This window comes from Streptomyces sp. NPDC023157 (genome assembly GCF_055560575.1).
This window is the reverse complement of record NZ_JBVHIL010000003.1, coordinates 279106-335470: the sequence shown is the minus strand read 5'-3', so window position 1 is coordinate 335470 and position 56365 is coordinate 279106. Positions and strand designations below refer to the sequence as shown.

The window sequence follows — 56365 nt, the reverse complement described above, 5'->3', positions numbered from 1 at the left end:
ACTTCAAGGCCGGTCTGGAGACGATGGCCGGAGCCATCGCCACCACCCCCGAGATCATCAACGTCGAGGTGCCGCAGCAGGGCTGGGGTGCCATGGCCGAGCTCGCCCGCTGACGCGCTCCGGTCTCCCGGGCGCCGCGAGATGCACGGCCCCGCCGTACCCGGGAGACTGGACGTACTCGGGGTCCTGCGGGCCACCTGGCAAGGGGGCGGTCGATGATGCCGCTGCGACAGCAGTCCGGGCCACTGCGCCGGTGGACCGTCCTGTACGTGCTGTTCGTGGCCGCCCTGACCGTCGCCTACCTGGAGGTGCCGTCCCGGCACACCGTGCTGTGGGCGCTCATCGGCCTCAGCGGGGTCGCCGCCATCCTCACGGGCGTCCGGCTGCACCGGCCGGCCCGCCGCTGGCCCTGGCTCGTGCTCGCCGCCGCCAACTTCACCTTCGTCGCGGGCGACACCGCGTACAACGTGCTGGAAGCCTTCTTCCATCAGAACCGGCCCTTCCCCTCCGTCGCGGACGCCTTCTACCTCGCCACCTATCCGCTCTTCGCCCTCGGCCTGTTCGGCTTCATCCGGCACCGGGCCGCCGGACGGGACCTCGCGGTGGCGCTCGACGCGCTCATCCTCACCTCCGGGCTGGCCCTGCTCTCCTGGGTCAACCTGATCACCCCGCTCGCCACGTCCCCCGACATGACCTGGGTCGAGCGCGCGATCTCCATCGCCTACCCCCTGGGCGACGTGCTGATGCTCGCCATGCTCGCCCGGCTCCTCGTGCCCGGCGGGCTGCGCTCCCGCGCCGTCCAGCTGCTCACCCTCGGCACCTGCGGCATCCTCTTCTCCGACGTCGTCTACGGCATGCAGCAGATGGAGGGCACCTGGCAGGTCGGCACCCCCTGGGACCTCGGCTGGGTGGTCTTCTTCACCGCCTGGGGCCTCGCCGCCCTCCACCCCTCGATGACCGGCCTGACCGAACCCGCGCCCGCACCGGCCCCCGGGATCGCCGAACGGCGGCTCCTGCTGCTGGCCATCGCCTCCCTCATCGCGCCCGCCCTGCTGCTCTTCCAGTCGCTGCGCCGCGACCCCGACCGGGACGTCGGCGTCATCGCGATCTTCTCCGCGATCATGTTCCTGCTCGTCCTGGTGCGGCTCTGGGGCATGATGTCCGACCACCGCAAGTCCGAGGCCCGCGAACGCAGCCTCCGCGTCGCCGCCGCCTCCCTGGTCGCCGCGCTGAGCCCCCGCGAGGTCGCCGCCGCCGTCGAGACCGCGGCCGCCACTCTCTTCGGCGCCGCTACCCCGCACCGCACGATGCTCCTCGCCCGCGACCGGCGCGGCCGGCTCACCGCCGTGCCCACCGCCGGCCACCCGTGGAACATCCAGATCGCGGAGATCACCGGCCCCGGCTCCCCTGGCATCCCCTGGGCCGAACTCCTCGGAGACGGCCGGCGACTGCTCCCCGTCGACCGCCTCGACCCCGCCCTCGCCGCCGCGGCCGAGCCCGAGAGCCATGTCCTGGTCTGCCCGCTCGCCCTCCAGGCCCCGGCCGCCGGCGAGCCGCTGCTCGGCACGCTCCTGTTCGCCGGCACGGACAAGAAGCTGTCCGAGATCTCCGGCCCCGCCCAGTCCCTCGCCTCCCAGGCGGCGCTCGCCCTGGAGCGGTTCGGACTCAGCGAGGAGGTCAGCCGCCGCACCAGCGAGGCCTACTTCCGCACCCTCGTGCACAACACCTCGGACGTCATCCTCATCGTCGACGACGATGACACCGTCCGGTACGCCAGCCCCTCCGCCGAGTCGATGTTCGGCCACTCCCTGCTGCCCGGCACCCCCCTCACCGAACTCCTCGCCCCCGGCGACGCGCAGAGCGCCCTGCGGATCCTCGCCGACGTCCGCGCGCGCGGCGACATCGACGCCCGCGACGACTGGAAACTGCTGCACGGCGGCGCCGCCGACCTGGAGGTCGAGGTCCGCTGCAGCAATCTGCGCAACGAGGCCACCGTCCACGGCCTGGTCCTGACCCTCCGGGACGTCACCGAGCAGCGCAAACTGGAACGCGAGCTCACCCACCGCGCCTTCCACGACTCGCTCACCGGCCTGCCCAACCGGGTACTGCTCCTGGAACGCATCGAGCGCGCCCTGCTGCGCGGCCGCCGCGAAGCCACCCTGACCTGCATGCTCTTCGTCGACCTCGACGACTTCAAGGTCGTCAACGACACCATGGGCCACTCCGTCGGCGACGAACTCCTCGTCGCCGTCGCCCGCCGTCTCACCTCCGTCCTCCGGCTCACCGACACCGCCGCCCGGCTCGGCGGCGACGAGTTCGGCGTCCTCATCGAGGGCGCCCGCGAACCCGGCGACGCCGAGGCCCTCGCCGCCGAGATCGTGCACACCCTCAGCCAGCCCTTCCGCCTCACCGACGGCGCCGTCTCCGTCTCCACCAGCGTGGGCGTCGCCACCGTCCTCGACAGCGCCCACGCCGAGGAACTCCTCGGCCACGCCGACCTCGCCCTGTACGCCGCGAAGGCCGCCGGCAAGAAGCGCTGGCGCCGCTTCCGGCCCGAGCTGCACTCCCGGCTGGTCGCCCGGCACGAGCTCCAGGCCGGCATGGACACCGCCATCGCCGACCACGCCTTCGCCCTGCGCTACCAGCCCATCGTCCAGGTCGACGACGGCGCCCTGGCCGGCTTCGAGGCCCTGATCCGCTGGCCGCACGCCCGCCGGGGCATGGTCCCGCCGGACCAGTTCATCACCCTCGCCGAGGAGAGCGGGCACATCATGCCGCTCGGCGCCTGGGTCCTCGACCACGCGGCCCGGGACATCTCCCGCTGGCAGCGGTCCCGCCCCCGCACCCCGCCGCTGCGCGCCAACGTCAACGTCTCCGCCCGCCAGTTCCGCGACCCCGGGCTGCTCGACGTGGTCCGGCGGACCCTGCGCTCCACCGGGCTCGCCGCCGACTCCCTCGTCCTGGAACTGACCGAGAGCGTGCTGATGGGCAGGGACGAGCAGATCGGCACGACCATGCGGGCCCTGAAGGACCTCGGGGTCTCGATCGCCATCGACGACTTCGGCACGGGCTTCTCCTCGCTCAGCTATCTGCGCGAGTTCCCCATCGACGTCCTCAAGGTCGACAAGTCGTTCATCGACGACATCACCACCGACCGCCAGCAGGTCGCGCTCGTCGAGGGCATCGTCCGCATCGCCGACGTCCTCGGGCTCCAGGTCGTCGCCGAAGGCATCGAGAACGAGGCGCAGCGGGCCCTCCTCGCCGACATGGGCTGCCGTTACGGGCAGGGCTTCCTCTTCGCCCGGCCGATGACCGCCCACCAGGCTGAGACCTTCCTGCACCGCGCCCCCGAACCGGCCGCCCGCCCGACCGCCCACTCCACCCGAGTACACCCAGCGTCCGCGCCCACCTCGGGCTCAGGACCAGGCGCCGGGGCAGGCGCCGGGTCAGCCCCTGGATCAAGCCCTGGATCAAGCCCCGGATCAGCCCCCGGATCAGCCCCCGGATCAGCCCCCGGATCAAGCCCCGGATCAGGCCCCGGATCCAGAACCGGATCCGCCTCCGCCCGCTCCGACGCCCGCTGGCACGACCTGGAGCGGCTCAAGCGCACCAGCCCCATGTGCGACGCCGTCATCGACGAGATCGACGGGCGCAGGCTCCGTGTCGGCGATCACTGGCTGATCGACTTCGCGTCCTGCAACTACCTCGGCTTCGACCTCGACCCCGAGATCATGGCCTCCATCGACCCCCAGGTCCGCGCCTGGGGCACCCACCCCAGCTGGTCCCGGCTCATCGGCAGCCCCCGGCTCTACCCGCGCATCGAGGAACGGCTCACCGATCTGCTCGGCGCCCCCGACACCCTCCTGCTGCCCACCATCACCCTCATCCACCAGTCGGTCATCCCCCTGCTCGCGGCCGGCGGCCGGATCTACGTCGAGGCCCAGGCCCACCGCACGATCTACGACGCCTGCGTCGTCGCCCGAGGCCAGGGCGCCGAGGTGCACCGCTTCCGCGCCGAGCGGCCCTGGGAGCTCGACGCGATGCTGCGCGCGGCCCCCGGCGGCGGCCCCCGGCTGGTGTGCATGGACGGCGTCAACAGCATGACCGGCAACTACCCCGACCTGCCCGGACTGGCCCGCGTCTGCCGGACCAACGGCGCCCTCCTGTACGTCGACGACGCCCACGGCTTCGGCGTCATCGGCGAACGCGCCCCGGGCGAGACCAGCCCGTACGGGTCGCGCGGCAACGGCATCGTCCGCCACCTCGGCGAGAGCTACGACGGCATCGTCCTGGTCGGCGGCTTCTCCAAGGCGTACTCCTCCCTGCTCGCCTTCCTCGCCGTGCCACGGCGCCTCAAGGACCACCTCAAGGTGGCCGCCGCCCCGTACCTGTACTCCGGCCCCTCGCCGACCGCCTCCCTCGCCACCGCCCTCGCCGGACTCCACGTCAACGACGAACGAGGCGACGCGCTCCGCGCCGACCTGCACCGCAGGACCGCCCGCGTCCTCCACCACGTACGCGGCCTGGGCATCGCCACCCCCAACACCGACGGCCTGCCCATCATCGAGATCCCCCTCGCCGCAGCGGACGACCTCGCGGCCGTCGCCGCCTTCCTGTGGGAGCGCGGCATCTACGTCACCCTGGCCAGCTACCCGCTGGTGCCGCGCGACCGGGTCGGCTTCCGCATCCAGATCACCGCCGCCAACACCGACGAGGAGATCGACCAGCTCGACGACGCGCTCACCGCCCTCGCACGGCGCTTCCCGCTCCAGCACAGCGCGCCCGTCGGCCCCGGCGCGGTCCCGGCCGGCCAGTCCCCGGAGCCGTGATGTCCACGGCCCGCCGCGCCGCCCCGCGACGGCACACGCCGCGCCGTAACCGTGACGCGGACTGGGACGCCTGGCCCGTCGACGCCTACCTGGCCGAGAACTACCGCCGGCTGCACCCCTGCGACATCGGCGTCATCCACCACCACTCCGCGTTCTACCGCGGGTTCGCCCCCCGGGGCACCGCCCGCTCCCTCGAACTCGGCGCGGGCCCCAACCTCTACCCGCTGATGCTCGCCGCCGGAGCCGTCCGCCGCATCGACGCCCTCGAACCCTCCTCCGCCGGCCGCGCCTACCTCCGCGGGCAGCTGGCCCACGGCCCCGACGCCGCCTGGGAGACCTTCTACGACCTGTGCCGGACCCTGAACCCCACGCTCCCCGCCACCCTGCCCGAGGCCCTCGCCCGGGTCCGGGTCGTCGCCGGGGACGCGGGCGACCTCGCCGACGGCGTCTACGACAGCGCCTCCATGAACTTCGTCGCCGAGAGCGTCACCGAGGACTTCGCCGAGTTCACCGCCCTGTGCGAGGCCTTCGTCCGCGCGGTGCGCCCCGGCGGGCGGCTCGTCGCCTCCTTCATGGAACGCATGCCCAGCTACCGCATCGGCGACGGCCCGGTGTGGCCCGCCTGCCCGGTCGACGAGACGGCGCTGCGCTCCGTGTTCGCCCCGCGCACCACGGCATTGCGCATCTCCCGGCTGGCCAAGGACCGCACCCTGCCCGAGTACGGGGACACCGGCGTCCTCCTCCTGACCGCCGAGCGGCCCCCGTCCTGAACCGCCCGCCCCGCCCCGAGCCGGCCGTGTCCCGTCCCGCCCCGTCAGCCCCCGTCCGTACGCGCCCGGACCATCGCCGTGTACGCCTCCAGCGAGGAACCCGGCGTCCCGTCGTACAGGTTGTGGTCGAAGGCCCACATCAGCCCTTCGAGCCGGCACGAGTCGAACTGCCGGAACGCCGCCGCCATGACGCCCGGCCCGTACGGGGCCACCTGCTGGCCCGCGCTCTCCCCGTCCAGGTGGGCGAAGCCCTCGGAGCGGGCCACCGCCGCCACCCAGCGCGGCGAGGACCAGGAGCGGACGGCGTCGTCGGCGGCGGGGGCGCCGCCCGCGACGGCGGCGGCGACCGTCCTCGCGTCGCCCGGGCCGCAGCCGTTGTCGACGGGGTCGCCGGTGCCGTCCACCAGGGCGGTGGTGACGAGGTGCACGCCGGGCCGGTGGTCGAGCAGCCCCAGCGTGACGAAGAAGCCGACGCCCCGGCCGATCAGCCGCGCCGACCGCGTCCCCTCCAGGTACCCGGAGACGGCGGCCGTGTAGTCGGCCGGGTAGAAACCGGCACCCGGCACGAGCACCTTCAGCGGCCCGTGGTGACCGAGCCCGGCGTACAGGCCGATCTCCCAGTTGACCGCGTCGGCGAGGGAGGCGAGGTACCAGTCGTACCAGCGCCGCACCTGGCGCTCGGTGAACGGCGCCCCCTGGTACGTGCGCTCCCCGGGCCGCCAGCCGGGGTACGGGCTCGCCGCCTGGGCGTGCCGGTCGTAGGCCCAGAACTCGGCGTCGTCGTGCCCGTCCGACGCGGGCGCCGGATAGCCGAACTCCCCGTTCTCGTCGATCCCGAGCCGGATCGCCCCGATCTCGTCGAACCCGATCCGGTCCTTCACCTGCCGTACGTACGAGGCGACCTCAGCCCTGACGGGGGCGCTGAACACGATGTTCGGCGTGGTGGCGGACGTCTCCCCGTACTGGTTGCGCCACACCGACTCGGGGTAGGCGTCGGTCAGCCAGTCCGGCGGGTGGTTGAGCCCGAGCCCCGCCTCCACCTGGAGCCCCGCGTCCCGGAAGGCCCGCAGCCGCTCCCGCACCTGCTGCGCGTACCCGTCGTCGTACACGCCCTTCCGGGGCTCGAACCGGCTCCAGTCGATCTGGAGATGGGCGACCCGCAGCCCGTGCGCGTACTCGGTGGCCGCCCGCTCCGGATCGGTCTGGAGCGTGCCGAAGGAGTACGCGGGGGCGGCCGGTCCCGGCGTGCTCCGGTCCAGGGTGCCGACGGTCGCGGCGATCAGCGCGAGCGCCGCGAGGAGCGCGAGGAGACCGAGCGACAGGTGTGTCACCGGCCGGGGGCGGCTCATGACAGCAGCTCCCGGTAGAGCGCCGCGTACTGCGCGGCGAACCGTTCGGGCCCGAAGTGCTCCTCCACCGCCGCCCGCCCGCGCTCCGCCAGCACGTCCCAGGAGCGCGGCTGGTCGAGCAGCCACACCAGCTGCTGACCGGTGCGGCGCGCGTCGCCCGCCGGGGCCCGCAGCACCGCGTTGCCGAAGTCCGCGAACTGCGGCAGGTCGCTGAGGATCACCGGCCGGCCGGTGGCCAGCGCCTGGAGCACGGTCAGCGGGATGTCCGCCTTGCCGCCGATCACCGGCGGCGGGAACAGCAGCACATGCGCGGAGGTGATCAGCTCCCGCATGTCGTCGACGTAGCCGCGGACCTCCACGTCCACCAGCCCCTCGGCGCCCGCCTTCTCCCGCAGCGCCTCCTCCAGAGCGTGGGTGACCTGCCCGGGGCGCCCGCGCATCGCGAGCACCAGCCGGAACCGGGCCCCCGCACGGGCGGCCTCCGCCGCCGCCTCGACGGCGGTCTCCGCCCCGCCCTGCGGGTCGTGGTGCCCCGCGTACAGCACCAGCGGCACTCCGCGCGGACGGGGCCGCGGCGGCCAGTCCTCCAGCGGGATCATCGGCGGGATCACCCGTACGTCACCGAAGCGCGCGGCCCGCAGCCGGCGCGCCATCGACTCCGACAGCGCCACCGTCGTCCCCAGCGGCCGGACCCGGGGCAGCAGCCGCTGGTCCATCACCCCGGGGACGGTGTGCACGACCGGCCGGGTGCCGAGGAGCAGCGGGCGCAGCCGGGAGAAGGCCGGAAACGTGCGGCCGACGGTCAGAAAGGCGTGCACCAGGTCGCAGCGGCGCGCGAACACCGCCCCGGCCAGCGCCGACTGCACCCGCTCGGGCACGTGCGGCACCCCGTCCCGGGACACGATCCGCACCGCGCGCGCCCCGTGCGGGTGCGGCGGCGGGCGCCCGCGCCGGTGCGGCCACTGCGAGAACCACGTGAACTCGACGTCGGGCAGCGCCCCCAGCACGTCCGAGGCGAGCCGCACGTCGGCCCCGTCCGCCCCGTCCAGCGGGCTGCTGGTCAGGAGCAGGACGCGCGGGCGGCGCGGGATCGTGCTCATCCCGGCCCCGCCGGGCGGTCGGGGAGCGGCGGGAGCTCGTACAGGGCCAGCGATCCGTAGGTGGGGCCCTGGAAGTCGAACAGCAGCCGGGCCCCGCGGGTGAGTTCGCGGACCTCGGGCAGCGGGGTGCGCCCGTACCCCTGCTCGACGACCTTCCAGGGCACGATGGCGTACTGCGCGCGGTGCGCGCTGCGCTCCTCGGGGGTGGTCCAGTTGCCGATCCGGTAGCGGTCCTCGAAGGTCCAGTAGCTGACGCCCCGGGTCCGCTGCCCGTCGACCGTCACGATGCCGCTGCCGGCCGGGACGTGCGTCCGCAGGTACGCCTGGAGCTTCGCGAAGCCGTCGTCCGGCTGCCAGCGGTCCTGGGCGTACACCACCGACGGGGTGACGAGCGCGCCGAGGATGCCGGCCACGGCCAGCGCCCGCAGCGCGGGCCGGTGCCGGGGCACCGGCACGGTGACGGCGAGCGCCACCAGGTTCGGCACGAACAGCAGGTACAGCGCCTGTTCCTCCAGGGTGCCGAGCCCCAGCGCGTACGCCAGGGTGAGGATCGCGCAGGCGTGGAAGAGGGCGAGCAGCCGGTACACCGGCTCGCGGCGGCGCAGCAGCAGGAACAGCGCCACCGGGGTGAGCAGGAGCAGCAGATAGGTGGTCGCGTACCCAGGCAGTTCCGCGAACAGGCGGCCCGCGAGCGAGGGGGTGCCCGGCGCGTTGAACCCGGTCTCCTGGACGAAGCCGAGCAGCCGCCGCACGCCGTACGTCTTCTCGTCCCAGAACAGCGGCCCGTGGCCGAAGCCCACCACCAGGCTCACGTACACGGTGTACGGCACCACCGCGACCAGCGCCGCCAGCGCGGTCAGCCGGCGTGGCGGCCCCCAGCCGAGCGCCAGCGCGAGCAGCAGCGGAAGCACCGTGATCAGCGCCGAGTGGTCCTTCGTCAGGACCGCCGTACCGAGCAGCAGTCCGGCGGCGACGGCCCGGAGCCGAGGTCCGCGCGGCAGCGGCTCCCGGCACAGCGGCACCAGGACCAGGAACCCGGCGAGCACCCACACCATCGTGCCGGTCTCCAGGAGCACCCGGTTGTTCTGCCGGATGCAGAACTGGTCCAGGGCGAAGACCAGACCGGCGACCAGGCCCGCCGGACGCGACCGGATCCGCGCCACCAGGGCCACCAGGAGGGCGGCCGTCACCCCGGCGAGCAGCGCGTTGAGCACCCGCAGCGAGTGCACCTCGGCGATGACGTCCTGGTGCTCGCCGAACAGCTTCATCCAGCCGGCCTCCAGATAGAAGAACCCGGGCGGATGGAGGAAGAACAGCCCCTCCTCGGTGCCGGGGAAGCCACCGTGCAGGGCGCCGCGCCCCAGGTCCTGGTAGATCAGCTCGTCCACGAACAGGTCACCGGCCCGCCCCACCTGCACCAGCCGCAGCGTCACCGTGAGGGCCGCCGCGCACAGCGCGTACACGAACGTGGGGACCGGCCGCCGCGGCGCCCGGCCGTGCGCGGCCCCGGGCGGCCCGTCGTCCCGTTCGGACGCCGGCGCGGTGGAGGGGCGGGGGAGGGTCATGACAGGCCTCCGACGGTACGGGCCGCCGCCTCCGACAGCCCGGCCGGCAGCAGGTACACCTCGGGGACGCGGGGGATGCGCCCGCCGGGGAACAGGGCGTCCACCTGGGTCCGGTACCCCCGGATCAGCTCCGCCTTGGCGTCGAGCCCCTGGTCCCAGGTCGCCTCGGTGGCGTCGAGCCGCCCGGTGAACGCCGGGTCGGCGGCGGCCCGCAGACTGTAGGGGAAGTCGCTGTAGTAGACGGCCGGCAGCCCGCTCAGCGCCGCCGCCGTGCGCACCAGCACATGGTCGGCGTGCCCGCCGACGCCGAGCGGCGCGAGCAGCAGACCGCGCCCGCGCGGCAGCAGCTCCCGGATGGTCTCGGTCACCCGGCGCAGGGTCTCGCCGTCCCGGGGCGACAGCCGGCCACGGGACAGGTGCAGCCGGTACGTCGGGTAGACGTGCCCCAGTTCGGGCACCAGCCGCGCCGCCCGGACCCGCCACCGTCCCGGATCGGGACTGCGCCGGAACAGGCCGTCGACGAAGCCCGCGTGGAAGCGGACCACGCCCAGGCGGGCCAGTACCGCCCGGTCCTCGGCACGCCGCTCCGCGTACAGCTCGTCGGCGTGCTCCGCCCCCGTCTGCCGCAGGTACTGCCGGGCGGACAGCGTGTGCGGCGGCGGCGCGGCCTCGGTGAACACCGTCATCACCGTCACCGTGGCCGGTCTGCGCACCGCCGCGAGCAGGGCGCCGCAGGACAGCACGGCGTCGTCCGGATGCGGTGAGAGGACCAGCAGCGGGGCCGTACGGCCGGTGATCGCGGTCAGCGGGTCGTCCGCCATGGCGCACCCCTGTCGTTGCTCGGCCGCCGCCGTACGGCGGGCACCTCCACGAGCCGGCGGACCAGGGCCAGATAGCGGCCCGTCATCTCGTCCCACGTGTAGTGCTGGGCGGCCAGACCGGCCTGCCGGCCGAGCCGCCGGCGCAGCGCCGGATCGGTCGCCAGCGCCCGCATGCGCGCGCCGTACGCCGCCGTGTCGAAGGGCGGTACGGCCACGTCGCCGCCGCCGCGCATCCAGCGCAGCGCCGGCAGGTCGAAGTGCAGCACTGGCTTGCCGTACGACATGCCCTCCAGGGCCACCAGGCCGAAGGTCTCGTGGCGCGAGGGCAGCACCACGAAGGCGCTGTCCCGCAGCAGGCGCCGCTTGTGCTCCTCGTCCGCGTACCCCACCCAGCGCACCCCCGGGCCGTGTCCGGCGAGGAGCTGGCGCAGCCGCCGCTCCTCGGCGGGGGTGCCGCCGCCGGCGAGGACGAGGTCCATCGGCGCGCCGGCCTGCCGGTAGGCCTCCAGGAGCAGGTCGAGGCCCTTGACCCAGGTGTCGATCCGGCCCAGGAAGAGGATGGTGTCGCCGCTGCCGAGGCGGGCGTCGTCGAGCTGCCGCGGCTCCACCCCGTTGGCGATGACATGGACGTCGGCGCGCGGGCTCAGCAGCCGTTCGGCCGAGGCGTCGGCCTCGTTCAGGGCCACGATGTGCCGGTAGCAGCGCAGTCCCAGCCGCTCCACCAGCGTGAACGGCAGGTGGTAGCGGCGGGACAGCGCCTCGGCGGCCCGGCCCTGGTCGATGCCGACCACGGGGGAGCGGGTGACCAGCGGCAGGAAGCTGGTCGAGAACGGCGGGGTGAAGCTCTCCAGCCACACGTCGTGCGGGATCCGGCGCGCCACCGCCGGCAGCAGCATCAGGAACAGCAGCTGTCCGGCGCGCGGCCCGGCCCGGCACACCGGCAGCCGGACGTAGCGGACACCGTCGCGCTGCCGGGCCCCGCCCCGGCGCCCGGCGGTCACCACGGTCACCCGGTACTGCTCGGCGAGCCGCCGTGCCAGCTTCTCCACCACCAGCGCCCCGCCGCCCCGGTAGTCGGCGTTCTCCGCGTCGTCGTAGATGGACACCACGACCCGCTTGCGCCCGCCGGACTCCCGCCCGGAAGGACGCTCCAGGAGACGTACGGAGTCCAGGACGTGCTCCAGGGCGGCGACGGCCACCAGCGGGGCCGGGCGTTCGCCGTCGACCCGCGCCACCCGGGCCAGCCGGGCCGCCCACGCGCGGTACCGCGCCCACCAAGCGGCGGGGGAGCCCGCGGCGGCCTCCCAGCCGCGTCCGTTCAGCGTGTCGGGGCAGGCCTCCAGGAGCAGGGTCAGGTCATAGCCCTCGGCCGCCCGGGCGAAGGTCCGGGCCGCGCCACGGCCGGGCGGCAGGTCGAACTTGACCAGGCCGTCCAGCGGGCCGCGGTCGGTGACGACGACGGCGGGGCGGCCCCGGGCGCGCAGCCCGACGCGCAGCCGGGCCACCCTGATCCGCAGGGCCAGCTCGCCCGCGTCGAGGAACGCGTGGGCACGCCGGAACCGCGATCCCCGGCGCTCGGGATGCGCGGACCGCCGTGCCCACTCGTCCGCCCCCGTCTTCCCCGACCTCCCCGTCCTCCCCGTCCTCCCCGTCTCTCCCGGTCCCCCCTCATCCCTCACCCGTGGGGGGACCGGGAAGCCCCGGCAGAGGAAGCATCCGTAGCAGTGCGTCGTGGCCACCGCGAACCCGCGCTGCCGCAGCAGGCCCGCGAGCGCGCGCACCAGCGAGGACTTGCCGGTGTTGTCCGGCCCGGACACGCCCACCAGGAGGGGACCGTGCGGCCCGAGACCGGCAGGCGTCCCCGCGCTCGTGATCCTGGTCATGGCACCCGCCTCCGCACGCGCTTGGTCACCACGAGCGGCACCCGCAGCGAGGCCTCGCGGGCCGCCGTACGCACCCGCCCCGCGCCGAGGAGATGGCCCGAGTGCTCGGCCCCGGCCCGCAGCGAGGTCGCCACGGGCAGCGGCACCGGCAGCGGCACCGGTTCCCCGCGGTCGAGCCGCTCCATCGCCGCGAGGGCCGTGGCGAGGGCGCGCGCGCCGCCCGCCGACCAGCCCTCGCGGGCCGCCTCCCGGCGGGCCTCGGCGACCACCGGGGGGCTCAGCAGCTCGCGCAGGGCGAGCAGTTCGGACAGGTCGAGAGTGAGGTTCTGGAACAGGGCGTGGGCGAGCCAGATCCGCAGCCGGTCGGCGGGACAGGGCACCAGCCAGCCGACGCCGTCACCGTGCCCGTTGCCGGTGTTGCTGCTGTAGCCAGTGCCGTCAGTGCCGTCAGTGCTGCCGGTGTTGCCGTGTCCGTTGCCGCCGTCGCCGGGGACGGCGCGCGCGAACAGGCGGTCGGTGGGCACCACCGGGACCCCGAACCACGAGACCGCGATGTGCAGATGGGCCGAGGGTCCCGTGGCCGGCTCCAGGAGCACCTTGCTGGAACGCTCCAGCCAGTACCGCTCCCGGTGCACGTACCAGCCCGCCAGCGCCTCCTGCGCCTGCTGCCAGCGGCCGGTCGGGACCACCAGGTCGAAGTTGCCGTACACGTAGTCGCCCGACAGGTCGGCCTTGATGAGGACGGTGGGGATGCCGGCGGACCGCAGCAGGGCGGTCGACTCGGCCAGGTTGCGCCGGAAGAGCCCCGTCGCGGCGTCCACCTCGGCGCGGATGTCGGCGAGCCGGTCCGGATACGCGCGCGCCAGCAGGCCCTCGACCTGGTTGCGCCGCGCCACGGCCAGCGCCCCGAGCAGCTCCGCGTCCCCGGCGGGCCGCGGCCGACCCCGCCACACCGCGTCCACCAGCAGGCGTACGGACCGCTCCTCGTCCGGCGGGGCCGCGGGCCCGGACGCTGCCGGCTCCGGCGCCCCGCCACCGGTGGGCTCACTGCGCCGCCCGAAGAACCACCACAGCGCGAGGACCGTGACGGTGACGGCGGCGAGCAGCCACGCCACCGTGTGCGGCCGCAGCAGCGCCAGCGCCGCCACGAGCACCGGCGGCCACAGCAGCGACACCCCGAACAGGCCCTTCAGCGGGCCGAACCCGTACCGGCGGGCATGCCGGACGGCGAACAGCGCGAGCGCCGTGACCGTGCCGCACATACCGCCGACCGCCATGCCGAACACACCGTCCGCCGACCAGCCCGCGGCGAGCCCCGTCACGTACAGCAGCAGCCCGGTGAGCAGCGGCAGCAGGCACGCGTAGTCGTTGACGGCCTGGCAGAACGTCACCAGGAGGGTGAGCGCCCCGAGCGCGAGCCCGGTCACGGCGGTGAGCGCGAGGAGCGAGCTGACCCGGGCGTAACCGGAGGGGAAGAGGACGTCCAGGAGGGCGGCGGGCGTGGTGGCGGCGACCGCCGTCATGGGCAGCGCCACCATCAGGTACATCCGCAGCGCGTCGCCCGCGAGCGGGGTGCCCGCACGGCGCCGGGACAGCGCGGGCAGGAAGGCGATCGACACCGCGCCCGCCAGGAACAGCGGCACCCGGCCCAGCATCACGGCGGCCTGGTAGCTCGCCGCCGCGGAACGGTCGGTGGGGAGGATCGCCACGAGGATCACGTCCACCGCCGCCATCAGCGCGACCACGCCCTGGAGGGACGCGACCCCGACGGCCCGCCGCCACAGTGCACGGTTGCCGGCCGCCGCCAGCCAAGGACGTCCCCGGCCGCCGTGCCGATGGCGGGGGCGGCAGAAGAAGTACGGCACGACGGCGACGGCGAAGGCCGCGAGGGCGCCCGTCTCGCCCAGGCCCAGGACCGAGACGAACAGCAGCCCCACGGCCAGCTTCAGCACCGCCTCGGCGGCGGTGACGACCGCGAGGGTGCGCAGCCGCTCGGTGCCCTGCAGCCAGCCCGCGCTGACCCGGGTCACGTAGATGAGGAAGGTGGCGGCCGAGATCGCGGCGACGGTCGCCGCACCCGCGAACTGCGCGGACACCGTCCCGACGACGAGCGCCGCGACCAGTCCGCCGGCCACCCCCGTCACCACCGCGAACCGCACCGCCTCGGCCCGCTCGGCCTCCGACCGGGCCCGCGCCAGCGCCTGCGCCAGCATCCACGGCACGGTCACCACGGCGACCGCCGCCGTGCACACGACGAGGCCCTGCCCCGCCGCGAACGTGGCGTACGCGGAGACGTCGAGGAGCCGGGTCAGGGCCAGCGCGTACACGTAGTTGAGCACGCCCGCGGCGACCGCGGCCGTCGCGATCCAGCGGGCGCCGCGTACGGCGGTGACCGCGTCCGGGAGCGCCTCGGAGCGGGCGGCGACGGGCTGCGCGGAGGTCATGACCCGGCCTCCCGCCCGGGGTCGGGGCGAGGCGCCCGAGGGGCGCGCCGTGCCGTGCCGGGAAGGTGCCGGGACGCCCCGCCCACCAGGACGTCCCGGCCGCCGGCCAGTGCCACGGACGCGTCGCGCACGCCGAGCCGGGCGAGCGCGGCCAGCGCCTGCACCTCGTCGCAGCCGTGCAGCAGCACCTGGAAGGAGTCGCCCTCGCGGCGCCACACGTCGGTCTGGCGCAGCCCGTCGCGGGCGGCCCGCTCGACGGCCTCGGCGTCCGGGGCGGTGAACCGGCCCAGTACGGCGAGGTCGTTGGGGCCGCGCCGGGAGCGCCGGTGCCGGTGGATCCGCCGCAGCTCCTCCAGGAGGACCTGCGCGAGCCGTTCGGCGCTGGCGTCCCACGAGAAGACGGCGGCCCAGGCGCGGCAGCGCGCGGCGGCGAGTGCGCGGGCGGCGGGGTCGGCGAGTTCGGCGAGCGCCGCGGCGACGCCGTCGGCGAGGTCGGCCGACGGGTCGAGCAGCCGCCCGTTGACGCCCGGCTGGATGGCGTCGCGCAGTCCCGGCACGTCGTAGGCGAGGGCGGGGGTGCCGACGGCGTTGGCCTCGATCACGGTGAGGCCCCAGCCCTCGGCGACGGAGGGCACGACGGTCAGCCACGCGTGGTGGAAGAGCTCGGCCCGGCGCGCGTCGCTGACGCGCCCGTGGAAGACGACGGCGGAGGCCACCCCGAGCCGGCTCGCCAGCTCCTTCAGCGCCGCCAGCTCGGGCCCGTCGCCGCAGACGTCCACGCGCAGCGCCGGGATCCGGCGCAGCAGCGCGGGCATGGCCCGTACCAGCAGGTCGACCCGCTTCTGCGGCATCAGCCGGCTGACCACGGTCAGCGCGGGCGTCTCGCTGCGGGCGCCGTCGGGCGCGTCCGGCGCCCCGGCGGGGCGCCCGTTGGGCACGATGTGCAGGGTGTTGCCGAAGCCGAGCTCGCGCCGCGCGCCCTCGCGGGTCGAGGGGGAGACCACGACGACCGGCCGGCCCCGGTAGACGGTGCGGCTGACCTGCTTCTCCAGGAACCGGCCCACCGCGTTCATCGGCCAGCGGAACCGCACGTCGAACTGGTGCTGGTGGACGTGGTGGATGACGCACACGTCGGCGGTCCAGCGTGGGGTGAACAGCGGCGAGAAGAACGGGATGCCGTTCTGGAAGTCGACGACGGCGTCGTACGCGTGCCGGTTGCGCAGCAGGTGGGCCGCGGCCGCCGCGTACACGCCGAAGGTGCCGCCGCCCCGGACGATCCGCATCCCGTCGCGGTACTCCCGGGCGCGCGAGCCGGGGTACCGCGACGAGACGAAGGTGACGTGCGCCCCGGCCGCCGAGAACCGCCGGGCGATCTCGTGGGCGTACGCCTCGGCGCCGCCGGCGTCCGGGTGCCAGGGGTCACGCCAGTTCAGGAACGCGATGTCCATGCGGGCGAGCCGGGCGAGCGCGGTGGCGCCGCGCGGGGCCGCGTCGGAGGCGGGGCCGGGAATCGGGCCGCCGGCGGCTTGCGAGGACGTGGTCATGGCAGTCACCTCGCCAGCGAGATCCGCAGCAGATCGGCCATGGACCGCAGCCCGTCCCGGCGCGCCGAGAACGTCGAGCCGTCCTGGTCGGTCCACTCCACCGGCACCTCCACGACGTCCTGCCCGGCCTTCACCACATGGGCGAGCAGTTCGACGTCGAAGGCGAAGCCGTCGATGCGGCAGTCACGGACGATCTCGCGGGCGAGCGGCCCGGGGAAGAACTTGAAGCCGCACTGGGTGTCGGCGATCTCCGGCAGCGTGAGGTGGGCGAGCGTACGGAAGAGCGCGCCGCCGCCGCGCCGCAGCGCGCCCTGCTCGACCTCCAGGTGGGCGCCGGGGGCGTGCCGGGAGGCGATGACCGCGCCGTGGCCCGCGCGCAGCAGTTCCACGACCCGGTCGAGGGTGTCGATGGGGGTGGCGTTGTCGGCGTCGGCGAAGCCGATGAACCGGGCGGAGGAGGTCTCGATGCCGCGCCGCACGGCCGCGCCCTTGCCCTGCTCGCCGCAGCCGATCACATGGAAGCCCACGTCGCGCCCGGTCGGCGCCAGTCCGGCCGTCGGCATCCCGGCCGTCGGCAGCCCGCTCGGCGGGCCCGTGAAGCGGTCGAGGGCGTCCAGGGTGCCGTCCACGCTGTTGTTGTCGACCACGACCACGGACGAGGACCACGGGCGCCCGGCGAGGTAGCGCAGGGTCGCGGCGATCGTCGAGGGCAGCCGCCGCTGCTCGTTGAAGGCGGGGATGATCAGTTCGAGTTCGACCGGGGGCCGGGTGAGCGAGCGGGGGAGCGGGGGGTGCGAGCGGACGGCGGTCATCGCGCCTCGCCTCCTCGGGGGAAGGCGCGGCGCGCGGGTCGCGCGGGGGTACGGGTGCGGGGGGCCACGGCGGGGACGAGCGCGGGGACCGGGGTCCGGCGGCGCGCCGGAGGTGCCGAAGCGGCGGGGGCGGGCTTTCGGGCCCGGGGGCCGTGGTGCGGGGGACAGGCGTGCCGGGCCGGGTCGGGGCGGGCGCCGCGGTGCGGGTCGCCGTCGTCGGCGGCTGGGCCGGAGGGGCTGTCCGACCGTCGCCGGCCACCCGTGGCACGGGTGCGGGCGGCGCGGGAGCGCCGGCGACGGGGGGTCGGGCGGGACCTGCGGGCGTCGGCGTGGCGGCGGCAGAGCCGGGCGGCGTCACGGACGCGGTCGGACGCGCGGCGCGCGGGGTGCGCGGTCGGCGTGGCCGGGCGGGTGCGCGCGCGGGGGGAACGGCGGCGCGCGTCGGCAGTGGGCCAGTCGGTCACCCGCCGCAGAGGATGCGGTGCGGGTGCCACCGGCGCTCGGCTGATGGGGAGGGAGGTCATGACGCGCCTCTTCCGACAACCGACCCTGCCGAGGGTCAGGTGCGCATCCGGTCGATGCACTGTCCTCCACGCTTAGCATCCGTCCGGAGCTTCGTCAACCGGTGGCCGCCGGACCTGGGCCTCCGCCGTGCCGCTTCGCCGGCGCGTGCCGGAGCAGCGCGTTGTGCGGGCGCTCGGCGAGCAGGGTGCCGAGGATGCGGCTGCCGTCGCGGAGGGTGCGGGGGTGCGACGGGCCGTGGCGGCGGGGGAGTTCGAGGCTGGGGACCTCGGCGACGCGCAGCCCGTAGTGCAGGGCGTGGGCGACGAGTTCGGCGCCGAGCTCCACACCGTCCTCGCGCAGGGCGAGCAGGTCGACGAAGGCGCGCCGGAAGGCGCAGAATCCGTACCAGAGATCGGTCAGGTGCTGGCCGTACAACTGCCGGGCGACGCGCAGCAGCGCGCTGTGGCCGAGCCGCCGGTGCAGCGGATAGGCGGCGAAATCGCCGCCCGCGATGAAACGCGATCCCTTGACGAAGTCGAACCCGCTCTCCAGGTAATGCAGGTAATGCGGGATCTCCTGCGGGGACATGCTGCCGTCGGCGCCCATGAGGACGACCAGGTCGCCGGTCGCGGCCAGCAGACCGGCGTGCGGCACGTCGCCGGACGCCCAGTCCCACGGGCCGAGCCGGCGCACCGACACCCCGCGCGGGGCGGGTTCCGGGTCCGCCCGTACGCCTCCTACCAGCACGACCTCCCGTACGGCGGGCGGGATCTGGGCGAGCAGCCAGTCCGTCGCACGGTCGTCCGGGCGGACCGCGACCACCAGGCTCACCGTGCGGGTGCCGGTGGCGGGCAGGCGGTCGGTCGAGCGGCGCAGGGGGTGCGGTTCACTGCTCATGGTTCGGCCTTCGGCGTCTCCGCGTTACGCGGCTGCCTTTCAGCATCGTGCGCGTACGGCCCTCAGGTCAAGGAACGCGGATCACGCGCTCAAGGGACGCGCATTATGCGTCGGGCCGTGAATGTATGAAAGGCGGGAACCCTGAAGCGGGGAATGTCCGCCGCCTTTCCCGGACCGTGCGCTCCTGCGGTTCGCCTGCCCCGGGACTAGAATCCGGTCATGGCTGGGCGAATCGAGGATTACGCCCTCATCGGCGACCTGGAGACCGCCGCTCTCGTCGGCAGGGACGGATCGGTCGACTGGTGGTGCGCGCCGCGGTTCGACTCGCCCGCCTGTTTCGCCGCCCTCCTCGGGGACGAGCGGCACGGCCGCTGGCGCCTCGCACCGGCGGGTGGTCTTCCGTGCAGCCGCCGGAGTTACCGCGGTGACACCCTCGTCCTGGAGACGGTCTGGGAGTCCGTCACCGGAACCGTCCGGATCACCGACTTCATGCCGCCGCGTCAGCACACGCCGCGGATCGTCCGGCTGGTCGACGGGATCGCCGGACGGGTCGACATGCGGGGCGAGTTGGGGGTCCGTTTCAACCACGGCAGCGTGGCTCCGTGGACCCGTGCCGTGGACCGGCGCACCCTCGCCTCGGTCGCCGGGCCCGACGCGACCCGGCTGCACTGCGGCCCCGGCGCGGGCGACCCCGTCGTCACCGCCGACCGGGCCTCCTTCGCGTTCCCCGTCACCGCCGGACAGCGCGTCACCTTCGTCCTCGGCTGGCACCCCTCGCACAGCCCGGCGCCCGCCGCCCCCGACGTGGCCCTGGCCCTGGACCGCACCCTCGCCTTCTGGGACGAGTGGGCCGCGGGACTCCGGTACGAGGGGCCCGCCCGCGACGCGGTGATCCGTTCCCTGGTCACCCTGAAGGCGCTCACGTACGAGCCGACCGGCGGTGTCATCGCCGCCGCCACCGCCTCCCTGCCGGAGTGTATCGGCGGCCTGCGTAACTGGGACTACCGCTTCTGCTGGCTGCGCGACTCCACCTTCACCCTCTCCTGCCTGCTGCGCAGCGGCTACCGCAGGGAGGCCCTCGCCTGGAAGGACTGGCTGGTCCGCGCCGTCGCCGGCGACCCGGCCGACCTCCAGCCGCTGTACGGCGTCGGGGGACAGCGGCGGCTGCCCGAGTCGCAGGCCGACTGGCTGCCCGGCTACGAGAACTCACGGCCCGTCAGATTCGGCAACGCGGCCGTCGACCAGTTCCAGCTCGACATCTACGGCGAGGTCCTGAACACCGTCTACTCCGCCGTACGGGCCGGGGTCACCCTCGACGCGCACGTGTGGAGCCTGGTGGCGGCGCTCCTGGAGTACCTCGGCGAACGCTGGCGGGAACCCGACGAGGGCATCTGGGAAGTCCGGGGCCCCCGGCGGCACTTCGTCCACTCCAAGGTGATGGCCTGGGTCGCCGCCGACCGCGCGGTGCGCCTCGCCCGGGTCGCCGGCCTGCGCGGCTCCGTGCACCGCTGGCAGGCCCTGCGCGCCGAACTGCGCACGGAGGTCTGCGCGGAGGGCTGGAGCGACTCCCAGCAGTCCTTCGTGCAGTACTACGGCGCGGGCCGGCTCGACGCCACCGCCCTGCTGATCCCGCGGCTCGGCTTCCTGCCCCCCGACGACCCGCGCGTCCTCGGCACCGTACGGGCCATGGGCCGCCTCGACGACCGCGGCTTCCTGCGCCGCTACGCCGACACCGGGAACGGGCACGTCCACGACGTCGACGGCCTCAACGGCGCCGAAGGGGCCTTCCTGGCCTGCACGTTCTGGTACGCCGACGCCCTCGCCCTGACCGGCCGCCCGGCCGAGGCCCGTACGGTCTTCGAACGGGCCCTGGACGTCCGCAACGACGTGGGCCTCCTCTCCGAGGAGTGGGACCCCGCCACCGGCCGCCAACTCGGCAACACCCCCCAGGCACTCAGCCATGTCGCCCTCGTCAACACCGCCTTCACCCTCGACGGGACCAGGCGCCGCACCCGCAACGGCGCACGCGCCCCCGCGCACCGCACCCCCGTGGCATGATCGCGCCGACATCGGACGGTGAGGCACGGGGGCGGAACGCTCGATCGGCTCCGGCGTCGGCATGGGCCTCCTGATCGCCGGGCTGCTCGTGTCGGGCGTCGCCCAGATGTCGAGGCGCACGCCCTGACGCGTGTCGTTCGGGTGCCTCCAGCGGGCGGACCCGCCCGTGCCGGGGTCGAATCGAGGCATGGCACCCTTCGACAGGCCCCGTACCGGCGGCTCCCCGCGGAGCGTCGCGACGGCCGGTGACACCTGGTGGTACGCCGCCGTCGCCGCCGAGGCCGCCGGATCGTTCAGCGCCCGCATCCGCATACGCATGCGGCGCGCCTGCCTCGCCGCCGTCCTCCTGCTCACCGTCGCCTACGCCGGACTCGTCCTCACCGCGACCGGCAGACGCTGGGGGGACGCCGCGCTCGCCGGGCGGCTCGCCGACCCCGCCGTCGCCCAGTTCCTCCGCGAGCACCCCTCGCTGCGCGGCCTCGGCACCCTCTCCCTGGTCCTCGCCGTCGTGCTGCTCGCCGCCGTCGGCGCCCTGCGCAAGCGGTACGCGCTCACCGCCACGGCCCTCGGTACCGTGGCCGCCACCCTCCTCGCCGCCGCACTCCTCCAGCGGTACGCGCCGGGGCCGCACCTCGTCGACGCGTCGGGCGCCGCCGTACGGAGCGGCTTCCCCAGCGGCACCTCCGTGATCGCCGCCGGCACCGCCCTCGGCCTCGTCCTCGTCGTCCCGCACCGGCTGCGGACCGGCGTCGTGGGCCTCGCCGCCCTGTGGGCCGTCGCCCTCGGCGCGTACGGCATCGCCTCCGGCAGGCAGCGCCCCGGCGACGTGATCGCCGCCGACCTGCTGGTGCTCGCCGCGTTCGCCGCGGTCGTCGCCCTCCTCGCCCGCAGGGGCAGGATCGGCCCCGCCACCCGGCGCCGGCTGCCCCCGCAGCGGCTCCTCGTGTCCGTCCCGCTCGTCCTGGTCGCCGTCGCCGGGCTCGCCGTCGGGGCGTATCTGCTGCCCGGCTGCCTGCCGGGCGCCGGGCCCGTCCCCGCCGAGCTGCCCCGCATCGCCCACCGCTGCGGCCAGGCCCTCGCGGCGGGCACCGGAGCGGCCGTCGCCGCCGTCCTGCTCGGCCTGGCGCGACGCGTCGACCTCGACCCCGGCCCCGCCCCGTACCGGCTCGCGAGTCCGGTTCCCGAGGACCCCTTTCCCGAGGAGCCCGATCACGAGATATCTTGATGTCGAGCAATCTCGCAGACGCAGACGTGGAGCGGAGCACACCCGGTGACTGACTCGACCATCATCTACACGCACACTGACGAGGCGCCCGCCCTGGCGACGTACTCGTTCCTGCCCGTGATCAAGGCCTACGCCTCCACGGCCGGGATCAACGTCGAGACGCGTGACATCTCCCTGGCCGGGCGCATCATCGCCAGCTTCCCCGAGTGGCTCGAAGAGGGCCAGCGCATCGAGGACGCCCTCGCCGAGCTCGGTGAGCTCGCCAAGACGCCCGAGGCGAACATCATCAAGCTGCCGAACGTCTCGGCCTCGATCCCGCAGCTCAAGGCCGCGGTCGCCGAGCTCCAGGCGCAGGGCTACGCCCTCCCGGACTACCCGGACGACCCGCAGAGCGACCAGGACAAGGACGTCCGCGCGCGCTACGACAAGATCAAGGGCAGCGCCGTCAACCCGGTCCTGCGCGAGGGCAACTCCGACCGCCGCGCGCCCGGCTCGGTCAAGAACTACGCCAAGACCCACCCGCACCGCATGGGCGCCTGGACCCCCGAGTCCAAGACCAACGTGGCGACCATGGGCGAGAACGACTTCCGCTCCACCGAGAAGTCCACGGTCATCGCCGAGGCCGGTGCCCTGCGCATCGAGCACGTCGCCGCCGACGGCACCGTCACCGTGCTCCGCGAGTCCGTCCCGGTCCTCGCCGGCGAGGTCGTCGACGCCTCCGTCATGCGCGTCGAGGCCCTGCGCACCTTCCTCTCCGAGCAGATCGCCCGCGCCAAGGCCGAGGGCGTGCTCTTCTCCGTGCACCTCAAGGCCACGATGATGAAGGTCTCCGACCCGATCGTCTTCGGCCACGTCGTGCGCGCCTTCTTCCCGCAGACCTTCGCCAAGTACGGCGAGGTCCTCGCCGCCGCCGGCCTGTCCGCCAACGACGGCCTCGGCACCGTGCTCAAGGGCCTGGAGTCCATTCCGCACGGCCTCGGCGAGGAGATCAAGGCCTCCTTCGACGCCGAGCTGGCCGAGGGCCCCGCCCTCGCCATGGTCGACTCCGACAAGGGCATCACCAACCTGCACGTGCCGTCCGACGTCATCGTCGACGCCTCGATGCCGGCCATGATCCGCACCTCCGGCCACATGTGGGGCCCGGACGGCAAGGAGGCCGACACCCTCGCCGTCCTCCCGGACAGCTCCTACTCCGGCGTCTACCAGGCCGTGATCGAGGACTGCCGCGCCCACGGCGCCTTCGACCCGTCGACCATGGGCTCCGTCCCGAACGTCGGCCTCATGGCGCAGAAGGCCGAGGAGTACGGCTCCCACGACAAGACCTTCGAGATCGCCGCGGCCGGCACCGTCCGCCTCGTCGACGCCTCCGGCGCCACCGTGCTGGAGCAGGAGGTCGCCGAGGGCGACATCTTCCGCGCCTGCCAGACCAAGGACCTGCCGATCCAGGACTGGATCAAGCTGGCCGTCACCCGCGCCCGCGCCACCGGCGACCCGGCCGTCTTCTGGCTGGACGCCGAGCGCGCCCACGACGCGCAGCTGATCGAGAAGATCAACACCTACCTGCCGCAGCACGACACCGAGGGCCTGGAGATCAAGGTCCTGTCCCCGGTCGAGGCCACCGCGTTCTCCCTGGAGCGCATCCGTCGCGGCGAGAACACCATCTCGGTCACCGGCAACGTCCTGCGCGACTACCTGACCGACCTCTTCCCGATCCTGGAGCTCGGCACCAGCGCGAAGATGCTGTCCGTCGTCCCGCTGATGGCGGGCGGCGGCCTGTTCGAGACGGGCGCCGGCGGCTCCGCGCCGAAGCACGTCCAGCAGCTCGTCAAGGAGAACTACCTGCGCTGGGACAGCCTCGGCGAGTTCTTCGCCCTGGCCGCGTCCTTCGAGCACCTGTCCACCACCACGGACAACGCCCGCGCCCAGGTCCTCGCCGACACCCTCGACCGCGCCACCGGCACCTTCCTCAACGAGGACAAGTCGCCGACCCGTCGCCTCGGCGGTATCGACAACCGCGGCAGCCACTTCTACCTGGCCCTGTACTGGGCCCAGGAGCTGGCCCGCCAGACCGAGGACGCCGAGCTCGCCAAGGCCTTCGCCCCGCTGGCCGAGACGCTCTCCGCCAACGAGCAGAAGATCGTCGACGAGCTGATCGCCGTCCAGGGCTCCCCGGCCGAGATCGGCGGCTACTACCAGCCCGACCCGGCCAAGGCCGAGGCCGTGATGCGCCCGTCCGCGACCTTCAACGAGGCCGTCGCGACCCTCGCCTGATCCGCGAGGCCGCCCCACGGGGCCGGCACCGCCCCGGCCGGACATCCGTCCGGCCGGGGCGGTCGCGTCGGTGGCGCATCCGCCGTCCGGGTGTGAGTCTGGATGGATGAGCTGGGCATCATGGACGACCGCCGGTGTCTACACCGGGCGTGGCGGGGTCCTGACCGTCGAGGGCGGTGTCGTCACGGGCGATCTGACCGTGCACACCACCTTCGCCGACCGGGAAGCACGTGTGGCCGTGCAGTACAGCGGCGCCTCCGACTGGTTCACCATGTCGGGCAGTCCGGTTCCCTGCGGATCGGAGGAGGAGAGCCGCGACCTGCACGACGCCGTCGTCGCGGCCGTACGGGAAGGGGGCGGGGCGACGGTGCCGACCCTGCCACACCTGTCGGGATAGCGGCCCCTTCGGGGGCGTCAGGACACGTGCCGCCGGGAAAAGTGTTGTCCCGGCCGCTCCCCGCGGTCTCCCGACGACGGCCCGCACCGGGCGGACGCCGTCACCGGGGACGAGGGAGCACAGCACATGGACAGCGCCGAGCACCGCACCGCCGAGCTGGTCGAGGCGGCGCGGGCCGGTGACGCGCGCGCCGGAGACGCTCTCGTACGCGCCTACCTGCCGCTCGTCTACAACATCGTCGGCCGGGCCCTCGACGGCCACGCCGACGTCGACGACCTCGTCCAGGACACGATGGTCCGCGCCCTGGACGGCCTGCCGGGCCTGCGTGACCCGGCCCGGTTCCGCTCCTGGCTCGTCGCCATCGCCATGAACCGGATACGGCACCGCTGGCGGGAACGCCAGCAGGCGCCGCTGCCCGGCCTGGACGGCGCCGCCACCCTCGCCGACCCGGCCGGCGACTTCACCGAGCTCACCATCCTCCGCCTCGGCCTCACCGGCCAGCGCCGCGAGGTCGCCGAGGCGACCCGCTGGCTCGACGAAGAGGACCGGGAGCTCCTCTCCCTGTGGTGGCTGGAGGCCGCGGGCGAACTCACCCGCGCCGAACTCGCCGCCGCCCTCGACGTGCCGCCCCGGCACGCCGCCGTCCGCGTCCAGCGCATGAAGGAACGCCTGGAGACCGGCCGCACCGTCGTCCGCGCCCTCGCCGCCGTTCCGCCCTGCCCGCAGCTCGCCGAGACCACCGCCGGCTGGGACGGCCACCCCTCCCCGCTCTGGCGCAAACGCCTCGCCCGCCACCTCGACACCTGCCCCCACTGCGCCCCCACCCGCACGGGCCTCGCCCCGGCCGAGGGGCTCCTCGTGGGCTTCGGCCTCGTACCGCCGCTGCTGGTGTGGGCGGGGCGGGGTGGGGGCGGCGCCGGGGCCGGGGGGATGGAGACGGTGGGGTGGGCCGGGGAGGGGCCGGACACTGGATCCAATATCCCGGATAGGGGATCCAGTATCCGGAGCCGCCGCTCCCTCTGGCCCGCCGCCGTAGCGGCCCTCGCGATTCTCGGTGCCGTGTTCCTGCTCGTACCCGGTGACCCGGAGCACGTCACGGAGCTGCGGAAGCCCGCGCCCGCGCCGCCCGCCCCGGCGACGCCGACCGTCACGCACACCGCGACCCCGCCTCCCTCGCCGCGCCCGTCACCGACGCCGAGCCGGAGCCGGGGGCCGCGTCCGAGTGTGGAGGAGCGGGTGAACGCGCTGGTGAACGGGCATCGGGCCGAGGCGGGGTGTGCCCCTCTCAGGCGGGATCCGAAGCTGTCCGCGGCGGCCAAGGCGTACGGGCGGGACATGGTGGCCCGGGGCTACTACGGGCACACGACCCCCGAGGGCACGGACGCCGGGACCCGGTTCGACGGCGTCGGCTACTCCTGGAGCGCCTGGGCCGAGAACCTGGCCCAGGGGCAGGCCGACCCGGCGTCCGTCGTGGCCGACTGGATGGCCGACCCCCCGCACCGCCGCAACCTCCTCGACTGCGCCTACCGGGACACCGGAGTCGCCGCGGTCCCCGGTCCCGACGGCACGGTCTGGGTGCAGGAGCTGGCCGCGCCCCTCGGCTGAGGCGCGCGGCGGCGGCACTCACGGGGAGGCGAAGTCCTGGACCCACCAAGGGCCGTTGGACGTGAGGTTCACTCCCACGCCCATCTCCCTGAACGCGCAGTTGAGGATGTTCTTGCGGTGCCCCTCGCTGTTCATCCAGCCGTCGACCGCCTCGGCGGGCGTGTGCGGGCCACGGAAGATGTTCTCGCCCCAGGTCGACCAGTCGTACCCCGCCGCGGTGATCCGGTCACCCGGGCCGCGTCCCTCCGGGGTGTCATGGGCGTAGTAGTCGCGGTCGGACATGTCGTCGGCGTGCCTCTGCGCCGCCGTCCGCAGCTTGCCGTCGGACCGGAGCGGTTCGCAGCCGGCCTTCCGGCGCTCGGCGTTGGCGAGGCCGAGGATCTGGTCGACGTACTGGGCGGCGGTCCCGGCCGCCGCGGGCACCGCCCTCGCCCTCCGCTGGGTCTCCTCGCTCGGCGCGGGTGCCACGGGCAGCGGGGCCGCGCTTCCGGCCGCGTACAGGCGGGTCCCGGCGTCGGCGGGAGTGCCGAGCGTCGCCACGTACACCCCGGTCGTGACGGTGAGCGCGGCGGCGACCGCCCCCGCCGCCGTCACCACGGCACGGAAGGACGCGGCTCCGCGGCGGGCCCGCCGGCGGCCGCCCGACCCGTTGCGGTGCCGGCCGGCCGCGACCTCGGGCGGCGGTCCGGGGCGCTCGTTCGGGACGCCGGCGTCGTACGCGTCGTGCTGCATGGGCTCCGCTCTCTGTTCGAGGCCGCCGGACCGTCCGGCACTGGGGAGAGCCACCGGGGCGACGGCGATAACACTTTCCGGCCCCGGACAGCGCGACACTCCCCGTCAATCCTGTGGGTCAACCTCGTGAGGGACCACTGCGACCGGGCACGGGGCGAGGTGCAGGGCCGCGTGGGCCACCGACCCGATCCGCGTGCCGAGCGCGCCGCGCCGGACCCGCCGCCCCACCACGAGCAGCTGCGCGGAGCCCGAACCCGACAGCAGCACCTGCCCGGCGCTCCCCAGCTCCACGTGCTCGGTCACCGGGACGTCGGGGTACCGCTCCCGCCACGGGGCGAGCGCCTCGCGCAGCGCCTTCTCCTCGTACGGGACGAGCCCGCCGGCCTCGTCGGCGAGCCGCAGCGACCCCGGGCTGTACGCGAACAGCGGCGGCAGGCTCCAGGCCCGTACCGCCCTGACGGCCGCCCCGCGGGCCGCGGCCGCCTCGAAGGCGAACCGCAGCACGGGCGCGCTGTCCTCCGGGCTGCCCTGCTGGCCGACCAGGATCTCCCCGGCGGGCGGCTCGGCCGCGGCGCCGTCACGGGAGCGGACCGCGACGACCGGGCACCGGGCGGCGGCGATGATCTGCTGCCCGTAAGAGCCGAGGAGGTATCCGGCGACGGCACCGTGCCCGCGCGAGCCGAGGACGAGCAGCTCGGCCTCGCGGGAGGTGTCGAGCAGCGCGGCGACCGGCGTGTCGCCGATGACCTGGGCGGTCGTCGGGAGGTCCGGGTGGTGTGCGGTGACCGCGGCCTCGGCCTCGCGGAGCACGGCCTGGGCGGCCTGTTGCTGGGTCGTCGGGTCCTGGAGGAGGGGCAGGTCGAGCGGTTCCCAGCGCCAGGCGTGCACCAGGCGCAACGGGAGCCCCCGGAGCAGCGCCTCGCGCGCGGCCCAGTCCGCCGCGGCCAGGCTCTCGGGGGAACCGTCCACTCCCGCGACGATCTCACGACTCATCAGGCTGCCTCCGTCGGCTCGGTGTCGGGGCCGCCGGGGGCGGCCGGCCCGCTGTCTCCAGCTTGGGCCCATCGGCCGTCCGCCGAGAGGGCCGGAGGTCCCGTACCTGCGTGCCGTCCGGCCCCTTTCGGGCGGGGGTGCCCGTCATTTCGCCCGTACGGGCTACGCCAGCAGGGTGAGGCGGGCGTGGGTGCCGTTGAGGTAGTGGTCGCCGATGTCGCGCAGCCGGTGGTCGGGGGAGACCGGGGCGGTGAGGGCCCGGACGTTGCGCCAGAAGCGGTCGAAGCCCTGGCCGCCGGCGTGCGGGCGGGCCGCGGTCGCCGGGTCGACCAGTTCGAGGATGCGGGTGGTGATGTCCACGGCGGCCCGGTTGGTGACGGTCTCGGCCGCGGCGACCAGGACGGCGATGTCCGCGAGATCCTCGACGTCGAGCCCCCGTTCCTCGACGAGACCGTGGGCGAGGGCGTCCGTGGCCCGCTCGACCACCGCGGCGGCGGCGTGCGCGGCCGTCGCCAGCTCCCCGTAGGCGAGGAGGAGGTACGGATCGTCCCCCGGTCCGCCGCCGGAGAAGCCGACGAGTCCCGGGGACGGGAAGCCGGGCCCGGAGAGTCCCGGGAGCCCGGAGTGGCCCGGGAGTCCGGAGCGTCCCGGGCGGCCGCTCGTGCCGGTGGCGGCGAAGTCCGCCGCGAAGCCGTCCGCGAAGTCCGCCGCGAACGCGGCCCGGCCCCGTGCCCCTTCGGCGGGCGGTGCCGCCGCCTGGGTGGCCCGGCTGATGTCCCGGGCCTCGGCGAGCGCGCCCTCGGCGATGCCGAGCCCGACCTGGACCAGGAGCAGCCGCAGCGCGAGCGGTGCCAGGGTCGAGTACGGGGCGACGGCGTGCTCGTCCTGGGGGAGCGCGCCGAGCACCTGCTCCGCCCCGACGGGCACCTGGTCGAAGGTGACCGTCCCGGCGCCCGCGAGGCGCTGGCCGACCCGCTCGGCGCCCGCGTCGGTGAACACGGCCGGATGGGCCGGGTCGACCAGGACGACGAGCAGGTCCCCCGTCTCCGTACAGCGGGCGCCGACGACGAACCGGTCGGCGACGGTGACGCCGGAGGCGAAGGCGCGCCGCCCGTCGAGGACGTAGGCGCCGCCGCCGGCCGGGGTCAGGGTCAGTCCGGCCGGCGAGGAGTCCACGCGCGGCGGTTCGACCGCCCCGGCGAGCAGCCAGTGCTCCTCGGCGGTCCGGGTGTCGAGGTCGAACGGTCCCGCGGCGGGGCCGAGGAACCGCGAGGTCCAGGACAGGACGCAGTGGTGGGCGAGGAGTTCGCCTATCGAACCGTCGGCGGCGGCGATCTCCCGGATCACCCCGCACGCCGTGCGCCAGTCGGCGCCGCGGCCGCTGGGCCCCGGCGCGGTGAGCAGGGCGGGCAGTCCCGCCTCCTGGAGCCGGGCCACCTCGTCGAAGGGTGCCTTGCCCGCGCGGTCCCTGGTCAGGGCGTCGACGGCGAGGTCGTCGGCGAGTTCTCTGGTGACGCGGGGCCAGATCTCGTCGTCGGCCGGGCGGTAGGCCGGCGCGGAGGTGGGGCGTATCGCTGACTTCTTCGGCGTTCTCACGTCACCTCACATGATCCCTAGTATCCCCACTGGAATAGTAGGGATACTGGCAGAGGGTCGGCCCGCGCCCCAAGAGGCGTCCGCATCACGGACAATGGCGTCTCGAAAGCTGGAACGAGTCGCTGCCGACCAGCGGCGTCGGCGGTGGCCGGACGGTTACGGATTGGTCCAGGCGTCCGGGTCCTCGGCGAGCGCCACGACCTCGGGCGGCAGCTTCGCCGAGGCCAGCTCCGCCAGCGAGACCCCGTCCAGCACATGGCGCACGTTCGCCCGCAGCGCCACCCACAGGGTCAGCAGCGACTCGGCGGGGCCGGTGTACGACAGCTCGGGCGGGCGCACCCCCCGCACCGAGACCAGCGGCCCCTCCACGCACCGGATCACGTCCGCGACAGAGATCTCCGCGGCCGGCTTCGCCAGCCAGTAGCCGCCGTTGCCACCCCGCTGGCTCTGCACCAGGCCGCCCTTGCGCATGTCGCCGAGGATGCCCTCCAGGAACTTGTGCGAGATCCCCTGGCAGTCGGCGATGGCCTCGGCCTTCAACGGTCCGGCGTCCTGGGCCGCGGCGAGCTGGAGGGCGGCCCGCACCGCGTAGTCGGCCCTGGCTGAAATGCGCATAGGAGCATTATTCCGCAGTCTTGACGGGGGACGCGGACGATCCCACACTCATGGACGGGAAACCGAGCGAACAGGTAGGGAATCATGGGAGCCACGGACGCGGCGGAGACGGCACACGTCCCCCGCCTGCCCCGCTCCCTGCCGCTGACCTCCCGCCGGCACATCGACCTGCTGCGGGTCTGCAGCGCGGCGTAGCGCCCGTCCGGCGGATCACCAGCGGATCACCCGAATACCGGCGGATCGCCAGCGGAGCACCAGCGGATCACCGGTGACCGGTGGCGCCGTGCCCCGCACCGGCCGTTCCCGGCCACGTCCCGCCCCTCCGGCCCGCCGCCCCTCCACCTCTCCGCGCGATTCCTCCTTCCCGTACCTCTGCTGCCTCCGGGCGCGCGCCGACGCCGTCGTGCGCCACCGCGACCCAGCACCGAGCACCCCAGGGAGAAGCATGTCCGTCATTCCGTCGACCGCCCCGTCCGCCGTCCCCGCCGTCACCGCCGCCCTCCCCTCCGTCGTGCCGTCGATCGTCCCCGCCACCCTCACCCCGGCCTTCCGCGGCCGGATCGGCCGCGACGTGCGCAGCGGCCACTACGCCGTGCCGCACCGCTACCGGCTCCATCTGGCGCCCGCCGACCCCAGCTGTCTGGGCATCGCCGTGACCCACAGCCTCCTGGGCCTCGACGAGACGCTGCCGCTGACCGTCCTGCCCGCCGTCCCCGACACGCCCGACGGCGGCTACGCCGTCCTGCGCCCGCTGTACGAGGCCAGCGCCCACCAGTACGCGGGACCCGCCGCCGCCCCCGTCCTCAGCGACGCCTGGACCGGCCGCATCGTCTCCACGCACGTGCCGGACATCCTGCGCGACCTCGCGCTGCGCTTCCGCGGCGACGGACCCGAACTCCTCCCCGAGGCGCACCAGGACGAGATCCGGGCCGTCGCCGACCTGTGCGCGCGCAGCGTCCACGCCGCCGCCCAGCGCGCGGGCGAACTCGGCCTCGACGACCAGGCCGCCCACCACGACCCGCTCACCGTGCTCTTCGCCGCCCTCGGCTCCCTCGAACGGCGGCTCGCCCGCCACCCGTACGTCCTCGGTGACGCGCCCACCGCCGCCGACGTCACCGTCTGGGTCACCCTCGTCCAGCTCGACACCGTCCACCGCTGGCACCTCGACGCCGCCGCCATGGACCGCGTCGCCGGCCACCCCGCGCTCTGGGCCTACGCCCAACGGCTCGCCGCGCTGCCCGCGTTCGGCCGCCACCTCGACATCGACGGCGTCCTCGCCCACCACCGCGCCCACTGCCGGGGCCGGGAGGCGGCCGGTGCCGCGATGCGGATCGTCGACTGGGGCTGACGGGCCCCGGGGTACGGCGGATCAGCCGGTACGCCGGCCGGCGAGCGGCCCCGTGGCGTCGCCCGCGCCCGTACGGACCCCGCGCAGGAACGCCTCCAGGGCCTCGACCGAGGTCCTGGAGGGCACCCACTCCAACTCCCGCCGCGCCCGGTCCGTGGCCAGCAGCGGCAGGCGCAGCACCGCGTCGAAGAGCCCGGGGGACGACGGGACGACGCGCAGCCGCCAGGCCGTCGCCAGCGCGCCCCGCACTGCGGCGTTCGGCACCTTCACCGGGCGGGCGTCGAGCAGCCCGGCGAGCGTCGGGGCGTCGATCACCGGATCCGCCGCCAGGTTGAACGCGCCCCGCACGTCCCGCAGCAGCGCCCGCCGGTACGCGTCGGCCGCGTCGTCGGTGTGCAGCGTCTGGAAGCGCAGGCCGGAGAGTTCCGGTACGAGCGGCAACAGGTCCGGCCGGAACAGACGGCCCGGGAAGAAGCGCCCCGCGAAGATCCGCCGCTGCTCGCTCGCCGACTCCTCCTTGAACAGGAAGGCGGGCCGCATCCGGACCACCCGCGTCTGCGGGTGGTCGCGCTCGAAGGTGTCCAGGACCCGCTCCAGATACGCCTTCTCCCGGGTGTACGCGGCCCCCGGCCAGCCGTGCGTCGGCCAGGCCTCCGAGACCGGCGGACCACCCTCGGGCCCCGGGGAGTAGGCGCCGACCGACGAGGCGTGCACCAGGACCGGGACATGGGCGGCGGCGACCGCGTCGAAGACCCGTACCGCGCCCAGGACATTGGTCCGCCAGGTCACCACCGGATCGTGCGTCGGCTGGAAGCGCCAGGCCAGGTGGACGACCGCGTCCGCGTCCTCCAGGTACGGGGCCAGCCGGGGCCCGGCATCCTCCTGCGACAGGTCGACCTCCGCCCACTCCGTCCTCGCCACGGTCAGGGCCGGCCGGCGCCGGGCCAGACCGAGCACGGAGGCCACCCGCGGTTCGCGCTCCAGGGCGCGGACCAGACTCGTGCCGACGTTCCCCGTGGCGCCGGTGACGACGACACGCAGGCGATCGCTCGGGTTCATGACCTCGACCCTCCGACCTCCCCCGCCACGGTCTTCCCCTCCTCTCGACCTTCCGCCCTCGGCGCCGCCCGCGCACGCGGGGGACGTCCCGGACGCCCCGGCGTCACGGAGCGTGGCGCTGCGGGTCGCGTCGGTGAGCCTCCGGCCCCACGATGGTGGGGCCGGGGGGATGGCGTGTACCAGGAGGAACGGATGCTGCTCCCCGACCGCAACACGATCGACCGGCTGCTGCGGAACTACCGCACCCAGGAACGCCAGACCCTGGCCCTGCCGTGCGACCCCTCGGTCCTGCGCCGGTTCGAGGACACCGCGTACACGCTCTGCGTCCTCATGGGAGTCCGCACCGCCCGCGAGGCGGTCCGCGCCGCCGAGCGCTACCTGGCCGAGCCCCGTCCGGTCGTCGCGGTCAGGGCCCCGGAGGCGGTTGGCCGAGGGGGCGCGGGGGTAGGCGCAGGGTAGGGAGCGCGGGCGCCCACGGCCCGCGGAGCGCCCCGGGCCGCGCGGCGGCCCCGGGCGCACCCCGCCTGGAGGTGTCGGCGATGGACGAGGCACGGCTCTCGCCGCGAGAGCGGCGCATCCTGGAGGAGATCGAACAGAGCCTGGGCGCGGACCGATCCCTCGCCCGGGGCCTGCGCACCGGCCACGCCGGCCGTCACGGGCTCCGGCTCCGGCGCCCCGGCGGGCGCGCCACCGCCCTCCTCGGGGCCGTCGCGCTCACCCTCTTCGTGACCGCCGTCGCCACCGAGTCGCCCCCGCTGATCTGGGCCTTCGCCGCGGTGTGGGTGGTGACCCTGGTGTGCCTGCTCCGGCTGCTCCTCGACTGGTCGCACCGCCACCTCACGGGCGCGGAACGCCCCCGCCCGGACGAGCCGGACCGCTGAGACGGGAGGCTGCGGAGCCGAGCGGGCGGACCGCTGAGACGGGACGCTGCGGACCGGGCGGGCGGAACCCCTGAGACGAGGCAGCGGACCCGGACCGCTCGTCACGGCCGTGGGAAGCGGGACCGCACGGCGTCGACACAGGTGTCCCGGGAGGTCGGCCCGCCGAAGCGCAGCCGGTCGTACGGGGCGAAGTCCGGCTCCAGCCCGTCCAGCTCGTCCACCAGCGCGTGCAGGGCGGCCGACCACTCCGGGGAGTTCCCGGGCGAACGCACGGCCTCGGTGATCGCCGCCGTCAGCTCGTCCTTGCGGCGGATGGTGGCCGGGGTGACCCGGTGCAGACACACGTACTGCCCACTCAGATACGCCTCCCACTCCCGCGCGCCCTCGGCGGAGTCCTCCCAGTGCGCGGTGAACCAGGCGCGCAGCAGCTCCGGGCCGCCGGCCTCCTCCGTCGGTCCGAACAGGTCGTACGGCACCATCTCCGCACCGTCCGAACGCAGATAGCCCGGCAGCGGCAGCAGGCCGTCCAGCATCCGCCGCCGGGCGTCGTCCGCGTTCCGTCCGAGCGCCGCGCACAGCTCTTCGAGGGGAGTGAACTGCGCGCTCACGTAGGCGTCGTCCGCCGCCGTCATCGGATGCGCTCCGTTGACCTCGCGGAACCGCCGGGCCACCTCCTCCCCGTACCCGTCCCTCGCCACGTGTCCGTCCGTCCCCGTGCCCATCGGCCCACTCCTCGTGCGGTCCCGCCCGGGGCCCTCCCCGACGGCGCCCGAGCAGGCTAAGGGCCGGACGGTGCGGCGCCCGCCGAAACGTGCCGGCCGGACTCAGTCGGCGCGCGCCCCGAACCGCCGCCAGAGCCACAGGGAGAGCGCCGCGCCGAGCGCCGAGCCGACCAGGGCCAGCGGGAGTCCGGCCGCCTTGCCCGAAGGGGTGGCCTGCTGGTGCCGGTCGTGGCCGACCGGCGCGGCCGGTGTGGTCGCGTCGGCGGCCTCCGCCCCGGCCCGGGTCACGTTCCGGGCGGCGGCGCGTACGGGCAGGGGCGCTTCCTTCCGGGGGGCCTTCGCCGGCTTGAGCGAACCCACCGGCTGGATCCGGCCCGCCGCGTCGAAGCCCCAGTCGAGCAGCTCCCGGGCCTCCTCGTACACGGCGAGTCCGCCGCCGCCCTGCGGGTTCATCACGGAGACGACCAGCGTGCGGGCCCCGCGCCGGGCCCCCACGACCAGGGTGTTCCCGGCGTTGCTGGTGTAGCCGTTCTTGATGCCGAGGAGCCCGGGATAGCGGGACACCCCGTCCGCGCCGGTGAGCAGCCGGTTGGTGTTGGCGATGCCGAACGACGAGGAGCCGGCCGGGAAGTCCGCGTAACGGGTGGAGCAGTAGCGGGTGAACCGCGGGTCCTGGAGCCCCGCCCGCCCGAAGACCGCCAGGTCGTACGCGGAGGACACCTGGCCCGGCGCGTCGTAGCCGTCCGGTGAGACCACGTGGGTGTCGCGGGCGCCCAGGGCGCGGGCCTTCTCCTGCATCTGCCGGGTCATCGACTCCCAGCCGCCGTTCATGGCGGCGAGCACGTGCACGGCGTCGTTGCCGGAGCTGAGGAAGACGCCGTTCCACAGGTCCGACACCGTGTACGTGTAGCCCTCCTTCACCCCGACGAGGCTGCTCCCCTCGCCGATGCCGGTGAGCTCCGCGTCGCTCACGGTGTGCCGCTCGGTCCCGTCGTGGTGCGGCAGCGCGGTCAGCGCGAACAGGGTCTTCAGGGTGCTCGCGGGCGGCAGCGGCCGGTGCGCGTCGCGCGCCGCGAGGACCTCGCCGGTGCCCGCGTCGGCCACCACCCAGGACAGGGCCGACACGGAGGGCAGCCGCGGCGCGCCCCGCAACGGCTGCACCTGGGTGCCGGAGCGGTCGAGCCGGGCGGGATCGACGAAGGACCGCGCGGGCGGGGTCGGCTCGGCGACCGAGGAGGCGGCGGAGGCGGCGGAGGCGGGAGCGGCGGGGGCGACGGGAGCCGAGGCCGCGGCCGTGGGGACCGACAGGACGAACAGCAGCACCGCGGCACCGGCGGTGGCATGACGGAGAGCGGGCGTGACGATCATTCAGCCACGGTAGGAACGGGACGAGGCGCCCGCAGGCCGGAGTGCGCCGACCGGCGTAGCGGCTGTGCCGGAGGGTGGGCGCGTCGCCGCGCGGCCGGCCGGACCGGGCGCCGTCGGGACTGTCGGTGGGGCAGGGCATGCTGGTGACGTGTCCTCATTCCCGAACCAGAGCAGGCCCGTTGCCCCAACGGGCTCCGACGGCCCCGGCCCAGTCGAACACATGATCGTCTGCGGTGATGACGTGCTGGCCCACCGTCTCGCGGCGGAGCTGCACGAGATGTACGGGGAGCGCGTCACCCTGCTCGTCCCCGCACCCGTCGACACCCCCAGCCGCCCCGTGGCCCGCACGGGACGGGCCGCGGCGCTCTTCGGGCGGGTCACCGCCGCCGTCAGCCGCACCGCCGGCGCGGGAACCGGAACCGGAACCGGCGCCGCGGGCCCGGCCGGTGCGGGCGACCCGCGCGGCCCGGCCCAGGCTCGCACGATCCGGGTCATGGAGACCGGCGAGGCCGACGACCAGGCGCTGCTCGACGCGGGAGTGGAGCGCGCCGCCGCGCTCGCGCTGGTCCACGAGGACGACGAACGCAACATCCGCGCCGCGCTCGCCGCCCGCCGGCTCAACCCGAGGCTGCGCCTCGTCATCCGGCTCTACAACCGCAAGCTGGGACAGCACCTGGCCACCCTCCTCGACCAGGCCGCGGCCGTCTCCGAACCCGGGCTCGACCCCGAGAAGCTGGACGCGGCGACCAGCGTCCTCTCCGACGCCGACACCGCCGCGCCCGCCCTCGCCGCCACCGCCATCGCCGGGAGCAGAAAGGTGATCCAGGCCGGCGGACTGCTGCTGCACGCCGTCGACCGGACGCCGCCCGCCCGGGGCGAGGTCGCCGACCCCGGCCTGTGCACCCTGGCGCTGCTCTCCGCGACGGCCAGCGACCCGGCCGGCAGCGAGGGCTCCGAACGCAGCGGCGACCAGGGCCCGCAGCTGCTGCCCGACGACGCCGCCGTCGCCGCCGCCACCGGGCGCGGGATCGTCGCCCTGGAGGCCGTGACCTACGAGGGTCCCGCCCAGACCACCGGCTGGCTCAGCGCCTCCGCGCTGCCCGTCGGCTCGCTGTTCTCGCGGCGGCTGCGCTGGTCCCTCGCGGGAGTGGCGGCCGCCGTCCTCGGACTCGCCCTCGCGTCGACGTTCGCCACCGGCGCCAATCCGCTGCACGCCGCCTACCTGACACTGCTCGACGTCTTAGCCATCGGCGACCCCGCGGTGGGCGAGCCCACCAGCCGTCAGGTGCTCCAGATCCTCGCCGGGTTCGTGGGACTGCTCCTGCTGCCCGTCCTCGTCGCCGCGCTCCTCGAAGCCCTCGGCACCTTCCGCTCGGCGACCACCCTGCGCCGCCCGCCGCGCGGCCTGTCCGGCCATGTCGTGCTGCTCGGCCTCGGCAAGGTCGGCACCCGGGTGCTGGCCCGGCTCCGCAGGATGAACATCCCGGTGGTCTGTGTGGAGGCCGACCCCGAGGCACGCGGCCTCGCGCTCGCCCGCCGGCTGAGGGTCCCCACGGTCATCGGCGACGTCACCGAGGAGGGCGTCCTGGAAGCCGCCCGCATCCACCGGGCCCGCGCCCTCCTCGCCCTCACCAGCGTCGACATCACCAACCTGGAGGCCGCGCTGCACGCCCGGTCGATCAGTCCCGACCTGCGGGTCGCGCTGCGTCTGTACGACGACGACTTCGCCACCGCCGTCTACCGCACCCTGCGCGCCGCGCACCCCGGCGCCCTCACCCGCAGCCGCAGCGTCTCCCACCTGGCGGCGCCCGCGTTCGCCGGCGCGATGATGGGCCGCCAGGTCCTGGGCGCCATCCCCGTGGAGCGCCGGGTGCTGCTCTTCGCCGCGCTCGACGTCACCGACCACCCCCTCCTGGAGGGCCGTACGGTCGCCCAGGCCTTCCTGCCCGGCGCCTGGCGGGTCATCGCGCGGGGCGCCGCCGGGGTGCCCGCGCACCGCACCGGCTACGGCCTCGCCTGGCAGCTGCCGCCCGGCGACGTCCTCGGCCCCGGCGACCGCGTCGTGGTCGCCGCCACCCGCCGGGGCCTCGCCGAACTCCTCGGCCGCCGGCCCCGGCAGCCGGAACCGGCGGATCGCCGGGAGGACGGGCGGGTGGGCTGACAGAGGCGGGCCGGCCGGTGGGCCGACGGCGGGCGGGCCCGAGTGGCCCCCCGATCCGGCCGCGTCGCGCCGGCCCCGCCTCACACGGGCCTGCCCCGTTCCACCGCGGGCGACGCCCGCAGGGCCGCCACGAGGTGCAGCAGATGCGCCTCGTTCCCCGAGAAGCCCGCCTCGCGCAGCGCCTCGTCGGCCTCGGCCATCGGATGCGTGAGCATCGCCGCCGCGTACGGCTCGAGGCGCGGATCGGCGAGCACCGCCTGGGTGGATTCGAGCAGGCGCAGGTAGGCCTGGGCGGCGGCGCGCTCACGGCCGGTGATCGTCGTCATGCGGGGCTCCCTGTCGAGCTTGCGGCGGTCGTCCCCACCACCCTCTCGCACGGGTCTGACAATTCAGCTCCCTGGCCCGCCGAGGTGGGCCGCGAGGCGCTCCAGGAAGGCCTGCTGACCCGCCACCAGCAGGGGCGCGGCGGCCTCGAAGGAGAACCAGCCGACCCGGTCGAGCTCCGGGAACTCCCGTACCGTGCCGGAGCCCCGCGGCCACTCCATGGTGAACGTGCCCGGCACCACGAGCTCCGGGTCGAGATCGGCCTCGACGGCCCACACGGTGACGGTCTTTCCGTTGGCCTGCCGGATCTCGCCGAGGGGGACGGTCTCCCCGTCCGGCGGTGGAAGCCCCAGCTCCTCCTCGAACTCGCGCCGCGCGGCGGCCTCGGGCGGCTCGTCGGGGCCGTACTCGCCCTTCGGGACCGACCAGGCATGCGTCGACCGCCCGGCCCAGAAGGGCCCTCCCATATGGCCGATCAGCACCTCCGTACCGCCGTCGGCGGTCCTGCGGTAGAGGAGGAGACCGGCACTGCGCTTGTCGGGCATACCGCCCAGTGTGGAGGATTACGCGCGCCAGGGGAATCGGGCGCGTGCTACGGCTCGTCGAGCCGGATCACCACGGATCCGCCCGCCGGGTCCACGTCCGCCGTCCAGCCGGTGGGCGGACGGACCGAGCGGTGCGCGTCCACGCGTCCGGAGAGCCGTGCCTCGTACAGCACGCGCCCGTCCTGGGCCACGGTCAGGACCGGGCGGAGCAGCCGGCCGGCCGGGCGCAGCAGCAGGGTGGGGGCCGGTCCGGTGAGACGGTTGGGCGAGACCCAGCGCACGGCGCCCTCGGCGGTCACCGGGACTCCGGGGCCGGGCCAGGGCGCACCCGCGAGCCGGGCGAGGACGGCGGCGGCGACCGCCCGGCCCTCCGCCGCGGCCACCACCGCGGGCTCCACGCCCCGCAGCAGGTTGCCGACGGCGAAGACCCCCGGCACGGGGGTGCGGAACGCCGGGTCGACGGCCGGGCCGCGGGTGGTGGGGTCGAGGGGGACGCCGCCGGTGCGGGCGAGTTCGTGGTCGGGGATCCAGTCGCCGGTGAAGACGACCGTGTCACAGCGCAGCAGCCCGGTCCGCCCGTCCGCGCCGCGCACCAGGACTCCCGACAGGCGCCCGCGGCCGACGAGTTCGAGCACCGTCGCGCCGCGCAGCGCGGGCCCCGGCAGGCGCGGTCCGCGCGGCGGCTCCGACACGACGGCCGCGACCGTGACCCCGGCCCGGCGCAGGGTGCGCACCGCGTGCCGGGCGACCGGCTCCGAACCGACGACGACCGCCCGGCGTCCGATCCGCTCCCGGCGCAGCCCGAACAGCTCGACGGACTGCTGGAGTTCGCCGGTGCTGAACACCCCGGCGGGACGGCTGCCCGGGACCAGGCGGGCGCTGCGGGACCGTTCGCGGGCCCCGGTGGCCAGGACCACGGCCCGCGCGGTGATCCGTTCCAGGCCGGTGGGCGCGGTGACCTCCAGGGTCAGCGGGCCGGCCCAGCCCGTCGCGCCGACCCCGGTGCGGACCACCGCCCCGGCCCGTACGGCGGCACGCACCGCCCGCCGGGCGTACCCGGGCCCGGTGAACGCCCCGAAGCCCCCCCGCGCGCAGTGCCGCGGTACCCCGCCCGCGGTCCGCTCCCGCTCCAGGACCTCGACCCGGCCCGCGCCCGCCGCCGCGAGCCGGGCCGCCGCGGCCAGCCCGGCAGGGCCCGCGCCCACGACCAGGACATCGACGAAACGGTCCACCACACCCCCACCTCTCACCGCGCACCCTCCTCGAACAGCGCCCGCACCGTCGCCCCGCAGGAGAAGCCCTGGCAGCGTCCGGCCCGTGCGCGGGTCCTGCGGCGCAGGCCGTCGAGGGAGGCGGGTGGCACCGTCGAGGCGAGGGCGTCGCGGATCTCGCCGCGGGTGACCCGCTCGCAGTGGCAGACGATCTCGCCGTACGCGGGGTCGCGGGCGATGCGGGCGGCGTCGCGGTACGGGCGGGGGAAGGCCTCGCCGAGGTTCGGCATCGACACCGGGGCGAGGGGGCGCTCGGGCCCGAGCTCCAGGCCCGCGTCGGCGAGCAGCTCCACGGTGTGCCGGCCGAGGGCGAGGGAGGCGGTGAGTCCGGTGGAGCGGATCCCGCCGACGGTGACGTACCGCAGTTCGGGGTGGGCGGCGATCCGGTAGTCCTCGGCGCCGGTGGCGGCCCGCAGTCCGGCGTACACGGCGGTGACCTCCTCGTCGAGGAGCGGCGGCAGGATCCGGCGCCCCTGGGCGCGCAGCGCGGCGAGCCCCTCGGCGGTGGAGCCGGTGGCCGTCTTGTCGTCGAGGTCCTCGGCGGTCGGGCCGAGCATGACGTTGCCGTAGACGGTCGGCGCGATGAGCACGCCCTTGCCGAGGGCGCCGGGTACGGGCAGCAGGATGTGCCGGACGAGCCCGCGCGCGAACTTGTCGAAGACGAGGAGCTGCCCGCGCCGCGGGGTGACGGTGAAGTCGTACCGCCCGACCAGCGCGTCGAACGCGTCGGCGTACAGGCCGCAGGCGTTGACCAGGTAGCGGGTACGCAGGACGCCGCGGCGGGTGATCAGCCGGTGCGGGGTCCCGGGGCCGCCGGGCCGCACCTTCGCCACGGGGCAGTCGAGATGCAGGTCGACCCCGGAGCGTACGGCCTGGGTGGCGTAGGCGAGCGGGGTGGTCCAGGGGCAGATGACCGACTCGTCGGGCACGGCCAGCGCGCCGAGCGCTCCGGGGCCCAAGTGGGGTTCGAGGGAGCGGAGTTCGGGCGCCTCGACGAAGCGGGTGCCGTGGTGGCCGTTGCGGGCGGCCTTGGCCGCGAGCCGGGGGAGCGCGGCGAGCTGCTCCTCGTCCCAGGCGACCAGGAGCGCGCCGACGGGCTCGACGGGGATGCCGGTCTCCCGGGCGTACGCGGCGAGCAGCCGGCCGCCCTCGCGGACGAGCCGGGCCTCCAGGGAGCCGGGGACGGCGTCGAACCCGGTATGCAGGATCGCCGTGTTGGCCTTGGAACTCCCCTCGCCGATGTCGCCGGACGCCTCCACGAGGGCGACGCGCAGCGAACGGCGGGCCAGCTCGCGGGCGATGGCGCAGCCCACCACGCCCGCGCCGACCACGGTGACGTCGTACGCGGTGCCGGGGGCCGAGGTGTCCGGCAGGGCCCCGCGCCGGGTGACGCTCACGCGGCGGACCCGCCGTTCGCGGCTCCGGGCGCCTCGTCGGCCAGCAGTCGCGCGACCGCCGTACGGAAGCGGTCCAGGCGCTCCGCGGCCTCGGCGGGCGTGATCCGCGGCTCGTACACGGCGGACGGCTTCCACTCCGGGACGGCCTCGTGGACGCCGAGTCCGGGGGAGTGGCCGAGCCGGGCGACCGCCGCCACGCCGAGCGCGGTGGCGTCGGGGAGCGCGGAGACCTCGACGGGCCGCTGGAGGAGGTCGGCCTGCGTCTGCATGAGCAGCGCGGACCGGGTGAGGCCGCCGTCCACCCGCAGTGTGGTGAGCGGCGCGCCCAGGTCGGCCGCCGCCGCGCCGGCGAGCTCCACCACCTGGGCGGCGATCCCCTCGCACAGCGCCCGGACCAGGTGGCCGGGGCCGGTGTCCAGGCCGAGCCCGGTGAGCGAGCCGCGCACCTCGCCCCGCCACCAGGGGGCGGCGAGCCCGGCGAGCGCCGGGACGAAGGTGACGCCGCCCGCGTCGGGGACGGCGTCACCGACGGTGTCGAGCTCGGCCGCGCCGGCGATCACCCCGAGGCCGGTCAGCCATCGGACGGCGGAGGCGGCCGTGAACACCTGCCCGTCGAGGCAGTAGCTGGTCCGGTCCCGCAGCCGCCAGGCGACGCAGGAGACCAGGCCGGAGTCGCCGCGGCGCGGCACGTGCCCGGTCTGGGCGAGCAGGAACGCCCCGGTGCCGTAGGTGCACTTGGCGGCGCCGGGCTCGGTCACGTCCTGGGCGAGGAGTGCCGCCTGCTGGTCGACGAGGAGCCCGGTCAGCGGGAGCGGCGGGCCGAAGGCGGTGGTGGTGCCGACCGGGGTGTCGCAGTCCACGACACGCGGCAGTCGCTCCGCGCCGAGACCGAAGACGTCGAGCGCGGGCTCGGACCAGGCGGCGGTGTCGAGGTCGAGCAGTCCGGTGCGGCCCGCGGTGGCGGCGTCGGTGACGAAGGCGCCCGTGAGCCGGTGCACGAGCCAGGCGTCGCTCGTGGTGACGACCCCGGCGCCGGTGAGGCTGCGGCGGATCCAGGCCATCTTGGGAGCGGCGAAGTACGGATCGAGCGGCAGACCGGTGATACGTTTCAACTCGGCTTCGTGCGGGGCGAGTTCGGTGCACAGCTCGGTGGCTCTGCGGTCCTGCCAGACGAGGGCGTCGGTGAGGGGCACGCCGGTCGCCGGGTCCCAGGCGAGCACCGTCTCGCCCTGGTTGGCGAGGCCCACCGCCACGACGGGTTCCCCGGCCGCGGCGAGCGCCGCCCGTCCGGCCGTGACCACGGAGTCGTACAGCTCACGGGGGTCGACCTCGACCAGACCGCCCGGGAGGGCGCGCGGGTGCACCGGGGCGAATCCGCTCCCGATCACCCCGCGTTCGGGGCAGACGACGAGGGCCTTGGTGCCCGACGTGCCCTGGTCGACGGCGAGTACCGGGCCCGTCATGCGCGCGACTCCCTGCTGCTGTGCGGTGGGTGGAGGTCCTTGATCGTGGAACCGGTCAGCCTGATGCAGCGGAGGCGTGGCGTCAAGGCTTCGGCGGCGAACCCGTCAGTTTCCGAAACATCGCTGACATCAAGTCAAATTCAGTCGCTGGCCGGATAGTTACGGTCACAGATGAAAGTGGACCGGTCACGTCCAGCGACCTCTATAGTGATCGCCGATCACCGGCCGGGATGGCCACGGGGACTGACCACCCCCTCCGCTCACCTCACCGAGGAACCATGTCGCCCACCCCCCGCGCGGCCGCCTGATGGCCGCGCAAGGCTTCCGGCCCGTCTACCACCCGGCGGGTCACGACCATGCCCTGCGGGGCGCCGTCCAGGACCTGCGGACCGGCCGCTGGGTGGCCATGGCCCGGCTCCTCGACGAGACGACCGGCTGGCCCGCCTGGACCCGGCGCACCCAGGTGCTCGCCGCCGTCGCCGCCGGCACCGACGTGGTCGCCACCTGGCGGACGGAGCAGCCCGACTCCATCGCCGCCGCCGTCATGCACTCCCGCGTCGCCGTCGAGCGCGCCGTCCGCGCCCACCGCGCCGGCCACCCCCGTACCCGGGAACTGTGGCAGGAGGCCTGGACCGCCTGCCGGGAGGCCGTGGAGCGCGCCCCGGCCGACCCCGTGCCCTGGGTGTGCCGGCTCGCCCTGTCCGTACTCGACGCCCGGCAGAGCATGGAGGAGCACCGGCTCCAGCCGCCCGCCCCCATGCTGCCTCCGGGGCCCTGGGGACTGCTCAACGAGGCTGAGAAGCGCGACCCGTACAACCGCGAGGCGCACCACCGGATGCTCCAGTTCCTCTACGCCCGCAGGAAGGGACCGCTCTCCGAGGCGGTCAACTACGCCCAGTGGGCCTCCTCCTCGGCCCCGGTCGGCTCCGCGCTGCACGCCCTGCCGCTGTACGTGCGCGTCGAGCGCTACCGCCGCGACCGGGGCCACGAGCGCGCCCTCGACCTGCACTGGGTCGCCGAGGACGCGGTCCGCGACGCCCGCCGCGCCATGGACTCCTGGTTCCTCTTCTGCGCCACCGAGGAAGCCAGCCTGCTCGACCTCAACCACCTGGCCCACGCCCTGTACGGCGCCCTCAAGTTCGCCGACGCGACCCGGGTGTTCGAGACCCTCGGCCCGTACTGGACCCCGCAGCCCTGGGCGTACCGCACCGCCGTCCCCGACGAACGCGGCCCCGCCGAGGAGGTCTTCCTCCGGGCGCGGGCCCGCTGCCTCGGCGCCCCGGAGTCCCGGCCGGGCCCCTGACCGGCCGCCCCGCATCACCCACCACACTCCCCCCCACATCCCCCGAACACCCCCGTCCCCGGAGGAACGCATGTCCCGCACCGCCCCCACCGACGCGATACGCAAGCCACCCCCGGTCAAGGACGACGAGGAGGCACGGCTCAGAGAACTCGGCTACCAGCCGGTCCTCGCCCGCCGGATGGGCGGCTTCGGCAACTTCGCCATCAGCTTCTCGGTCATCTCCGTCCTCTCCGGCTGCATGACCCTCTACGGCTTCGGCCTGGGCACCGGCGGCCCCGCCGTCATGCTCTGGGGCTGGGCGGGCGTCGGGCTCTTCGTGCTGTGCGTCGGCCTCGCCCTCGCCGAGGTCACCAGCGCCTACCCCACCTCGGGCGCGCTCTACTACATGGCCGACCGGCTCGGCGGGCGCCGCTGGGGCTGGTACACCGGCTGGCTCAACCTCCTCGGCCTGCTCGGCGCCATCGCCGGCATCGACTACGGCGCCGCCCTGTTCACCGGCGCCTTCCTCAACCTCCAGTGGGGCATCGTCCCCACCTCCGGGTCGACGTTCCTGATCTTCCTGGCGATCCTGCTGCTCCACGCCGTCCTCAACCTCTACGGCGTCCGCCTGGTCAGCGTGCTCAACTCGATCAGCGTCTGGTGGCACCTCGGCGGCGTCGCCGTCATCGTGGGCGCGCTCGCCCTCGTCCCCGACCACCACCAGTCCGCCTCGTTCGTCTTCACCCAGTTCGTGAACGACACCGGCTGGACCAACCCGCTCTACGTCGCCGCGATCGGCCTGCTCCTCGCCCAGTACACCTTCTCCGGGTACGACGCCTCCGCCCACCTCTCGGAGGAGACCGCGAACGCCTCGGTGACCGCCGCCAAGGGCATCGTCCGCTCCATCTGGGCCTCCTGGATCGCCGGCTTCGCCCTCCTCGCCGGGCTCACCTTCGCCATCCAGGACTACGCGGGCACGCAGAACAGCGCCACCGGCGTGCCGCCCGCCCAGATCCTCCTGGACTCCCTCGGTGCCGGCGGCGCCAAGGCCCTGCTGCTCGTCGTGATCGTGGCCCAGCTCTTCTGCGGCAACGCCGAGGTCGCCGCCGCCAGCCGCATGGTCTTCGCCTTCAGCCGCGACAACGCCCTGCCGGGTTCCGGGATCTGGCGCCGCGTCAGCAGCCGCACCCAGACCCCGGTGCCGGCCGTCTGGCTCTCCGTCGCGGTGGCCGCGCTGCTCGCCCTGCCCTCGCTGTACTCCGCCACCGCGTACGGGGCCGTGACCGCCATCAACGTCATCGGCATCACCCCCGCCTACGCCATCCCGATCTACCTGCGGCTGCGGGCCGGCCGGAACTTCGTCCCCGGCCCCTGGAGCCTGGGCCGCTGGAGCAGGCCGATCGGCTGGATCGCGGTGATCTGGGTGGCCTGCGTGACCGTCCTCTTCTGCCTGCCGCAGAAGTCCCCGGTGACGGTCGACAGCATGAACTACGCCGTGATCGCGCTCGCCGTCGTGCTCGTCCTCGCCAGCGTCTGGTGGTACGTCGCCCGCCGCTCGTACGGCACGCCCTCGACGTACGGCAACGCGCGTGAGGAGGCGGAGATCGCCGAGGGCATCGTCTGAGCCCCCTCCGGACGGCGGGCCGCCCCGGTCGGGTGCGGGGCGGCCCGTACCCGGCCGTCAGCCGCTGAACTCGTAGGTCCAGGAGCCCGTCCGGGCCGCGACATCGATGTCCGTGACCTCGAGAGCGTGCCCGTGCTGGTCGCTCACGACCCGGTGGACGCTCAGCCGGGCCGCGCCGTCGGCCGCCCGGTCCGCCGGGTGGCCCGCCGGATCCTGGGGCACCCCGACCGACTCCCGGTGGGTGGTGCGCAGCCCCGCGTGGTGCATCCAGTGGTAGAGCAGCCGCAGGTCGGGCTGCTGCCGGTAGCCCTCGGCGCCGCGCCGGTAGCGGCCCAGCTGCGGGATCTCCGTCAGGGCGGGCCGGGAGAACCAGGACACCGACCGCTGCAGCGAGACCCCGGAGGGTGCGAGCACCGCGTGCCGGTGCACCAGCGTCGGCTCCCCGGGTGCGAGCGAGAGCCGCGCGGCGAGCGCGACCGGCGGGGCCTCCCAGGCCAGCGCGGCGCGCACCAGGGCGTCGGCCGCCCGGGGGCCGCCCGGGAAGGAGCGCCGCGGCGCCGTCGGCGACGGGCCGCGCTGGTCGTGCTCGGCGGCGAAGGTGCCCCGTCGGTCGGTGACCACGAGCCGCTCGTCCCGCAGCAGCTGGAGCGCGCCGCGGACGGTCTGCCGGTTGACGTGGAAGCGGTGGGCGAGGTGGCGCTCGGACGGCAGCCGGCTGCCGGGGGAGATGCGCCGCTGGATGAGGTCGTCCCGCAGCACTGCGGCGACCCGGAGGTAGAGCGGAAGAGCCGCCCTCGGTCCGGGCTCGGGAACGGGCTCGGCCATGTCACGGACCCTCTCTGTCATGCATGGTTCAACCATTGCGCGGTGTGACCACCTGAACCGTGTGGGTGAGCAATACCTATCATTGGTCTAAACCATTCGGGAAGTCCGTTCGCCGAGAGTGGCCGAATCGGGCGGTCCGATCTGTAATGGATCGCAACGGATCAGCAGAGGCCGCGGCGGTGGAAGAAGTGGGTGAGGCCGGATGACGACACCCTCAGAACGGGCCGAGAGAGGGCGGGCGGCACGCAAGCGCGTCCCCCGCTCCTCGCACGGGCGCTGGATACCCTCCTCGCAGCGCCCTGACCCGCTGGGCGTCCTGGAACGCCAGTCCGTCGACCGGGTCCCCGAACTCGTCCCGATCCGCTACGGCCGCATGGCCGTGTCCCCCTTCGCCTTCCTGCGCGGCGCGGCCGCCGTCATGGCCGCCGACCTCTCCGCCCAGCGGCACACCGGACTGACCGTCCAGCTCTGCGGCGACGCCCACCTGCTCAACTTCGGCGTGTACGCCTCACCCGAACGGACGCTCCTGTTCGACGTCAACGACTTCGACGAGACGCTGCCCGGCCCCTTCGAATGGGACGTCAAACGACTCGCCGCCTCCATCGCCGTCGCCGCCCTCCAGAACGGCACCACCAAGGCCAAGGCCCACCGCGCCGCCCAGGTCTCCGCCGAGGGCTACCGCACCGCCATGCGCCGCCTCGCCGGCCTCAACGAACTCGACGTCTGGTACGAGCGGATCTCCGCCGAGGACGTGGCCGGACTCATCCGGGGCGCCGACCGCAAGCGCCTGGAGAGCCGGCTCGCCCGCGCCCGGCGCCGCACCAGCCTCCAGGCCTTCGGCAAGCTCACCGAGAAGGACGCCACCGGCCGGCACATCGTCGAGGACCCGCCGCTCCTCGAAAGGGTCACGGACGTCGACCGGGTCACCATCGGAAAGATCTTCAGCGACTACCGCAGCTCGCTCTCCGAGGAACGCCGGCTGCTCCTCGACCGCTTCCGCTTCATCGACGCCGCCCGCAAGGTCGTCGGCGTCGGCAGCGTCGGCACCCGCTGCTTCATCCTGCTCCTGGAGGGCCGCGACGACACCGACCCGCTCTTCCTCCAGATCAAGGAGGCCGTCCCGTCCGTCCTGGAGGAGTACCTCACCCCCAGCGTCTTCACCCACCAGGGCCGCCGGGTGGTCTGCGGCCAGCGGCTCACCCAGGCCGCCAGCGACATCTTCCTCGGCTGGATGACCGGACCCGAACAACGCCACTTCTACTGGCGCCAGTTGCGCGACATGAAGGGATCGGCCGAGGTCGAGACCATGTCCCCGGCCATGCTCCGCGCATACGCCCGCCTCTGCGGCTGGGCCCTCGCCCGCGCCCACGCCCGCTCCGGCGACCGCATCGCCATCGCCGCGTACCTCGGCTCCTCCGACGTGTTCGACCGGGGCATCGCCGACTTCGCCCTGCGCTACGCGGCGCAGAACGCCGACGACTACGCGGCGCTGAGCGCGGGCGTCGCGGCGGGCGTGGTGACGGCGGCGCCTGGGGTGTGAACGTCCCCTTCGGGCCCACCATCCCGGACGGTGAGGCGTCAGCCGGTGGACGGGAGGTTCTCACCCGGGGTGACCAGGCCCGTCTCATAGGCGATGACGACCAGTTGGGCCCGGTCATGGGCGTGGAGCTTGGCCAGCAGCCGCCGCACATGTGTCTTGACGGTCGCGACGCTCAGCCCCAGATGCTCGGCGATCACGAGGTTGGGCAGGCCCCGGGCCACCAAGCGGAGAACCTCCCGTTCCCGTGGAGTCACGCCCGCCAGCTCCCGGGCGAGTCGCGGCCGCGGCTCGTGGCGACCGGCGAACTCGCGGATCAGACGGCGGGTGACCGCGGGCGCGAGCAGGGCGTCGCCGGCCGCGACCACCCGCAGGGCCGTCAGCAGATCGGCGGGGAGGATGTCCTTCAGGAGGAATCCGCTGGCCCCGCCGCGGAGTGCCGCGTACACGTACTCGTCCAGGTCGAACGTGGTGAGGACCAGTACACGGGTGCCGACGGCGTCCGGGTCGGCGCGGATGCGCCGGGTGGCCTCCAGACCGTCCGTGCCCGGCATCCGGATGTCCATCAGCACGACGTCGGGCCGCAGCCGCAGGGCGAGTTCGACGGCCTGCTCGCCGCTGGCGGCCTCGCCCGCGACGGTGAGGTCCGGCACGCTGTCGATCAGCAGGCGAAAGCCCGCCCGCAGCAGCGCCTGGTCATCGGCGATGAGAACCCGGACCGGCCGGTTCACCGCGCTGTCCCCAGCCCGCAGGGCAGCCGAGCGTGCACGCGGAAACCGCCCGTCGCCAGGGGGCCGGCGGAGAGGGTGCCGCCGCACATGGCCGCCCGCTCCCGCATCCCGATGAGTCCGTGCCCGCCGCCGGGACGCCGGGGCGGGAGCCGGGAGGGTGCGTCGTTGACGACCTCGATCTCGACCGCTCCGGGAGCCGTCCGGGGCAGGTTCACCCGGCAGTCCGCCGATCCCGCGTGCTTGACGACGTTGGTGAGGGCTTCCTGAACGATCCGGTAGACCGCCAGTTCCACCCCCGGGGGGAGCGGTGGATGAGGGTCGACGGACAGTTGCACGCGCGGGCCCGCGCCGTCCGCGAGCGCGGGCAGGTCCGCCAGACCGGGCGCGGACCCCAACTCGGCTTCGTCGGTGGGTGATCGCAGGACGCCGAGCATGCGGCGCATCTCGGTGAGCGCCGTCCGGCCCGCTGTCCCGACCAGTGCGAGGGTCTGCTCGGCCTCCTGCGGGTTGCTGGAGGCCACCGCACGGGCCACCTCGGCGCGCACCGCGATGACGGTCAGATGATGGGCCACCACGTCGTGGAGCTCCCGGGCGATCCGCAGGCGTTCGTCCGTCACGGCCTGCCGGGCGGCGAGTTCCGCGTACGTCCTCGTGCGCCGGACTGGCCGCCGCCATGATCCCGGGTCCGCTCGCGCCGTCGGCCGCCGCGCGACCCCGGCAGCCGGAACCCGTGCGGTTCCAGCTGCCCGCCCCGAACGGACCGTACCCGGTGGGCACGATCGCGCTGCACCTGGCCGACACCGCCCGGCCGGACCCCTGGGTGCCCTCCCGCCCCTGCCGTGAGCTGATGATCAGCATCTGGTACCCCGCCCGTGGCTGCGCGGCCCGCCCCACCGTTCCCTGGATGCCTCCGACGGCGGCCGACCGCTACCTGAGCCTCCTCGGCCTGCCTGCCGGCCGGGTGCGACTGGGAGGCACCCACGGCCACGAGGGCGCTCCCGTCGGCGGCCCACCAGGCCCCCTGCCCGTCGTGCTCTACTCGCCCGGCGCCGACGCGTCACGGGCGTTCGGCACCGGCATCGTGGAAGACCTCGCCAGTCACGGCTTCGTGGTGGTCACCGTCGACCACACCTACGACGCGGCGGCGGTCGCCTTCCCCGGTGGACGCGTCGAGACGAATCCGCTGGGCGGGATCAGCGACTACGCCAAGGCCCTCGCGGTCCGTACCGCCGACATCCGCTTCGTCATGGACCGGCTCGCCGTCCTGCGCTCGGGCGGCCACCCCGGCATCTGCCGCACTCCGCTGCCCACCGGCCTGCGCGGGGCGCTCGACCTGCGGCGCGTCGGGATGCTCGGCCACTCCCTGGGCGGCGCCACCACCGCCGCGACGATGCTCACCGACGGGCGGATCACGGCGGGGGCGAGCCTGGACGGAGGCGCGGCGGGCCCGGTGGTGGACGCCGGGCTCGACCGTCCGTTCCTGGTCGTGGACACCCCGGGCAAGGGCGGCATGGAGAGCAACCCCGCCCTGCGCGCGTTCTGGTCGCGTCTGCGCGGCTGGCGCCTGCATCTGACCGTACGGGGAGCCGCGCACCAGTCGTTCGGCGACGATGTGCTGATCCTGCCGCTGATCGCCCCTCTCCTGGGCATGTCACCGGCCGATCTGGAGGAAGAGGTCGGGACGATTCCCAGGCACCGGGCACAGGCGTTCCAACGTGCCTACCCGCGAGCCTTCTTCGACCTTCACCTCCGCGACCGGGGGCGGCTGCTCGACGGTCCCTCCCCCGACTTCCCCGAGGTCGACTACGCCCGGTGAACGCCCCCGCGCCGGTCTCGCCCGGCTGGGCTCCGAGGCAAGACGCCGGGGCGTGCACCGGGCGGGGTCCAGCGAGGGAGGGCCGTCGGCGTCCTCGGCGTCCTCGGCTCCGCAGGGAGGATCGCGAACCGGCCGGCGCAGGCAAGCCTTCCTCTGCCCTACCGCCGCTCCGCCTCGCCCGCTTGCCGATCGGCCCGCCGTTCCAGTCCTTCCAGCACGCACTGGAGCCCGAAGGCCCACACCGCGTCCGGGTCGTAGGCGCCGGCGGCCTCGCCGACCCGCCCGGCGAGCGGATAGCGGTCGGCGTCGATCAGCTGGGCGAGTAGCGGCCCGGCCTCGGCCCACCAGTCGTCGTCGCTCTGCCGGCTGTTCAGCTCGGCCGCGTCGGCGGCCGCCCGGGCGGTGGAGTGGACGAAGCCCAGGAGGTGGGTGAGGGCGGTGTCCCGTTCGGCGTCGGGCAGGCCGATGCCCTCGAAGGCCGCCAGCTCGTGCTCGTACTTGCCGATCACGCCGGGGCCCAGGGGCGGGCGGGTGACGGACATCTCGGCGATCCAGGGGTGGCGCACCAGCAGGGCCCGGTTGTCCCGGGCGACCCGGGTGACCCGGTCCCGCCACGGCTCGTCCGGGCCGAACGGCGTCAGCTCCATCCGCCCGTACACATCGTCCAGCATGAGGTCGAGCAGTTCGGCCTTGCCCGGGACGTACGTGTAGACGGTCATCGGCGTCACCCCGAGCCGCTGGGCCAGGGCGCGCATGGTCAGGGCGTCCAGGCCTTCCGCGTCGGCCAGTTCGACCGCCGCGCCGACCACCGCGTCGACGGTCAGCCCTTGGCGGGGGCCGCGCCGCCCGGTCGGCGGCTCCGGTGCGCCGGCCGCGCGCCACAGCAACTCCAGCGTGCGGACGGGGTCCCCACCCCCGCTGCGGTTCTTCGGCACAGCCCCTCCAGCCCTTCGGAATTGTTGGGCCATAACTTTATACGTAGTACAGAGTACACTGTACAGAGAAAGCTCGAGAGCCGCCCCCAGCGAGGAGTCCCGTGCAGATCACCGACACCGCCATATGCCTGACCGTCGACGACGTCTCCGCCTCCGCTTCGTTCCTGACCAGGCACTTCGGCTACACCGAGGCCATGGCCGCCGACGGCTTCGCCTCGCTGAGGCACCCCGACGCGCCCAATGTGATCTTCCACCGGCGCGGTCTCGAAGTACTCCCCGAGGGCTTCCGCGACCGGCCCGCGGACGGGGTGATCCTCGCCTTCGTCGTGAGCGACCTGCGCAAGGAGTACGAGCGACTGCGCGCCGAAGGGGTCACCATCACCCTGGAGCCGCGCGAGGAGCCCTGGGGCGAGCGGCTGTTCATGGTCGCCGACCCCAATGGGGTCGCCATCGAGCTGGTCGAATGGGCCAAGGAGAACGGCAACGAGAGCGCGAACGTGGTCCCGTAGGGCCAGGGACGGTTTTCCCGGGTCAGCCATCTCGGGTCAGCCATCTATAGAAGGTTCTGGCGCCCTACCACGCCTTCGGCCCATGCCTCATGTGCCGGTCGCCGTCCCCTTGCGCCAACCGTGACCATCGCAAGGGGACATCCACTTTCGCGACGGACCCCTAGCGCCCCTCGTCCCCGTGGCGCAGGAGCGGGGGCGAGGCCGGCGTGTGCGGTACCGGGCCGAACAGCACCTCGCGGGCCACCGCCGGTGCGAACACGCCCGTCAGCGGGGCCGTCAGCGTCAGCGCCGCCCGGAACGGCGTACCCACCACCGGGTTGCCCGAGGCGCGTTCCTGTACCCGGCGCATGTACCAGCCCGTCACCCTGTCGGCGACACCCGACCGGCCCGCGTCACCCGTCGCGCCCGGCATCTTCTTGTCGGCACCCGCCGAGATGTCCCACGCCTGCTTCGACGCGTCCAGCAGAGCCCGCTGCACCCGCCGCGTCGTCGGCGTGCGCCGGGAGTCCGCCAGGGCCTCGCGCAGCGCCACCGCCGTGAGCGCCGCGACCGCCATGCCCTGCCCGTAGATCGGGTTGAACGCGCACAACGCGTCGCCCGTCGCGAGGAAACCGGCCGGCCGGCGGCCCGGACGGTCGTACCGGCGCCGGATGTTGGACGTCTTCCGGAAGCCGTACACCGGCGACAGCGGCTCCGCCTTCGTGATCCAGTCGCTCACCACCGGGTGCGGCAGCTTCCGCGCGTACTCTTCGAACAGCTTCTCGTCCGTGGGCGGTTCGTCGCCCCGCAGACCCGAGAGCGTGACCAGATGCCGCCCGTCGCCGAGCGGCAGCACCACACCGCCGTACACCTGGCCCGGGTTGGGCACCACGTAGTAGCCGAGGGCATCCGTCGACGGGTCCTCCGCGGGCGCCCGGTAGACCCGCGTGCCGTACGCCAGACCCGTGTCCAGGGTCTCCTCGTGCGGGGCCTCCGCGCCGATCCCCGCCAGCCAGTCCGGCGCCCGGGTCGAACGGCCCGACGCGTCCACCACCAGATCCGCCTCCAGCGCGCGCGGCTCCCTGTCGGCGCCGGCGCCCCGCTCGCGCACCAGCACACCGCGCACCCGCGCCGCGTCCCCCAGCAGTCCCACCGTCTCGGTGCCGTCCACCAGTTCGATCCGGGGATCGGCCAGAACCCGCTGCCGCACCAGCCACTCCAGCTGCGGCCGGGGGCCCGTGTAGAAGTGCGCCGTCGCCTCCGAGCGCACGTACCACTGCCCGTTCTGCCACTGGATCATGTCCCGCGGCACGCCCAGCTTCGGCGCGCCGAGCCCGCCCAGCTCGGCCATGAACCCCGGCAGCAGCTCGTCCAGCGCCCGCTGCCCGCCCTCGATCAGTACATGCAGGTGCCGGCCCTGCGGAACGCCGGGCCGCGCGTCCGGCCCCTCCGGGTAGCGGTCGCGCTCCACGACCGTGACGCGCTCGGCGTGCTCGCTGAGCACCCGCGCGGCCAGCAGCCCCGCGAGACTTCCCCCGATGACCACCGCATGACGTGTCCTGCGGCGACCCAACTCGTCGGCCATGCTCGCCCCTTCGCCTGACTGGTCCCAACTGGTCTGAGCTGACCAGTATCCACCGTGCGCGGAGGCGGGGTGCGGGGGCCGGACAGGATGGCCGACTGTCGGTTCACCGCGCTTCGTCACCCGGAGCGGTCAGCTCCGCCAGCGCGCGGGTCAGCCATTCCACCCAGAAGCGTTCCAGATCGATGCCGCCCCGCAGGACCAGATGCCGCAACCGGTCCGGTTCCGTCGTACGGCGCTCCGGCGGGAAGTCCCTCTCCTCGATCGCCAGATACTCCTCCAACTGGGCCCGGTGCAGACCCAGATGGCGCTCCAGCTCCTCCCGCAGCCCGGTACCGCCCACCACGGCCGCCGCCCGCATCCGCAGCAGCAGCGCCGAACGCAGCGGCTTCGGGTCCTCCGGGGTGTCCACCCAGCCGGCGAGCTCCTCGCGGCCCGCCGGCAGCACCTCGTACTCCTTCTTCTGCCCGCGGGCCGGTACGGCGGAGGGCAGGGCGCGGATGTGCCCCGCCTGCTCCAGCTTTCCCAGCTCGCGGTAGATCTGCTGGTGGGTGGACGACCAGAAATAGCCGATCGACCGGTCGAAGCGGCGCGTCAGTTCGAGGCCCGACGAGGGCTTCTCGAGCAGCGCCGTCAGGATCGCGTGCGGGAGGGACATGCACGCATCCTAGGTTCGGCCGGCCGGGCCCTCACAGCGTGGCCGCGAGCCGCGTGCCCTGGTCGATCGCCCGCTTCGCGTCCAGCTCGGCCGCCACGTCCGCCCCGCCGATCAGATGCGCCGCACGGCCCGCCGCGACCAGCTCCTCGTACAGCCCGCGACGCGGGTCCTGGCCCGTGCACAGCACCACCGTGTCGACGGGCAGGACCTTCGCCTCGCCGTCGATCGTCAGGTGCAGACCCTCGTCGTCGATCCGCGTGTACGACGCGCCCGCCACCATCGTCACGCCCCGGTGCTTCAGCTCCGTGCGGTGGATCCAGCCCGTCGTCTTCCCGAGGCCCGCGCCGACCTTCGTGGTCTTGCGCTGGAGCAGGTGCACCTGGCGCGGCGGGCGGGGCCGCTCCGGGGTGCGCAGACCGCCGCGCGACGCGTACGAGGTGTCGACGCCCCACTGCCGGAAGTACGTCTCCGGGTCCTGGCTCGCGCGCTCGCCGCCGTCCGTGAGGAACTCGGCCACGTCGAAGCCGATGCCGCCCGCGCCCAGGATCGCCACCCGCTCGCCGACCGGCGCGCCGTGACGCAGCACGTCCAGGTAGCCCACCACGCTCGGGTGGTCGACGCCCTCGATCTCGGGCGTACGGGGCGTGACGCCGGTCGCCACGACCACCTCGTCGTACCCCTCCAGGTCCGACGCCCCGACGAACGTGTTCAGGCGGACCTCGACGCCGCGCTCGGCGAGCTGCACCCGGAAGTAGCGCAGGGTCTCGTCGAACTCCTCCTTGCCCGGCACGCGCTTGGCGACGTTCAGCTGGCCGCCGATCTCCCCGGCGCCGTCGAACAGCGTCACCGTGTGGCCGCGCTCCGCGGCCGACACCGCGCAGGCGAGACCCGCCGGGCCCGCGCCGACCACGGCGATCCGCTTGGCGAGGCGGGTGGGGGAGAGGACCAGCTCCGTCTCGTGGCAGGCGCGCGGGTTCACCAGGCAGGAGGTGATCTTCAGGCTGAACGTGTGGTCCAGGCAGGCCTGGTTGCAGCCGATGCAGGTGTTGATGGTCTCCGCGCGGTCCGCCGCCGCCTTCGCCACGAACTCCGGGTCGGCCAGGAACGGGCGGGCCATCGACACCATGTCGGCGCGGCCCTCCGCCAGGATCTCCTCCGCCACCTCGGGCGTGTTGATGCGGTTGCTGGTCACCAGCGGCACCGAGACCGCGCCCATCAGGCGCTTCGTCACCCACGTGTACGCGCCGCGCGGGACCGAGGTCGCGATCGTCGGGATCCGGGCCTCGTGCCAGCCGATGCCCGTGTTGATGATCGTCGCGCCGGCCGCCTCGATCTCCTTGGCGAGCGCGACCACCTCGTCGAGGGTCGAGCCGCCGGGGATCAGGTCCAGCATCGAGAGGCGGTAGACCAGGATGAACTCCGCGCCGACGCGCTCGCGGATGCGGCGCACGATCTCCAGCGGGAAGCGGACCCGGTTCTCGTACGAGCCGCCCCAGCGGTCGGTGCGCTGGTTGGTGGCCGCCGCGATGAACTCGTTGATCAGGTAGCCCTCGGAGCCCATCACCTCGACGCCGTCGTACCCCGCCTCCTTCGCGAGCTCCGCGCAGCGCACGTAGTCCTCGACGGTCTGCTCGACCTCGGCGTCCGTCAGCTCGTTCGGTGCGAACGGGCTGATCGGGGCCTTCAGGGGGCTCGGGGCGACCAGGCCCGGGTGGTACGCGTAGCGGCCGAAGTGGAGGATCTGCATCGCGATCCGGCCGCCCGCCTCGTGCACGGCGTCCGTGATCAGACGGTGCTCGGCGACCTCCTCGGCGGTGGTCAGCTTGGCGCCGCCGTCCCAGGGGCGGCCGGCCTCGTTCGGGGCGATGCCGCCGGTGACGATCAGGCCCACGCCGCCGCGGGCGCGCTCGGCGTAGAACGCGGCCATGCGCTCGAATCCGTGCTCGGCCTCCTCCAGGCCGACGTGCATGGATCCCATGAGCACCCGGTTGGGGAGGGTGGTGAAACCGAGGTCCAGCGGGCTCAGCAGGTGCGGGTACGGGGTGGTGCTCTGCGGCTGGGTCGGGGCCAGGGCCATGGGGGTGCCTCCTCGCGCGGGGTCGTCACGGACTGTTGTAAACGACCGATGGAGGCTTTTGCAACAAGTTGCATAACGGTGGGGGTGGGATGTGCGCGATGCCACAGGGGGGGTGGGGTGGGTCGGGGGCCGTCGTGGGGCTGTTCCCGCCGTGGGACCGCGGGGTGGGGGGGGGGCGGGCGGGGGGGGGGGGGGGGGGGGGGGGGCCGCAGGGGGGGGGGGGGGGTTCGGGGGGGCCCCCCCCCCCCCCCCCCCCCCCCG

General features: G+C 74.6%; 46 protein-coding genes (1 of these 46 cut by a window edge). 18 read left to right on the top strand and 28 right to left on the bottom strand.

The window, feature by feature from the left end:
• The 3 genes from ACZ3ZE_RS12700 to ACZ3ZE_RS12690 all read left to right on the top strand — a co-directional run.
• Window positions 1-113, top strand: partial view of a putative quinol monooxygenase gene (locus tag ACZ3ZE_RS12700; protein WP_361179230.1) — the 3' portion only. Its footprint begins 208 nt before the window's first position; the window shows 113 of its 321 coding nt (coding positions 209-321); the start codon falls outside the window, past its left edge; the stop codon is at window positions 111-113.
• Window positions 114-215: 102 nt separating this feature from the next.
• Window positions 216-4829: an aminotransferase class I/II-fold pyridoxal phosphate-dependent enzyme gene (locus ACZ3ZE_RS12695; protein ID WP_361626465.1), complete on the top strand. Its 4614-nt coding sequence runs from the start codon at window positions 216-218 to the stop codon at window positions 4827-4829.
• Window positions 4829-5599 carry a class I SAM-dependent methyltransferase gene (locus tag ACZ3ZE_RS12690; protein WP_361626462.1) on the top strand — a complete coding sequence of 257 codons (771 nt, stop codon included), beginning with the start codon at window positions 4829-4831 and terminating at the stop codon, window positions 5597-5599. The genes ACZ3ZE_RS12695 and ACZ3ZE_RS12690 overlap by 1 nt, the downstream gene beginning before the upstream one ends.
• Window positions 5600-5643: 44 nt before the next feature.
• Here ACZ3ZE_RS12690 and ACZ3ZE_RS12685 read toward each other — a convergent pair whose 3' ends face one another.
• The 9 genes from ACZ3ZE_RS12685 to ACZ3ZE_RS12645 all read right to left on the bottom strand — a co-directional run bounded on the left by ACZ3ZE_RS12685 (window position 5644) and on the right by ACZ3ZE_RS12645 (window position 18518).
• A complete protein-coding gene (locus ACZ3ZE_RS12685) occupies window positions 5644-6948 on the bottom strand; it encodes a beta-galactosidase (protein WP_467258896.1) in 1305 nt (434 codons plus the stop codon).
• Window positions 6945-8048, bottom strand: a complete 1104-nt coding sequence (locus ACZ3ZE_RS12680) for a glycosyltransferase family 4 protein (RefSeq protein ID WP_361179220.1) — start codon at window positions 8046-8048, stop codon at window positions 6945-6947. The genes ACZ3ZE_RS12685 and ACZ3ZE_RS12680 overlap by 4 nt, the downstream gene beginning before the upstream one ends.
• Complete coding sequence (locus tag ACZ3ZE_RS12675; protein WP_361179217.1) at window positions 8045-9613, bottom strand: ArnT family glycosyltransferase; 1569 nt, start codon at window positions 9611-9613, stop codon at window positions 8045-8047. The genes ACZ3ZE_RS12680 and ACZ3ZE_RS12675 overlap by 4 nt, the downstream gene beginning before the upstream one ends.
• Window positions 9610-10434: a PIG-L deacetylase family protein gene (locus ACZ3ZE_RS12670; RefSeq protein ID WP_361179214.1), complete on the bottom strand. Its 825-nt coding sequence runs from the start codon at window positions 10432-10434 to the stop codon at window positions 9610-9612. The genes ACZ3ZE_RS12675 and ACZ3ZE_RS12670 overlap by 4 nt, the downstream gene beginning before the upstream one ends.
• A complete protein-coding gene (locus ACZ3ZE_RS12665; RefSeq protein WP_467258893.1) occupies window positions 10416-12317 on the bottom strand; it encodes a glycosyltransferase family 4 protein in 1902 nt (633 codons plus the stop codon). The genes ACZ3ZE_RS12670 and ACZ3ZE_RS12665 overlap by 19 nt, the downstream gene beginning before the upstream one ends.
• Window positions 12314-14761, bottom strand: a complete 2448-nt coding sequence (locus ACZ3ZE_RS12660; protein ID WP_467258890.1) for a lipopolysaccharide biosynthesis protein — start codon at window positions 14759-14761, stop codon at window positions 12314-12316. The genes ACZ3ZE_RS12665 and ACZ3ZE_RS12660 overlap by 4 nt, the downstream gene beginning before the upstream one ends.
• Window positions 14758-16305: a glycosyltransferase family 4 protein gene (locus tag ACZ3ZE_RS12655; RefSeq protein ID WP_467258887.1), complete on the bottom strand. Its 1548-nt coding sequence runs from the start codon at window positions 16303-16305 to the stop codon at window positions 14758-14760. Before ACZ3ZE_RS12655 ends, ACZ3ZE_RS12660 begins: the two co-directional genes overlap by 4 nt.
• A gap of 5 nt (window positions 16306-16310) precedes the next feature.
• Window positions 16311-17117 (bottom strand): glycosyltransferase, encoded by an 807-nt coding sequence (locus ACZ3ZE_RS12650; RefSeq protein WP_467258884.1) that lies wholly within the window; start codon window positions 17115-17117, stop codon window positions 16311-16313.
• A gap of 618 nt (window positions 17118-17735) precedes the next feature.
• Entirely contained in the window at window positions 17736-18518 is a 783-nt protein-coding gene (locus ACZ3ZE_RS12645) for a glycosyltransferase (protein ID WP_361179201.1), read from the bottom strand.
• Between the two features lie 219 nt (window positions 18519-18737).
• Here ACZ3ZE_RS12645 and ACZ3ZE_RS12640 point away from each other — a divergent pair, with 219 nt between their 5' ends.
• The 5 genes from ACZ3ZE_RS12640 to ACZ3ZE_RS12620 all read left to right on the top strand — a co-directional run bounded on the left by ACZ3ZE_RS12640 (window position 18738) and on the right by ACZ3ZE_RS12620 (window position 26074).
• Window positions 18738-20576 carry a glycoside hydrolase family 15 protein gene (locus ACZ3ZE_RS12640; protein ID WP_363292404.1) on the top strand — a complete coding sequence of 613 codons (1839 nt, stop codon included), beginning with the start codon at window positions 18738-18740 and terminating at the stop codon, window positions 20574-20576.
• Window positions 20577-20763: 187 nt separating this feature from the next.
• On the top strand, window positions 20764-21801 hold the full coding sequence (locus ACZ3ZE_RS12635; RefSeq protein ID WP_467258881.1) for a phosphatase PAP2 family protein: 1038 nt from the start codon (window positions 20764-20766) through the stop codon (window positions 21799-21801).
• A gap of 45 nt (window positions 21802-21846) precedes the next feature.
• Window positions 21847-24072, top strand: a complete 2226-nt coding sequence (locus ACZ3ZE_RS12630) for an NADP-dependent isocitrate dehydrogenase (RefSeq protein WP_361179195.1) — start codon at window positions 21847-21849, stop codon at window positions 24070-24072.
• A gap of 106 nt (window positions 24073-24178) precedes the next feature.
• Complete coding sequence (locus ACZ3ZE_RS12625; protein WP_361179193.1) at window positions 24179-24469, top strand: hypothetical protein; 291 nt, start codon at window positions 24179-24181, stop codon at window positions 24467-24469.
• 126 nt (window positions 24470-24595) lie between these two features.
• Entirely contained in the window at window positions 24596-26074 is a 1479-nt protein-coding gene (locus ACZ3ZE_RS12620) for a sigma-70 family RNA polymerase sigma factor (protein WP_467258878.1), read from the top strand.
• Window positions 26075-26092: 18 nt separating this feature from the next.
• Here ACZ3ZE_RS12620 and ACZ3ZE_RS12615 read toward each other — a convergent pair whose 3' ends face one another.
• The 4 genes from ACZ3ZE_RS12615 to ACZ3ZE_RS12600 form a co-directional block, all read right to left on the bottom strand.
• The gene (locus ACZ3ZE_RS12615; RefSeq protein WP_361179187.1) at window positions 26093-26806 is read right to left on the bottom strand and encodes a CAP domain-containing protein; all 714 of its coding nucleotides are present in this window, start codon (window positions 26804-26806) and stop codon (window positions 26093-26095) included.
• 105 nt (window positions 26807-26911) lie between these two features.
• Entirely contained in the window at window positions 26912-27799 is an 888-nt protein-coding gene (locus tag ACZ3ZE_RS12610; RefSeq protein ID WP_442305726.1) for a universal stress protein, read from the bottom strand.
• Window positions 27800-27961: 162 nt separating this feature from the next.
• On the bottom strand, window positions 27962-29395 hold the full coding sequence (locus ACZ3ZE_RS12605; RefSeq protein WP_361626435.1) for an acyl-CoA dehydrogenase family protein: 1434 nt from the start codon (window positions 29393-29395) through the stop codon (window positions 27962-27964).
• Window positions 29396-29551: 156 nt separating this feature from the next.
• Entirely contained in the window at window positions 29552-30010 is a 459-nt protein-coding gene (locus tag ACZ3ZE_RS12600; RefSeq protein WP_361179181.1) for an RrF2 family transcriptional regulator, read from the bottom strand.
• A gap of 84 nt (window positions 30011-30094) precedes the next feature.
• On the opposite strand from ACZ3ZE_RS12600, the gene ACZ3ZE_RS12595 reads away from it, so the two are divergent.
• Window positions 30095-30205 carry a putative leader peptide gene (locus tag ACZ3ZE_RS12595; protein WP_442305727.1) on the top strand — a complete coding sequence of 37 codons (111 nt, stop codon included), beginning with the start codon at window positions 30095-30097 and terminating at the stop codon, window positions 30203-30205.
• A gap of 250 nt (window positions 30206-30455) precedes the next feature.
• Window positions 30456-31358, top strand: coding sequence for a glutathione S-transferase C-terminal domain-containing protein (locus ACZ3ZE_RS12590; RefSeq protein ID WP_361179179.1), 903 nt, complete (start codon window positions 30456-30458; stop codon window positions 31356-31358).
• A gap of 21 nt (window positions 31359-31379) precedes the next feature.
• Here ACZ3ZE_RS12590 and ACZ3ZE_RS12585 read toward each other — a convergent pair whose 3' ends face one another.
• Window positions 31380-32417 carry an NAD-dependent epimerase/dehydratase family protein gene (locus tag ACZ3ZE_RS12585; protein WP_467258875.1) on the bottom strand — a complete coding sequence of 346 codons (1038 nt, stop codon included), beginning with the start codon at window positions 32415-32417 and terminating at the stop codon, window positions 31380-31382.
• 192 nt (window positions 32418-32609) lie between these two features.
• Between ACZ3ZE_RS12585 and ACZ3ZE_RS12580 the strand changes: the two genes are divergently transcribed.
• The gene (locus tag ACZ3ZE_RS12580; protein ID WP_361179175.1) at window positions 32610-32876 is read left to right on the top strand and encodes a DUF5133 domain-containing protein; all 267 of its coding nucleotides are present in this window, start codon (window positions 32610-32612) and stop codon (window positions 32874-32876) included.
• Between the two features lie 80 nt (window positions 32877-32956).
• On the top strand, window positions 32957-33298 hold the full coding sequence (locus ACZ3ZE_RS12575; protein WP_467258872.1) for a DUF3040 domain-containing protein: 342 nt from the start codon (window positions 32957-32959) through the stop codon (window positions 33296-33298).
• Between the two features lie 101 nt (window positions 33299-33399).
• Here the strand turns inward: ACZ3ZE_RS12575 and ACZ3ZE_RS12570 are convergent, their stop codons facing one another.
• Window positions 33400-34020 (bottom strand): DUF6058 family natural product biosynthesis protein, encoded by a 621-nt coding sequence (locus tag ACZ3ZE_RS12570; protein ID WP_467258869.1) that lies wholly within the window; start codon window positions 34018-34020, stop codon window positions 33400-33402.
• A 102-nt stretch (window positions 34021-34122) separates the two neighbouring features.
• Entirely contained in the window at window positions 34123-35388 is a 1266-nt protein-coding gene (locus ACZ3ZE_RS12565) for a D-alanyl-D-alanine carboxypeptidase family protein (protein ID WP_361179168.1), read from the bottom strand.
• A gap of 220 nt (window positions 35389-35608) precedes the next feature.
• Between ACZ3ZE_RS12565 and ACZ3ZE_RS12560 the strand changes: the two genes are divergently transcribed.
• Window positions 35609-37549, top strand: coding sequence for an NAD-binding protein (locus tag ACZ3ZE_RS12560; RefSeq protein ID WP_467258866.1), 1941 nt, complete (start codon window positions 35609-35611; stop codon window positions 37547-37549).
• 80 nt (window positions 37550-37629) lie between these two features.
• Here ACZ3ZE_RS12560 and ACZ3ZE_RS12555 read toward each other — a convergent pair whose 3' ends face one another.
• The 5 genes from ACZ3ZE_RS12555 to ACZ3ZE_RS12535 form a co-directional block, all read right to left on the bottom strand.
• The gene (locus ACZ3ZE_RS12555) at window positions 37630-37875 is read right to left on the bottom strand and encodes a hypothetical protein (RefSeq protein WP_361179164.1); all 246 of its coding nucleotides are present in this window, start codon (window positions 37873-37875) and stop codon (window positions 37630-37632) included.
• A 63-nt stretch (window positions 37876-37938) separates the two neighbouring features.
• Window positions 37939-38418, bottom strand: a complete 480-nt coding sequence (locus tag ACZ3ZE_RS12550; protein ID WP_361179162.1) for an NUDIX hydrolase — start codon at window positions 38416-38418, stop codon at window positions 37939-37941.
• Window positions 38419-38465: 47 nt separating this feature from the next.
• Window positions 38466-39650: an FAD-dependent oxidoreductase gene (locus ACZ3ZE_RS12545; protein ID WP_361626421.1), complete on the bottom strand. Its 1185-nt coding sequence runs from the start codon at window positions 39648-39650 to the stop codon at window positions 38466-38468.
• A 14-nt stretch (window positions 39651-39664) separates the two neighbouring features.
• Window positions 39665-41086, bottom strand: coding sequence for an FAD-dependent oxidoreductase (locus ACZ3ZE_RS12540; protein WP_467258863.1), 1422 nt, complete (start codon window positions 41084-41086; stop codon window positions 39665-39667).
• Window positions 41083-42549 (bottom strand): FGGY family carbohydrate kinase, encoded by a 1467-nt coding sequence (locus tag ACZ3ZE_RS12535; protein WP_467258861.1) that lies wholly within the window; start codon window positions 42547-42549, stop codon window positions 41083-41085. Before ACZ3ZE_RS12535 ends, ACZ3ZE_RS12540 begins: the two co-directional genes overlap by 4 nt.
• A gap of 307 nt (window positions 42550-42856) precedes the next feature.
• Here ACZ3ZE_RS12535 and ACZ3ZE_RS12530 point away from each other — a divergent pair, with 307 nt between their 5' ends.
• A complete protein-coding gene (locus tag ACZ3ZE_RS12530; RefSeq protein ID WP_361179154.1) occupies window positions 42857-43852 on the top strand; it encodes a hypothetical protein in 996 nt (331 codons plus the stop codon).
• Between the two features lie 70 nt (window positions 43853-43922).
• Window positions 43923-45455, top strand: coding sequence for an amino acid permease (locus ACZ3ZE_RS12525; protein ID WP_361179152.1), 1533 nt, complete (start codon window positions 43923-43925; stop codon window positions 45453-45455).
• Between the two features lie 57 nt (window positions 45456-45512).
• Here the strand turns inward: ACZ3ZE_RS12525 and ACZ3ZE_RS12520 are convergent, their stop codons facing one another.
• Window positions 45513-46280, bottom strand: coding sequence for a GntR family transcriptional regulator (locus ACZ3ZE_RS12520; protein WP_361179150.1), 768 nt, complete (start codon window positions 46278-46280; stop codon window positions 45513-45515).
• Window positions 46281-46482: 202 nt separating this feature from the next.
• On the opposite strand from ACZ3ZE_RS12520, the gene ACZ3ZE_RS12515 reads away from it, so the two are divergent.
• A complete protein-coding gene (locus ACZ3ZE_RS12515) occupies window positions 46483-47820 on the top strand; it encodes a DUF2252 domain-containing protein (protein WP_467258858.1) in 1338 nt (445 codons plus the stop codon).
• Between the two features lie 38 nt (window positions 47821-47858).
• On the opposite strand, the gene ACZ3ZE_RS12510 is transcribed toward ACZ3ZE_RS12515, so the two are convergent.
• Entirely contained in the window at window positions 47859-48548 is a 690-nt protein-coding gene (locus ACZ3ZE_RS12510; RefSeq protein ID WP_467258855.1) for a response regulator, read from the bottom strand.
• Window positions 48545-49165, bottom strand: coding sequence for a sensor histidine kinase (locus ACZ3ZE_RS12505; protein WP_467258852.1), 621 nt, complete (start codon window positions 49163-49165; stop codon window positions 48545-48547). The genes ACZ3ZE_RS12510 and ACZ3ZE_RS12505 overlap by 4 nt, the downstream gene beginning before the upstream one ends.
• A 113-nt stretch (window positions 49166-49278) precedes the next feature.
• On the opposite strand from ACZ3ZE_RS12505, the gene ACZ3ZE_RS12500 reads away from it, so the two are divergent.
• Window positions 49279-50364, top strand: coding sequence for an alpha/beta hydrolase family protein (locus ACZ3ZE_RS12500; protein ID WP_467258849.1), 1086 nt, complete (start codon window positions 49279-49281; stop codon window positions 50362-50364).
• Between the two features lie 158 nt (window positions 50365-50522).
• On the opposite strand, the gene ACZ3ZE_RS12495 is transcribed toward ACZ3ZE_RS12500, so the two are convergent.
• Complete coding sequence (locus ACZ3ZE_RS12495) at window positions 50523-51299, bottom strand: TetR/AcrR family transcriptional regulator (protein ID WP_361179139.1); 777 nt, start codon at window positions 51297-51299, stop codon at window positions 50523-50525.
• Window positions 51300-51400: 101 nt separating this feature from the next.
• On the opposite strand from ACZ3ZE_RS12495, the gene ACZ3ZE_RS12490 reads away from it, so the two are divergent.
• Window positions 51401-51808 (top strand): VOC family protein, encoded by a 408-nt coding sequence (locus ACZ3ZE_RS12490; protein WP_361179137.1) that lies wholly within the window; start codon window positions 51401-51403, stop codon window positions 51806-51808.
• Window positions 51809-51968: 160 nt separating this feature from the next.
• Here the strand turns inward: ACZ3ZE_RS12490 and ACZ3ZE_RS12485 are convergent, their stop codons facing one another.
• From ACZ3ZE_RS12485 to ACZ3ZE_RS12475, 3 genes are all read right to left on the bottom strand, one after another.
• Window positions 51969-53372, bottom strand: a complete 1404-nt coding sequence (locus ACZ3ZE_RS12485; protein WP_361179135.1) for an NAD(P)/FAD-dependent oxidoreductase — start codon at window positions 53370-53372, stop codon at window positions 51969-51971.
• 103 nt (window positions 53373-53475) lie between these two features.
• Window positions 53476-54027, bottom strand: a complete 552-nt coding sequence (locus tag ACZ3ZE_RS12480) for a PadR family transcriptional regulator (RefSeq protein WP_361179133.1) — start codon at window positions 54025-54027, stop codon at window positions 53476-53478.
• A 31-nt stretch (window positions 54028-54058) separates the two neighbouring features.
• Window positions 54059-56104 (bottom strand): oxidoreductase, encoded by a 2046-nt coding sequence (locus ACZ3ZE_RS12475; protein ID WP_467258846.1) that lies wholly within the window; start codon window positions 56102-56104, stop codon window positions 54059-54061.
• Window positions 56105-56365 lie beyond the last annotated feature (261 nt).

Excerpts from the sequence above, each read along its gene's own strand:
- ACZ3ZE_RS12695 (WP_361626465.1), top strand. The coding sequence starts at position 216 with ATGATGCCGCTGCGACAGCAGTCCGGGCCACTGCGCCGGTGGACCGTC.
- ACZ3ZE_RS12690 (WP_361626462.1), top strand. The coding sequence starts at position 4,829 with ATGTCCACGGCCCGCCGCGCCGCCCCGCGACGGCACACGCCGCGCCGT.
- ACZ3ZE_RS12685 (WP_467258896.1), bottom strand. The coding sequence starts at position 6,948 with ATGAGCCGCCCCCGGCCGGTGACACACCTGTCGCTCGGTCTCCTCGCG.
- ACZ3ZE_RS12680 (WP_361179220.1), bottom strand. The coding sequence starts at position 8,048 with ATGAGCACGATCCCGCGCCGCCCGCGCGTCCTGCTCCTGACCAGCAGC.
- ACZ3ZE_RS12675 (WP_361179217.1), bottom strand. The coding sequence starts at position 9,613 with ATGACCCTCCCCCGCCCCTCCACCGCGCCGGCGTCCGAACGGGACGAC.
- ACZ3ZE_RS12670 (WP_361179214.1), bottom strand. The coding sequence starts at position 10,434 with ATGGCGGACGACCCGCTGACCGCGATCACCGGCCGTACGGCCCCGCTG.
- ACZ3ZE_RS12665 (WP_467258893.1), bottom strand. The coding sequence starts at position 12,317 with ATGACCAGGATCACGAGCGCGGGGACGCCTGCCGGTCTCGGGCCGCAC.
- ACZ3ZE_RS12660 (WP_467258890.1), bottom strand. The coding sequence starts at position 14,761 with ATGACCTCCGCGCAGCCCGTCGCCGCCCGCTCCGAGGCGCTCCCGGAC.
- ACZ3ZE_RS12655 (WP_467258887.1), bottom strand. The coding sequence starts at position 16,305 with ATGACCACGTCCTCGCAAGCCGCCGGCGGCCCGATTCCCGGCCCCGCC.
- ACZ3ZE_RS12650 (WP_467258884.1), bottom strand. The coding sequence starts at position 17,117 with ATGACCGCCGTCCGCTCGCACCCCCCGCTCCCCCGCTCGCTCACCCGG.
- ACZ3ZE_RS12645 (WP_361179201.1), bottom strand. The coding sequence starts at position 18,518 with ATGAGCAGTGAACCGCACCCCCTGCGCCGCTCGACCGACCGCCTGCCC.
- ACZ3ZE_RS12640 (WP_363292404.1), top strand. The coding sequence starts at position 18,738 with ATGGCTGGGCGAATCGAGGATTACGCCCTCATCGGCGACCTGGAGACC.
- ACZ3ZE_RS12635 (WP_467258881.1), top strand. The coding sequence starts at position 20,764 with ATGGCACCCTTCGACAGGCCCCGTACCGGCGGCTCCCCGCGGAGCGTC.
- ACZ3ZE_RS12625 (WP_361179193.1), top strand. The coding sequence starts at position 24,179 with ATGAGCTGGGCATCATGGACGACCGCCGGTGTCTACACCGGGCGTGGC.
- ACZ3ZE_RS12620 (WP_467258878.1), top strand. The coding sequence starts at position 24,596 with ATGGACAGCGCCGAGCACCGCACCGCCGAGCTGGTCGAGGCGGCGCGG.
- ACZ3ZE_RS12615 (WP_361179187.1), bottom strand. The coding sequence starts at position 26,806 with ATGCAGCACGACGCGTACGACGCCGGCGTCCCGAACGAGCGCCCCGGA.
- ACZ3ZE_RS12610 (WP_442305726.1), bottom strand. The coding sequence starts at position 27,799 with ATGAGTCGTGAGATCGTCGCGGGAGTGGACGGTTCCCCCGAGAGCCTG.
- ACZ3ZE_RS12600 (WP_361179181.1), bottom strand. The coding sequence starts at position 30,010 with ATGCGCATTTCAGCCAGGGCCGACTACGCGGTGCGGGCCGCCCTCCAG.
- ACZ3ZE_RS12595 (WP_442305727.1), top strand. The coding sequence starts at position 30,095 with ATGGGAGCCACGGACGCGGCGGAGACGGCACACGTCCCCCGCCTGCCC.
- ACZ3ZE_RS12590 (WP_361179179.1), top strand. The coding sequence starts at position 30,456 with ATGTCCGTCATTCCGTCGACCGCCCCGTCCGCCGTCCCCGCCGTCACC.
- ACZ3ZE_RS12585 (WP_467258875.1), bottom strand. The coding sequence starts at position 32,417 with ATGAACCCGAGCGATCGCCTGCGTGTCGTCGTCACCGGCGCCACGGGG.
- ACZ3ZE_RS12580 (WP_361179175.1), top strand. The coding sequence starts at position 32,610 with ATGCTGCTCCCCGACCGCAACACGATCGACCGGCTGCTGCGGAACTAC.
- ACZ3ZE_RS12575 (WP_467258872.1), top strand. The coding sequence starts at position 32,957 with ATGGACGAGGCACGGCTCTCGCCGCGAGAGCGGCGCATCCTGGAGGAG.
- ACZ3ZE_RS12570 (WP_467258869.1), bottom strand. The coding sequence starts at position 34,020 with ATGGGCACGGGGACGGACGGACACGTGGCGAGGGACGGGTACGGGGAG.
- ACZ3ZE_RS12565 (WP_361179168.1), bottom strand. The coding sequence starts at position 35,388 with ATGATCGTCACGCCCGCTCTCCGTCATGCCACCGCCGGTGCCGCGGTG.
- ACZ3ZE_RS12560 (WP_467258866.1), top strand. The coding sequence starts at position 35,609 with ATGATCGTCTGCGGTGATGACGTGCTGGCCCACCGTCTCGCGGCGGAG.
- ACZ3ZE_RS12555 (WP_361179164.1), bottom strand. The coding sequence starts at position 37,875 with ATGACGACGATCACCGGCCGTGAGCGCGCCGCCGCCCAGGCCTACCTG.
- ACZ3ZE_RS12550 (WP_361179162.1), bottom strand. The coding sequence starts at position 38,418 with ATGCCCGACAAGCGCAGTGCCGGTCTCCTCCTCTACCGCAGGACCGCC.
- ACZ3ZE_RS12535 (WP_467258861.1), bottom strand. The coding sequence starts at position 42,549 with ATGACGGGCCCGGTACTCGCCGTCGACCAGGGCACGTCGGGCACCAAG.
- ACZ3ZE_RS12530 (WP_361179154.1), top strand. The coding sequence starts at position 42,857 with ATGGCCGCGCAAGGCTTCCGGCCCGTCTACCACCCGGCGGGTCACGAC.
- ACZ3ZE_RS12525 (WP_361179152.1), top strand. The coding sequence starts at position 43,923 with ATGTCCCGCACCGCCCCCACCGACGCGATACGCAAGCCACCCCCGGTC.
- ACZ3ZE_RS12520 (WP_361179150.1), bottom strand. The coding sequence starts at position 46,280 with ATGGCCGAGCCCGTTCCCGAGCCCGGACCGAGGGCGGCTCTTCCGCTC.
- ACZ3ZE_RS12515 (WP_467258858.1), top strand. The coding sequence starts at position 46,483 with ATGACGACACCCTCAGAACGGGCCGAGAGAGGGCGGGCGGCACGCAAG.
- ACZ3ZE_RS12485 (WP_361179135.1), bottom strand. The coding sequence starts at position 53,372 with ATGGCCGACGAGTTGGGTCGCCGCAGGACACGTCATGCGGTGGTCATC.
- ACZ3ZE_RS12480 (WP_361179133.1), bottom strand. The coding sequence starts at position 54,027 with ATGTCCCTCCCGCACGCGATCCTGACGGCGCTGCTCGAGAAGCCCTCG.
- ACZ3ZE_RS12475 (WP_467258846.1), bottom strand. The coding sequence starts at position 56,104 with ATGGCCCTGGCCCCGACCCAGCCGCAGAGCACCACCCCGTACCCGCAC.